The sequence below is a fragment of the uncultured Planococcus sp. genome (assembly GCF_947501725.1).
Taxonomy (GTDB): domain Bacteria; phylum Bacillota; class Bacilli; order Bacillales_A; family Planococcaceae; genus Planococcus; species Planococcus donghaensis_C.
Window position 1 is genome coordinate 1 of record NZ_CANMXD010000011.1, and the last position, 57671, is coordinate 57671.

Below are 57671 nucleotides of genomic sequence, written 5' to 3' on the forward strand. Positions count from 1 at the left end.
CAGTAAGTTTTGCGCGGGCCGTTTTGCGCGGCCGTTGCTGTTTGTTGACGTTTTGCTGTTCAGTTTTCAAGGTTCAAGTTTGATTGCCGCGCTCATTGGCGACTTTATTAATATACCTTACTTCAACTTCAGTGTCAATACTATTTCAAAATATTTTTTCTGGGTTGTCTTAAGGACATATATAAATATAAACCGCCACGAGCGAAAAATCAAGCCTTTCTTTTTAAAAAGAACATTTTAATTTTTTGATAGTCTGTAATAAACAGCGTAATCCCCGCCAACACTACACTTCCGCCCACTATTTGAGATACGCTCAAATACTCACCAAGTATAAAGTAAGCAAGAATAGCAGCTCCTACTGGCTCAAAAAGAATCGCAATTGAAATGACATTGGTACTAACCCACTTCAACGCCCAGTTGAATAAGGTGTGGCCAAGCAAATTTGGTATGAGTGCCAATAATAAAAACCACATCCATTCGGAAGCCGGATAAGGCCCAAAGGATTCTCCTTTGAATACAATATAGAAGAATAACGTTATCGTGCTGATTCCGTAAACAACGAACGTATAAGTCACTAATGATAATCTCTTTCTAACATCCTGTCCAAATAACAAGTAAGCTGTGATCAGTGCACAAGCAATCAAAGCCAACAGGTCTCCATAAAGCGCACTTCCACTTACCTTAAAATCTCCGTAACCAATCAGTACACTTCCCGAAATCGCAATCCCTCCCGCAACAAGGGTCTTAATAGAGAGTTTCTCTTTAAAGAAGAAGTATGTACCCGCAAAAGCGAATAATGGCTGCAGCGTCACAAGTACTGTTGAACTGGCCACTGATGTATAATTAAGTGATTCAAACCATAAAATAAAATGAAACGCTAAAAATACTCCAGCTATCGATGTGAAGAGCCAATCTCTTCTGCTTAGCTCTTTGATTTCATGGGTATATTTCAGGAAGAAGACAGGACTCATAATCAAAATCGAGAATAACATACGATAAAAAGCTGTTACTCCTGAATCGGCAGATGTCATCTTAACAAAAATCGCTGACAACGCTACCGAGAAAACTCCTACTATAATAGGGATATACGGATGAATAGCCGGTTTCTCCATTCAAACACCTCTTCTTTACTTCATTTACACCGACAATGCACGTTATAAGTTTGCCATTACCAGCCAAAAGAATCAATATAAGTTCAAATAAGGAGGGTTAACAATATGGAGTTTTTCAGTGCCTTACAAATATCTTCATTGGAAACTTTCTTTAAACTTCTTATAGCTGCTCTTTTAAGTTTAGTCATTGGGCTAGAAAGGGAATTAAAAAGGAAGCCGGTTGGACTTAAAACGAGTGTCGTCATTTCCACCTTCAGTTGTCTGTTGACTATCATCTCGATTGAATCTGCTTATATTGCGCAAGGCAGCGAGTATGATAATGTTAATATTACAATGGATCCGCTGCGCCTAGCTGCCCAAATTGTTTCCGGCATTGGTTTTTTAGGAGCCGGAGTGATTTTAAAACGCGGCAACGATTCCATATCAGGATTGACTACTGCAGCGATGATTTGGGGTGCTGGAGGAATCGGAATTGCAGTTGCAGCAGGTTTTTATATTGAAGCCATGACTGCTGTGCTGCTCGTACTGATTGGAATTGAAGTGTTACCTCTCCTTCTCTTTAAGTTTGGGCCAAAGCGTTTGAAGATGGTCGAAGCGAACTTAAAAGTAATTGTGGCTGACCGAGCATCAATACGAGAGGTGTTGAATGAATTAAAAAAAGGCGGTTCGCTTATTGAAAGCATATCCATCACCCATTCAGATTTGGAGGGTCCTTCTTCTTTTCAGAAACTGACGATCCGCATGTCATTTTCACATGAGAAAGACACAATCGATCTGTATCAAGAGATATCGGATATGGAAAAGGTTAAGCAAGTTGAAATTGAACTGATTTGATCGAGGAGGAATTTTGATGAAAGAATTTTTCGGATTATTGAAAAACGGCAATAAGCCGTCATTGACGGCAGCAGTCATTAATACATTTATCGCTATTATGAAAGGCGTCGCTTTCTTTTTTACCGGCAACGTCGCTATGTTCGCTGAGACGATGCACTCTATTGGCGATGCAGCCAACCAGTATTTCGTTTTCATCGGTTCAGCACTCTCTAAGAAAGCTCCGACAAAGCGATTTCCAAATGGTTTTGGCCGTCTATTGAATATTGTTCTTCTCGGGGCGGTGTTGATTGTTGGAATCATGGCTTATGAAACGATCATCGAAGGCTGGCACCAGCTGACTCATCCTGTAGAAGCAGAAGGATTTATCATCAGTGTTGTGGTGCTGTCCATTGCAATCATTCTTGAATTTTTTGTTCTATATAAAGCCGGCAAAGAAATTTTACATGAAGCCGGTGTTAAAGGTGGAGCAATGGCTCCGCTCACTACAAGCTTTACCCATTTGAACCGGGCGAAGCCGGCAACTAAATTAGTATTCCTGGAAGACCTGGTAGCAACTGCAGGTGGTGTATTGGCCTTGATCGCGGTACTGATTGCACATTACACAGGCTTCCTGCAAGTCGAAGGTGCGGCATCCATCGCTATCGGCTTTATGATGCTGTACGTTGTCGGGAAAGTTTTCATGGACAATGCACGTGGTGCCATCGGTGAAACAGATGAACAGATGGTCAACCATATTGCCCATCTATTGAGCGACCATCCTGATGTTCGGGATATCAAGGAACTGGAAGTTGTTAAAGAAGGAGAATTCCTTCATGTCGAAACAAAAATCGAAGTTGACCCTAAGTTGGATGTTACACAAGCAGACGCCTTGCAGGAACGCTTGGCAGAACTTATCCTCAGCCAACCAAGTGTCGATGATGTGATTGTTTCCCTGGATGCCGATGACGGCCTTCCTCATTGGACGCATCTCAGCAGCCGCCCCGCATCTCTCGATAAAAAATGACCAAAGAAAAAAGGCTCAGCGCTTTATGCTGAGCCTTTTTCTTATAGAGACGCCTGAAGAATTTCTTTAACGTCTTCATCTTTTAATTTTGCAAAGTTGCCGAACTCACCATAGACCATGGCTTTTTCAACCATCATATCAATTTTCGAATCATCGATGTCGTAATAGTCCAAACGTGTAGGTGCACCAAGAGAAGTCCAGAACGCTACCAGGCGATCGATGCCTTCGTTGGCGATATCCGTTTCTGATTTGCCTTCTGGATCCACATCAAAGACACGGACTGCCATTTGAGCAAAACGAGCAGGATTCACTTTCACATTGTGGCGCATCCATTGCGGGAAGAGAATCGCCAATCCACCGGCATGGGGAATATCATAAACAGCCGACACGGCGTGTTCGATATTATGTGAGCCCCAGTCTCCTCTATAACCCATTTCAAGGAACTTGTTTAAAGCCATTGTTCCGGCAAACAAGATCGTTTCACGGTTTTCATAGCTTTGAAGGTCGTCCATCAATTTCGGTGCAGTTTCAATGACTGCTTTCAACACACCTTCACACATCCGGTCTTGAACAGGTGTGTTGCTCGCATCGTTGAAGTATTGTTCGAAAATATGGGACATCATGTCGACAATTCCGTAGACCGTATGGTTTTCCGGGACCGACAATGTATATGTCGGGTCAAGGATTGAGAATTGCGGGAATGACAGCGGGCTACCCCATCCATATTTCTCCTGCGTTTCTTCATTTGTGATAACGGAACCGGCATTCATTTCAGAACCCGTTGCCGCAATTGTTAAAACTGTCCCGAAAGGCAAAGCTTCTTTCGGCTGTGCTTTACGGGAAACGAAATCCCATGCGTCCCCGTCATACTTGGCGCCACAAGCGATGAGCTTGGTGCAATCGATGACGGAACCGCCGCCTACTGCCAAAATCATTTCAATGCCTTCTTTTTTGCAGATTTCAATGCCTTTTCTGGCAGTCGAAATCCGTGGGTTCGGTTCTACTCCGGAAAGCTCGAAAACTTCAAGCTCTGCTTCTGACAACATTTGAATGACTTCATCATAAAGACCATTCTTTTTAATACTACCGCCACCGTATACCAGCAATACCCTCTTACCGAATTTCGGCAACTCTTTCTTGGCCGCCTGAAGCTGGCCTTTACCAAAAATTAGTTTTACCGGGTTGTAAAATGAAAATGCATTCATCCAATCATCCTCCTCTATTCAGGTTATATTATGTAGTTTCTTAAAACAAAATGCAAAAGATTGAGACAGAAAAACCGCCTGGAACAGAATCCAGGCGGTTTTCTTATTGTCTTAAACCCAGCCACGGAAGCGTGAAGCTTCAGCAGTTCTGCGGGCGCCGACCATATAAGCTGCCAAACGCATGTCGATATTGCGTGTAGTGGCAACGTTGTAGACATTTTCAAATGCATCAACCAATTTTTTGTTGAGTTTTTCGTCCACTTCTTCTTGTGTCCAATAATAACCTTGGTTATTTTGTACCCATTCAAAGTAAGAAACCGTAACTCCGCCAGAGCTTGCCAGAACATCAGGAACTAAAAGGATTCCGCGATCTGTCAGCATCTTAGTGGCTTCAGCGGTAGTCGGGCCGTTTGCTGCCTCGACGACGATGGAAGCCTTGATATCATTGGCATTCTCTTCCGTAATCTGATTTGCGATAGCTGCAGGTACCAGGATATCGCAATCCAATTCAAATAATTCCTTATTTGTGATGGTGTTATCGAATAGAGTAGTAACCGTTCCGAAACTATCACGGCGGTCCAATAAATAATCGATATCCAAGCCATCCGGATCGTGAAGAGCGCCGTAAGCATCCGAAATGCCGACTACTTTCGCTCCAGCGTCATGAAGGAATTTCGCGAGGAAACTCCCTGCATTGCCGAAACCTTGAATGACAACGCGTGCACCCTGCATATCCAGCCCACGTTTTTTTGCAGCTTCATTAATACAGATGGTCACACCTTGAGCTGTTGCTTTGTCGCGGCCTTGAGATCCCCCAAGAACAATTGGTTTACCTGTGATAAAGCCCGGAGAGTTGAATTCATCGATTTTGCTGTATTCATCGTACATCCATGCCATGATCTGAGAGTTAGTAAACACATCCGGCGCTGGAATGTCTTTGTTCGGTCCGACAATCTGACTGATCGCACGGACATATCCACGACTCAATTTCTCAATTTCGTGCATGGACATTTCGCGCGGGTCGCAGATAATGCCGCCTTTTGCTCCACCGTAAGGCAATTCCACAATCCCACATTTTAATGTCATCCACATTGATAAAGCTATTACTTCATCACGATTTACATCCGGATGAAAACGGACTCCACCTTTTGTTGGTCCGACCGCGTCACTGTGTTGAGCACGGTAACCGGTAAAGACTTTTGTTTTGCCATCATCCATTCGCACCGGAATCCGCACTTCCAAGATCCGCATCGGTTCTTTAAGAAGTTCGTACATCGCATCTTCGTATCCAAGCTTATCCAATGCAGTTTTAATAACATTCTGCGTTGACGTCAACAAGTTCAAGTTTTCAGCCATTGTATTAGTTCGCCTCTTTATATTTTAGTAATTACTCAGCATCTAGTGTAACACATGTCAATATTTATGTGCCATGTGAATGCTATTTAGAGAATACTTTTTGAATGCGTTCAATCGCCCAATCAAGTTCTTCTTTTGAAATGATTAGGGGCGGTGCAAAACGGATAACCGTATCATGCGTTTCCTTGCATAAAAGGCCCAGTTCCTTTAATTGTTCGCAATACGGTCTAGCAGCTTCAGTCAATTCCATACCGATGAACAATCCACGGCCTCTGACTTCTTTAACAGACGGATGGTCGATTTCACGCAATTTCCCCATGAAGTATTCGCCCAGTTCCTGAGAGCGTTCTGAAAGCTTCTCATCTAGCAAGACTTCCAGAGAAGCAACGGAAACTGCACATGCAAGCGGATTTCCGCCGAAAGTGGAACCGTGTGATCCCGGATTGAATACACCCAGTACGGATTTGTCGGCTACGACACAAGAAATCGGGAATACCCCGCCGCCGAGCGCTTTGCCAAGGATATACATATCCGGATTAACATCTTCCCATTCGCAGGCAAACATTTTGCCTGTACGCGCAAGTCCGCATTGAATTTCATCCGCAATAAAAAGAACGTTGTTTTCGCGGCAAAGTTCTCTCGCTGCTTTAAGGAAACCTTTTGGAGGCATGATGATTCCCGCTTCACCCTGAATCGGTTCGATCAGGAATGCAGCAGTGTTTGGTGTAATTGCATTTTTCAATGCTTCTAAATCACCGAATGGAATCAAGTTGATGCCAGGAAGCATCGGTCCGAACCCTTTGCGGTATTCAGGATCTGATGACAATGAAACAGCCGTCATCGTACGGCCATGGAAATTTCCGTCGCAAGCGATGATTTCTGCCTGGTTATCCGCGACACCTTTTACATCATATGCCCAACGGCGTGCAGCTTTGAATGCCGTCTCAACAGCTTCAGCACCCGTATTCATCGGCAATGCCATTTCCTTACCGGAGATGTCGCAGATCATTTGATACCATGGAGCCAATTTATCATTATGGAATGCACGCGAAGTCAAGGTAACGCGGTCCGCTTGATCTTTCAGTGCTTGAATGATTTTCGGATGGCGATGTCCCTGGTTGACAGCTGAATAAGCTGACAGCATATCCATGAATTTGTTGCCCTCTGGATCTTTTACCCATACGCCTTCTGCTTCTGTAATTACGATCGGCAGCGGGTGATAGTTATTCGCACCGAATTTCTCTGTTTGTTCAATAATAGTCTGTGTCTGCGTCATCTAAATTCCTCCTTTTTTAAAAAGGGCAGACATTCGTCTGCCCCTTTAATGAATTATTATACCATTTCTTGTTGTGTTAATACATTTAGAATGTTGAATTAATACATTTCAGAAGTGGTTTGTGCCTGCATGTGAAGAACAAGGTAATCTGGTCCGCCTGCTTTTGAGTCGGTTCCGGACATGTTGAATCCACCGAATGACTGGTATCCAACGATTGCGCCTGTACAGCCGCGGTTGAAATACAAGTTCCCAACATGGAAATCTTCACGGGCTTTTTCAAGGTTCGCGCGGTTGTTTGTAATAACTCCGCCAGTCAAACCATATTCCGTGTTGTTGGCGATTTCGATTGCATGGTCAAAATCTTTCGCTTTCATCAAACCAACGACTGGACCAAAGATTTCTTCCTGCATAATGCGTGCCTGCGGATCTAGATCAGCAAAGACAGTCGGATTTACGAAGAAGCCTTTAGAATCATCTCCGTCTCCACCTGCAACCAGTCGGCCTTCTTCTTTGCCGATTTCAATATAGTCCATGATTTTTTTGTATGAGTTTCCGTCAATGACCGGTCCCATGTAATTGGATTGATCTGTCGGATCGCCGATCGTCAATTCTTTTGTCAATTCGATGACGCGTTCAAGAACAGTGTCGTATACATCTTCAACGATGACAGCACGTGATCCAGCTGAACATTTCTGTCCGCTGAAGCCGAAGGCAGATTTCACGATCGATTGTGCAGCAAGCTCAAGATCCGCTTCCTTGTCCACGACCATTGTATTTTTCCCGCCCATTTCAGCAATCAGACGTTTCATCCAAATCTGCCCTTTATTCACTTTAGAAGAACGCTCTGCAATGCGCAGGCCAACTTCTTTTGAACCTGTAAATGAGATGAAGCGAGTGTTCGGATGATCGACCAAGTAATCCCCAACTTCTGCGCCTGGTCCTGGAATGTAGTTGACAACGCCTGGTGGCATGCCCGCTTCTTCAAGGACTTCAATGAATTTGTAGGCAACGATTGGGGTTGTTGAAGCTGGCTTCAATAGAACCGTGTTTCCTGCAACCATTGCTGCAACAGTTGTTCCAGCCATGATCGCGAAAGCGAAGTTCCAAGGCGAGATAACGACGCCTACTCCCAAGGGGATATAATCGTAGCGGTTGTCTTCGCCTGGACGGCTTTCCACTGGCATGCCATCTTTCAGGCGCAGCATTTGGCGAGCGTAATATTCCATGAAATCGATGGCTTCTGCTGTATCCGCATCTGCTTCATTCCAAGGCTTGCCTGCTTCTTTCGTCAATAGTGCCGAGAATTCGTGTTTGCGGCGGCGGACAATCGCAGCTGCTCTCATCAACACATCAGCGCGAATTTCAGGTTTTACTTTCTTCCACGTTTTAAAAGCTTCGTCAGCTGACTGCATTGCTTTTTCAGCCAATTCTTTATTTGATTTTGACACGCGGCCAATTAGTTCTTCTTTATTTGAAGGATTGAATGAAACGATTTTATCTTCAGTGGTTACACGCTCTCCACCAATAATCAACGGATAGTCCTGACCCAGGTAAGCTTCAACTGTTTTCAAGCCTTCCAGGTAGTCTGTGCGATTTTTGTCGATCGAGAAATCTGTGAATGGTTCGTGTTTGTAGGGAATCATGTAAATCCTCCTTGAGTTTTAAGTAAGCGCAAAAAAAATTTGCACTTTATATCTGCTTCCATATATAATAATGCAAAAGATTGTTGCATAATTCAAGTGTTTTTATTTAAAAAATCAAAATAATTTTGGAGTGAGCGTTTTGAAACCGGAAGATATCGATTTATCCCCATTCTATAAATTTGCCGGAGAGCACGTGGCCATTGGGATTCACGCAGTTGACACTAAAGGGAAAACCATTCTTTACAATAAAAAGATGAGGGAAATTGAAGGCTTTGATTTTGATGAGCTGGCGGACCGCTCCCTGTTGGAAATGTTCCGTTTCGACCAATCCGAGAGCACCCTTCTGCAAGTTCTGCAAAGTGGTAAGCCTGTTTTCAACGTTAAACAAACTTATTGGAACCGAAAAGGCCAGGAAATCACCACCATCAATGATACGTATCCGGTCTTCAATGGAAAGAAACTGATTGGGGCCATCGAGTTATCACGGGATGTCACGACGCTCGAAAAAGTGATTTATCAACCCTTGAAAAAATACGAAGAACCCATCACCTTTTCGACGATTACCGCAGTTTCCAAAAGTATGAAGAAAGTCATTGCAACTGCTGAAAAAGCGGCCACAGCAAAATTGCCGGTACTGCTGGTTGGGGAATCGGGGACCGGCAAGGAATTGATTGCTGAAGCGATGCACTCTGCCCAATCCTCTGACAGGCAAATGTACACACTCTATTGCCATGGAACGGATGGCATGATCATCGATCAATTAGGGGAAGACATCAAGCAAATTGACGATGGCACCATATACTGTGAGCGAATCGACTTGTTGCCGCTGCCGCTGCAGAAGCAATTATTAGAGATGGCTGAAGAACGTTCGAAGGGAAATACGTATTTTATCGCAAGTGTCGGTGACGACCCCGTGGAATTGATCGCTTCAAATCAGTTATTGAAGGATCTGTATTATTTCTTTTCGTCGATGACCATCAAAGTGGAACCCCTGCGGTCCAGAAAAGAAGACATCCTGCCGTTTGTAAACGATTACTTTTCACGTCATCGGATGATGGTCGGTTCGATCGTCCAAGGGTTGGATCAGGAAGTCACGGATTTGCTTCACACATATGATTGGCCAGGCAATTTAAAAGAACTCGAATTGCTGCTCGATGAAACTGCTTCGATGTTGACGACACAGGAAATTGTGACGGTCGACATGCTGCCGCATCACTTCAAGCTGAAGACAGATCTGAAGAGTGATCATCAACCTGAGGATTTTATCGTCCAATCCAATACGGACCTGTTGCCGCTTGATGAATATTTGTTCGAGGCCGAGATGTATTATCTTCAAAAAGCGATGGATCTTCATGGCGGCAACGTCACGAAAGCAGCTGCTGCCCTTGGGATGAGCCGGCAAAACCTGCAATACCGGTTACGGAAAATCAAAAAAAACGAAGCGCAGACATGAGGTCTGCGCTTCGTTTTTTGTTTTGTTACTGGTTTTTCTTACTGTCCAGAACGTTTGATCCACTCTTGCATTTTGTCTTTCAATGAGTTGAATCCTTCAGAATCACTTTCGTTCACGTGTGACTGAAGAGATTGTTTTGGTTTTTCAGTTCTTTGAGCTGCTGGTGGCTGCTCTTGAAGTGCGCGGATTGAAAGGCTGATTTTTTTAGATTTCTCATCAACTTCCAATACTTTCACGTCAACTTCTTGTCCTACTGCCAAATACTCACTTACTTCTTTCACGTAACCGTGAGTGATTTCTGAAATGTGGACCAAGCCTTGTGTTTGGTCGTCTAAAGCTACGAATGCACCGTATGGCTGGATTCCTGTTACTTTACCTGAAACCGTATCGCCTGTTTGGTATGTTTTTGTCATGTTTACCCGCTCCTAGTCATATCTAATTGTCCTGTACACCTATTGGCATCTGTATATTATAGCACAGGTATATGCCTAGAGTAAAATCAGTAATTATTTAAGATAGCCAGACGCCATCCGTCCTCGGTTTTTTTCATCAAAAAGCTTTCCTTAAACAGACTGTCCTGAGGGCCGGAAGCGTATTCTATTTCGGCTCTGCCAGTAAAGTCTCCTGAATTCCATGCACTGAAATTGGTCGCGAACGTCAAATGTGCCAATTCGGAAAATGGGCGAAAACTATGCAATTCCAAAAAATACACGTATTCTTCATCTGTCCATTCAGTTTCTGTACTCAACCTTCTCATCGTTTGGATATCTTTGTTTTCCACGGCTTTGAAAAACACCCCTGCCACTTCTCCAGGTTTGGTGTCAGCAGGAAGCTGTTCCTGTTTATCTGCTGTAAATGCCGTATACAAAGAGTCGACAACTTCTTTAAACTGCTGATCTTCACCCAGCAGGTCGTAACTTTCGTACTGCTGGTAGTCGACTTGCCATATCCGGTCTTTCTCAGTCACCAACAGGACATCCAATCGTTGATCGTGTTCATCCAATTGAACTTGAGGGTAGATATAGACCTTGTCCTTTACCCGCTGTTTAAAGAAGCCCCCCGAAAGTTCAACCCATTGTGCGGTTTCTGCAATATCGGGAATTTGCTTCCACTCTTTTTCGAATTCCGTAAGCGGCGGCTTTAACGGACTTTCCGCCAACAGATGCCACAGCGTTTCGGTATCTCCGAGTTTATTGGCATAGTGGTACATGAACAAAACGTCCAGTGGCGGGACGTCCGCTAAAAGCTCTAGGTCGTGAGTAGATTTGAATGATTCGTATAAAGGCTGTATGCGGCTCCAGTCAAAATCCTGCATGTCGACAAATTCATCTTCAATCATCAAATTGCCATTGGGCAGCTTCTCGGCAAGGTCACCTGACTTTTCCATCGCCAAAGCATCCGAGAGATCCTGGAATTCCAATTCATCGTAATGAGCCGAGGCAGTCCAATCACTGGCTTCCATCTCCTCAAGGATCGGCAGCATCAAAAAGGCCAGCGGATTGGATGTAGCCAAGCCATTCCAGGCTTTGCGGTAATCGTCTTTGACTTTTCCTTCATCATTATAGACCGAAGAGCTTTCGCTCCCCTTCACCAACTGCCAAAAGACTTGCTGATAGGCCACTTCGATTCCACCAAATAAGGAAGTCCCATCCCCTTCCTCCAATAAAGCCTGCTCCATGATGATCAAGTGCTGAGGTACGCTTTCGACAGGCATCAAAAATCCGCTGTCATCAAAATAAGGTTCATTGCTCAAGAGGTTTAAATATTGCCAGGCATAAGGGTCACTTGCGATCGGCTGCTGCTGATTAAGGATATGGACATCCCGGACCGTTCTGAACTTTTCACCGTTTGGATGTACAACTGCGAACAAGTTGTATTCGGGAAGGGATTGCACAAGCAAACGCAATTCTTCAGGATAGTTTTCTGACTCCGCCAACAGTTTTTCGGGAGATAACTGGTCCATCACGATCGTCGATTCCAATTCCTCCTGATACTTCAACAGCACGCTGTCCGCAAACACACGGAGCTCGCCTGTTTTGGCTGCATAATTGCGGAGAAAGTCTTTTATTTCGCTGCTCGGCATTGTGTTGGGACCCGTTAAGGACTCGGTCATGCCTCTCGGCGTTTCAATTTGCCTGAAAAGGTGATCCATGGCCAGCTGCATTTCAATGGGATCATCTTCCAGCGAACGGAGTGATTCATCACTGAACATCCTTGCCATTTCGGCATCTGCCTGTTTGACATAATTCAGCTGACTATATTGTTCAACCGACATTCCCAATCGTTTTGGCGAGGTTTCTTTGATGGTTTCGTATTGACTTTGCCAATCGGCAACCATTTCATCCGTCACTTTCTCAGCTTTTTGATATTCTGTTGTTCCTGCTGTTTCGGACTGCTGGTCATTTACCATAAAGCTGGCTCCGATGACCGCTGACAGAAACAGGCCCGCCATTCCCATTACAATGAACGGTTTTTTTCGGTTCTGCGGTGGAGGCTCTGTGATTTTAGCGGATTCTTCTGGAGAAGAAAGGTTTCTATCTACACGCTGAAGCTCACGATCAGCTGGCAAAGGCGGCAGAAAGCGGCGATAGGATTTTTCAAGCAGAACCAGCCGCTGTTGCATCTGTCGTTCGTCCACTTGCAGATGCTGCTGCAACTCCCGCGTTCCTTCTTCCAACACCTGACGTATCTGATGGTCCTGCATTTCTGTAATGATAGAGATATCCGCTGGCGACAAGCTGTGAAAGCGAGCTAAAGCAAATGGGACACGCTTAACCAAGTCCATTTTTTGCAGCTGCGTGTGCAGTTCCTGATCCTCCGGAAACCCAAGTACTTGAGGTTTACTGTTGTTTTCAAGTTGGAGAGGGTGCTCCTGTACTTGTTGAACCGTTATTTTGTATAGCTGAATTTTTGCCTGCTCTGGTGTCAGCTGCTCGAATTGTTCATACAGTTGGAGCAGGACCAGCTGTTGGAAATTCGGCAGTTCTTCTATAGTTACACCTAATTGGTAGACAAAGCGGCCGAGATCCGGCTGGATTTCACCCGCCCAAGAAGAGAATGCGGATTCTTCCCCTTTTTGGCCTTGTCCATAATGATCATTTGCAGAAGCCATTGCTCCACCTCTCAACCTTTTGGAATAATCACTCTTTTCACTTACTAAGTATTATACGCCCTAATCTTCCCAGCGTTTCAAATACTGCTATTTTTTTTAGTGCTGCTCGTGTAAAATGAGGAAATCTACATGAGATAGGAGTGAAGAAGTTGAAAAAACGTGATCAATGGAGTTCCAAGCTAGGCTTTATTCTTGCGGCTGCAGGGAGCGCAATCGGCTTGGGGGCCATTTGGAAATTCCCATACGAAACCGGCGCTAATGGAGGCAGTGTCTTTATCTTACTGTTTATCATCAGTACAGTAGCCATCGGATTGCCGATTCTTCTGGCTGAATTTGTCATCGGCCGCAGAGGCCAGGCTGACGCAGTCAGCGGATTGAAAAAACAAGCTCCCGGTAAACCGTGGTATTTAATCGGCTGGTCCGGATTTATCTTTTCGTTTCTGATTTTGTCTTTTTACAGTGTTGTTGGCGGTTGGGTCTTATCGTATTTGGGCCGTTCTATCCTGTTCCAGTTATCCGATTTAGGGGACGCTGAATTTGCCGAGCTGTTTACCGGCATCATTACTAATCCATGGGAAGTTCTGCTTGCGCAGGCCGCTTTCATGGGATTGACTATTTGGATTGTACAAGGCGGCATCAAGGGCGGCATCGAACGCGCCAGCAAAATCATGATGCCGGCATTATTGATTTTCTTCCTGGTGTTGATGATTCGTTCGTTGACACTGGACGGCGCAATGGAAGGCGTACGTTTCATGTTCGTTCCTGATTGGTCATTCTTTAATTTTGAAACAGCATTGGTGGCACTTGGCCAAGCCTTCTTCTCGTTAAGCGTCGGTGTTGCCGGAATGATCACCTATTCATCCTACCTGTCGAAATCTGAAAATCTGACTCGATCTTCTGTCAGTGTGGTATCCTTGAACATCATCATTTCAATCATGGCAGGATTGATCATCTTCCCTGCTGTATTCGCTTTGGGCTATACACCCGATCAGGGGCCTGGTCTGGTGTTCATCATTCTTCCAGCTATTTTCGATCAATTGTTCATGGGTGAATTCCTGATGATCATCTTCTTTATCCTGTTGCTGTTTGCAACCTTGACTTCTTCCATTTCCATGCTGGAGATCACGGTTTCCATCGGCGTCAAGAATAAATACGATCGCCGACGCCGTGTCGCGTTGATTTTCGGCTTGATGATTTTCATCGTCGGAATTCCGAGTGCCTTGTCTTTCGGCGTTATGCCGCAGGAGATATTCTTCGGGATGACATTCTTCGATTTCGTCGACACATTGACGAGCAGAATCGGCTTGCCGCTCGGCGCCTTATTCACGTCACTATTTGCAGGCTATGTCCTGACGAAGCAAGATGCGCACGAAGAGCTGTCCCAGCAAAATCTATGGGTTGATATTTGGCGTATACTGGTCCGTTATGTGGCACCGATTGCAATCATCGTTGTCTTTATCCAAGGCATCATTGCTATCTTCCAATGATGAAACTGTTCGAAAAATGCCATAACTTATCCTATCGGAAAAATTCTGTGCATGATAGTATATAAATAGAAGAAAGTTCCATTAAAGAAGGAGTGCAGGAAAATGAAAAATGAGTTACACGACCAATTAAAAGCGCTTCGCGTAGAGCGTAACTTATCATTGGACGAATTGTCCTTAAAGACAAGAATTGGCGTCGCCAAGCTTCAAGCCTACGAAAGTGGCGAAGAAGTCCCTTCCAATCAAACTATTTTAATCCTTTCAAATGCATTGGAAGTACCCGCTTCTAACTTAGTAGATGGCTTAGGTTCAAAATAAGCCCTCATCAAAAAAGAGCTTTCAGCGAATAGTCGCCGAAAGCTCTTTTTGTTTTCAGATAATGTGTTTCGCTTCATACTTGAATGCAATCAACTTGTAGGAAATTTCCACACACTTCTCCAATGGAATCCATTTATCGAAGGAGATTTCATAGATGCTCTGGATTTGCTTCGCGAGCTCTGATGGATGATCCAGAACATGTAATTGGGCGATGACTTCTTCGATTTCGGCGCCATACATCTCTGAACCGATTGCAAAAGGATCCCATTCTTCCAGGACTGCAACGGCTCTTCTGTTCATTTCACTTGTATTCATTTGTTTTCACCTAACATTTCTACATCGTTAAGGGCTATAATAGCACAGAAACACAAAAAGAAAAGCAGAAGAACCAGGTAAAAAAGGAGCTTCTGCAATTCATTTTAAGTATTGAGATGGCCGTTCACTTCTTCAGTCATCTGCCGGAGTAGCTGGCACTTGCCCTTTTTTGTCACTGCTCCAGTATTTCGATGGAATCGATGGTTACGTCTTCGACCGGTTTATCCTGCACCGTTTCAACTGCCGCGATGGCATCTACGACATCCATCCCTTCGATCACTTGGCCGAACACCGTATGCTTGCCGTCAAGCCAAAACGCACCACCTTGTTCCAGATAAACTTCCCGGATTTCCTCCGGGTATTCGCCGGTCAAATCCGCTTCTGCAACAGCAGGTGCCTGGACGATGAAAAACTGGCTGCCGTTCGTCGTAGGACCTGCATTCGCCATCGACAAAGCACCGCGGATATTGAAGAGGTGGTCATTGAATTCATCTTCAAATGGAGCACCATAGATACTTTCACCACCACCGCCCGTGCCCGTCGGATCTCCTGTCTGGAGCATAAAATCTTCAATCACACGGTGGAAAGTCAATCCGTCGTAATATCCTTCCTCTGCATGCGTCAAAAAGTTTTCTACGGCTTTTGGTGCAATCTCCGGAAACAGTTTAATCTGCATGGGTCCCATGGAAGTCGTAAGTTCAACAAGTGCTTCGTTTTCAGCGACTTCTTTAGAAAGCTGAGGATAACCGTCCACTTCAACCGCTTCACTTTCGGTTGGTGCTGCGGCATCTTCTGTTCCGGTCTCCGCTTCTTCTCCTGAGCATGCACTCAGGAATAATGCCAATAAAATCGGCGTTATAATTGCTTTTTTCATCCTTTTCACCCCGCCTTATTTTAGCATAGAATATTTTTGAATTCACTTGTAAGATACAACACTTTCTTCGTAAGGCGAAATATCTTATAATAAGAACAGTTGCTCCATTAAGAAAGAAGGGGTCCAGTTGGATACTCAGAAAAAGAATTTCTTCATCATCATGTTCACCAATTTCCTGGTGGCCGGCAGTACCACAATGATTATGCCATTCTTATCTCTTTATATCGAATCACTCGGCAACTTCACTGATGAATACGTACAGCGCTGGTCTGGCCTCGTATTCGGAATCACCTTTGTCGCTGCATTGATCATGTCGCCGATTTGGGGCCGCATTGCTGATAAATATGGCTTCAAACCGATTTTAATCATCAATGGATTCGGCATCGCCATCAGCATCTTCATGATGGGGACCGCAGATTCTGTAACAGAACTGTTCTTGATCCGTCTGTTCATGGGCGTTGTGACGGGTTTCATCCCGACTTCACTTGCTTTTGTCAGTTCACAGACCTCTAAGGAGACAGCCGGAAAAACGCTTGGCACACTTCAGATGGGCAGCGTCTCCGGCACACTTTTCGGTCCGGTTCTCGGCGGCTTGATGGCCGACGCTTTCGGCTTCCAATACACTTTCCTGATTACAGCCAGCGTCATTTCGATTGCTGCCTTATTTGTGGTCTTCGGGCTGCATGAAATCAAACGGGTTAAACAGAAAGATGCCCATGTCTATGCGCCCAGAACCATCATCACCGGTATTTTGAGCCATCGACTGATACTGAATGTCATGATCATCACGGCGTTGATTCAAATCGGCAATTTCAGCATCCAGCCGTTATTGTCGCTGTATGTTGCGCATTTGACGGAAGGCAGCGGACAAGTGGCATTCCTGGCCGGCATCACTTTCAGCGCAACGGGAGTCGGAAATCTTCTGTTCGCCCGTCGCTGGGGCCGCTTGGGTGATTCAATCGGCTACGAGAAAGTTCTCGGATTCCTGCTGCTGCTGGCATTTGTTTTCATCATTCCACAGGCCTTCGTCACTGAACTTTGGCAATTGATCATTTTGCGGCTGTTGTTCGGGGTTGCAGTCGGCGGAATGATTCCGACGACCACCGCTTTGATGCGCCGGGAGGCACCGATTGAAATCCAAGGGGAAATCATGGGCTATAACACCAGCTTCCGTTTCCTTGGAAATATCATCGGCCCCATGTTCGGCGGGATTGTCAGCGGCTTTATCGGCATCTCTTCCGTCTTTATCGTGACAGGTGTCCTATTCGTCCTCGCTTTTGCCTTCCTCCGCTATACCTTGGCAAAACCCGAACAGGATTTCGAAGATGTACTGCTCGAGCAGGAATTGAAGAATATTTAAAAGCAGGCTTTCATCCGAAAGCCTGCTTTTTTGCTGTTTTTTTTCCTATTCACAAAATAAACATAATCAGGTTTCTTCCTATTTCAAAAGCGCCGGAAAATCTACAGGGATTCAACGACGTTAATCGATGAACGGTGCAAATCCATCAGATTTACGTTATAATTTCTAATTAGAAACTCATCACGTTTATGCTGGAAGGAGGATTCATTTGTCATTTGTATTTTTAATCTTTTTACCTTTGCTTGCAGCTCTGTTCATCCCGCTGCTATTTAAGAAAGTCGGAAAGATCCATACGGGCTGGTTTGTTTTGATTGTTCCCGTTATTTTATTCATTTACTATGCCTCTTTGCTCCCCACCACGATCGCTGGCGGCAATCTGGTTTCTGAATTCCAATGGATCCCTTCACTTGATATCGCGTTTGTTGCGTATATTGATGGGCTGAGCCTGCTGTTCACGCTGCTGATTACAGGCATCGGAGCTTTAGTGGTGCTGTACTCCATTTTCTATTTGGACAAACACCGAGAACAATTACATAATTTCTACGTTTATTTATTGATGTTCATGACGGCTATGCTCGGCATTGTCCAAAGTGACCACTTGATTACGCTCTACCTTTTCTGGGAATTGACATCGATTTCATCTTTCCTGTTGATCGGATATTGGTATACCCGCGACCGTTCGAGATTCGGTGCATTAAAATCTATGATGATCACTGTTTTTGGTGGATTGATGATGCTCGGGGGCTTTGTGCTGCTGAGCATCATGGGGAATACATATTCAATACGTGAATTGATCCCACAAGCACCTCAACTCGCGTCTCATGATTTCTTTATCTGGGCGCTCGTTCTTGTTCTGCTTGGTGCATTTACGAAGTCTGCCCAGTTCCCATTCTATATCTGGCTTCCGGATGCAATGGAAGCTCCTACTCCTGTAAGTGCTTACTTGCACTCTGCAACGATGGTCAAAGCCGGCCTTTACCTGGTTGCTCGCCTGACTCCTGTCTTTGCGATATCCGGAACGTGGATGTGGCTTGTTGCAGGGGTTGGATTGTTCACGATGTTCTGGGGTTCCTTCTTCGCATTGAAACAAAAGGACCTGAAAGGCATTCTGGCATTTTCCACGGTTTCCCAGCTCGGCTTGATCATGTCTCTGCTAGGAGCTTCGGCTGCCGGGTACCATATCGATAATATTGCGGAAACCACATTCAAATATGCCGGATTCGCCGCTATCTTCCATTTGATCAATCATGCAGTCTTTAAAGGCAGTCTGTTCATGATTGCCGGGATCATCGACCATGAAACCGGTACGCGGGACATCCGCAAATTAGGCGGACTCATGAGCTTGATGCCGATCAGTTTCACTGTTGCCATGATCGGTGCCTTTTCCATGGCAGGCTTGCCCCCATTCGGCGGCTTCCTGAGCAAGGAAATGTTCCTGACCGCGATGCTTTCTTTAACTGAATTCGATTTATTCTCCATGGATGTCTGGGGTGTGCTATTCCCGATCGTCGCGTGGCTCGGTTCCGTTTTCACGTTTATCTACAGCTTCTATTTCGTCTTCCATACATTTGCCGGTGAACATAAGCCGGATCAATTGCCGAAGCCTGCGCACGAAGCGCCGATCGGCATGCTGATCTCGCCGGTGTTTCTGGCGCTGCTCGTCATCGTGATTTTCTTTATCCCGAACCTCGTTGGCGACTGGCTCGTCAAACCTGCCGTTATGGCGATCCAGCCCTTCCTGTATAGTTCTCCTGGAGAGGTGGATGTCCATGTTTCGGCTTGGCACGGGTTCAATACCGAACTCTTTATGACCCTCGGCATCTTTGCCGTCGGCGGCTTGATGTTCTGGACATTGCACAAATGGCAGAAGAGCTATGACCGGTTCCCGGATTCCGTGTCGTTGAACGCTTTATACGATAACTTGATGTTCTTGAGCGACAGCGGTGCGAACCGTTTCTCTAAACTGTACATGACCGGCTTTATCCGCTCCTACTTGGTCTACATGTTCAGCTTTGTCGTCATTATCGTTCTCGGAACACTATTCCTGACCGAGGCATTCGCTTATGACGTCACCAACTTGGCGCCGATCGGTTTTTATGAAATTGTCATTCTAATGGCATTGATCGGTTCGACACTGACGATTCTGTTTTCGAAATCGAGGCTTACCGCCATTATCGCGTTAGGTGCAGTCGGTTATTCAGTCGCCTTGTTCTTCGTCATTTTCCGTGCACCGGATTTGGCATTGACCCAGCTGGTGATCGAAACCATTTCTGTCGCGCTGTTCCTGTTGGCATTCTACCATTTGCCGCAGATCAGCCGGAAAGAAGAACGTATGCGTTTCCGTCTTGGGAATGCAGTGATTGCGCTCGGTGTCGGACTCACGATGACTTTGGTCGCCTTGTCTGCACATTCGCAAAAGTTCCTCCCTTCCATTTCCGAGTTTTATAAGGAAACGGTCTACTCGGAAGCGGGAGGCGGAAATATCGTCAACGTTATTTTAGTCGATTATCGTGGATTTGATACATTGTTTGAAATTGCTGTACTGGGCATTGCCGGTATCGGCATCATCACCATGATCAAATTGCGGTTGACCAAAAAGGAGGGTCAACATGAGAACAAATGATGTCATGCTTCAAACGGCCACAAAAGTAGTGACCTTCATCATTTTGATGTTTGCTGTCCACATTTTCTTTGCAGGGCATTATACGCCGGGTGGCGGATTTGTCGGCGGGTTATTGACTACCAGCGCAATCGTCTTGCTGATGCTTGCGTTCGACATTGAAACGGTCAAAAAGATATTGCCGCTCAATTATGTCACGATGACAGCTGTCGGCTTACTGCTGGCTCTTGCCACCGCCTCTGCATCCATCATTTTCGATGTTCCTTTTTTCACACATGCTTATGATTATTTTGAATTACCGCTTTTCGGTAAAACGTCCCTACATTCGGCTTTACTTTTCGATATAGGCGTTTACCTGGTTGTTGTCGGTGTAACGATGACCATTATTCAAACGATTGGAGAGGATGAATAATGGAAATAATTATGTCGGTTGCCATTGGATTTCTCTTTATGGCAGCTGTTTACTTAATGCTTTCGAAAAGCCTGATACGCATCATCATCGGGACAGGGCTGCTGAGCCATGGCGCCCATCTATTGCTGTTGACCATGGGAGGGCTTGGCGGAAACTCCCCGCCCGTCGTGGCCGAAGGGGTCAGCGTCAGCGATTACGCAGACCCTCTTCCCCAGGCTTTGATTTTGACAGCTATCGTCATTTCATTTGCTGTAACATCATTTTTCCTAGTGCTCGCCTACCGGTCTTATCAGGAGCTCGGTACCGATAATATGGATCTGCTGAGAGGAACTGAAGATTATGAGTAATTTACTTCTATTTCCGATCATCATCCCTTTGTTTTTCGCTACTATCCTGATGATTTTTCCGAAGCGACTGAAACTTCAGCGCATTATTGCCGCGATTGCCGCGGGCACGACTTTGATCGCTGCATTGTTCCTATTGGCTAAAGTCAATGCAGATGGCGTACAGGCCGTGACGCTTGGCAGCTGGCCTGCACCTTTCGGCATTTCCATGGTATCGGATCCACTGTCCGCCCTATTGGTAGCTACGACTTCGATCATTACCTTGTTTGTCGTGTTTTACAGTTTCCCGACCATCGGTGTGAAACGTGAGCAATCCTATTACTACCCGGCTGTCATATTTTTGATGGTCGGCGTCAATGGTGCCTTTACCACAGGCGACATCTTCAACTTGTTCGTATTTGTCGAAGTATTGCTGATGGCTTCATATACCTTGATTGTCCATGGCGGGGAAAAACCTCAACTGCGTGAATCCATCAAATACCTGCTGGTGAACATCATTTCATCTGCTTTGTTTGTTGCCGCTGTCGCGTTCCTTTACTCGGTTACTGGAACGTTGAACATGGCCGACCTGGCAGTGAAGATTCCACAGATTGAAGAGACCGGCATCCTGACTGTCATAGCTGTCATGTTCCTGATGGTCTTCGGCTTTAAAGCTGCTATTTTCCCGTTATACTTTTGGTTGCCGGGATCGTATTACTCACCACCTATTCCAATATTGGCGCTGTTTGGAGCTTTGCTGACAAAAGTCGGCGTTTATGCCATCATGCGTACATATACATTGTTCTTTACAATGGACATCGCATTTACCCACGAGTTGCTGGGAATCATCGCGATCCTGACCATTCTTGCCGGCTGCGTCGGTGCACTTGCCTATTTCGATGTTAAAAAGATCATCATCTACAACATCATCATTGCTGTCGGTGTGATCCTGTTCGGAATCGCTCAATTAAATCAGCCAGGTGTCGATGGATCCATCTTCTATCTGCTTCATGATATGCTGATCAAAGCTTCCCTGTTCTTCCTGGTCGGAATTGTCGCCGTATTGTTCGGCACATCAGACCTGCGTAAAATGGGCGGATTGATCAAAACCTATCCATTCCTTGGCTGGACGTATCTGGTTGCCGCATTTGGACTTGCGGGAATACCGCCGCTCAGTGGATTCCCGGGCAAACTGCTGATTGTCCAGGGTGGATTTGAAGGCCCGCAATTCTGGGGCAGCATCGTCATTCTTGCAACCAGCCTGATCGTGTTGTTGAGTGCTGTGCGCATCTTCATCTATGCTTTCTGGGGAGAACCGGTTGAAACCGTTCCCTTAAAGAAATCCGTTTTCAATCAAATGTTTATCCCGACGGTCATCCTTGTTGCCATTACAGTGGTATTCGGGGTCGGTGCGGAACTCTTCATGCCGTTCATTTCAGGCGCAGGTGAAGTGCTGCTGAATCCATCCATCTATATTGATGCGGTCTTAAAGGAGTAGATGACATATGGCTTTACAAATCTTATTGAATTTCTTCCTGGCCTTTGTCTGGATGTTCATGACCGTTTCCTTCAGCCCCGCAGGATTCGCCATCGGCTTCCTGGTCGGCCTCGGCATCATCATCCTGATGCGCCGTTTCTTTTCTTATCGACTTTATACTTCGCGGGCATGGGCAATCATTTATCTGATCCTACTGTTCCTTAAAGAGCTTTTCTTGTCGAGCATCCAGGTTCTGCGGATCGTCCTTAAACCGAACATGAACTTGAAGCCCGCTATTTTCGAACTGGAAACCGAGCTGAAAGAGGATTGGGAAATTACCCTCTTGTCCGCTCTGATCACGTTGACGCCTGGAACGCTGGTTGTCGGCATTTCAAACGATCAGAAAAGGCTCTATATCCATGCGCTCGACTTTGAAGACATCGATGATGCTGTCAGTTCGATCAAAGACACGTTCGAGCGTGCCATTCTGGAGGTGAGCCGCCCATGATGATGTTTTACTGGATTTCACTTATCATCGTCAGCATAGGATTTACCGGACTGCTGTTCCGGCTCGTCAAAGGACCGACAATTGCCGATCGTGTAGTTGCACTCGACGCCATCGGGATTTCGTTGGTATCGATCGTTGCCCTGTTGTCCTTAATCATCGAGACTGAGTTTTTTCTCGAAATCATCTTGTTATTGAGCATCTTGTCATTCATCGGGACCATTGCTTTTGCAAAATTCCTTGAGAGAGGAGAGATTTTCGATCGAGACAACAATCGTTAACATCCTCATCATCCTATTAATGAGCACAGGGGTTCTTTTCAGCCTTGTCACGGCCTTGGGGCTTATTCGCCTGCCCGATGTCTATACGCGTACCCATGCGGCCTCTAAGAGCTCGACGCTTGGAGTTCTCTGTGTACTGTTGGCCGCCTTCATCCACTTTTGGCTGATCGAAGGCATCTTCAATACACAGATGATCATCGCCATCGTATTCCTGTTCATCACCGCACCCGTTGGGGGACATTTGATTGGACGGGCAGCCTATATGTCCGGCATCAAAGTCGCCGAGGAAACAGTGCGTGACGACATGGAAGGTGCGTTAAAAGAACAAAAGAAAAAATTGATGGACAATAAAACCACTGAACAATAAAAAAACCTGCAGACACATTGTCTGCAGGTTTTTTTCATTCTATTGTTCGTCCGCCATCTTCTCAACCAGCATCGCCAATGTTCGGACCATGGCACCAGTCCCGCCTTTAGGCCCCAAATCATGAGGGCCGTCCGCATCGGAGGTACCGGCAATATCCAAGTGAATCCATGGTGTGTCACCGGCAAATTCACCGACAAATCCACCGCCGAAAATCATATGGCCATCACGGCCTGGTGAATTGTTCAAATCAGCGACTTCACTTTTCCGGATGCGTTTCTTATCGCTTTCCGTCAATGGCAAGCGCCAGACAAATTCCCCGCTTTCCACAGAAGCTTCAAGGAAGGATTCGAAAAACGCCTCATCATTAGTCAAAGCCCCGGTTTTGTCTTTGCCTAAAGCCACAATGACGCCGCCGGTCAACGTCGCGATGTCCACAACATTGGTTGCTCCCAACTGCTTCGCGTAGCTGACACAGTCGGCCAGCACCAAACGGCCTTCAGCATCAGTGTTCAGGATTTCAATCGTTTTTCCACTCATGGAAATTATGACGTCATCCGGCTTAAAAGCGTTTCCGGAAATCATATTGTCTGTCGAGCCGATAACTGCCAGCACGTTTTTCTCCGGCTGCAGTTCGCCGATAATTCTCATAGCGCCCAGCACAGCAGCGGCTCCTCCCATATCGCCCTTCATGCCTACAATGCCGTCCTTCGGCTTGATCGAGTAACCTCCAGTGTCGAAGGTGACTCCTTTACCGACAAGCGCCAACGGGTCTTCAAAGCCTTCTGTCGCTTTGTACTTCAAGACAATCAGGCGCGGCTCTTCGACAGAGCCCTGGTTGACTGCAAGAATTGCGCCCATACCCAGTTCTTCAAGCTCCGCTTTCCCTAAGATATCCGTTTCAAAGCCATAGGTTTCGCCAAGTTCACGTGCATATTCCCCCATTGCAGTTGCAGTTAGAATATTTGCCGGCATATTGACAAGTGTCCGGGCTTCATTGACGGACTGACCGAAAACAGAGCCGACGATCGCTGCCGATTCGACATCCTCTGCTGCCTCTTCTGCCAATAAAGTCAGAGACTCCAGTTTCACCTGCGTCTCGTTGGACGTAGTCTTGTAATCGTCAAAGCGGTAGCCGCCCATCGTGATGCCTTCTGCAGCCAAAAAAGCGACATCCTCTGACGTGATTCTGTCATTTTCAAACGACTCCATGTAGATTGCTGCATGCTTCACTTTCTTCTTCGCCAATTCTTTGCCTGCCAATCCGAAGCAGGAGCGAAGGTTTTCCTCGGTCAATTTTTTACGGTCATCTAACCCGATGAACAAGACCCGTGGAATATCTCCGGAAAGTGTTGGATAGGTAATCAGTGATTTTAAATCGAATGATAGGTCCTGCTTGATCCAGCTTTCCAGTTTGCCTTCAAAACGCTGGGCGAATTCGCCCCACCCTTTGCTGTTTTCCGGATGCCGGCTTAGGCCGACAATGAGGATTTCAGCTGTGCTTTCCTGTGAATGCTGTTGTAGGTTGATTTGCATATAACCCCTCCTTTAGTCTGTTCTCTTTAAGTGTAGCATTTAATCCGAAGTTCGAGTAGTTCGGGTGACGAAGGAATATGTAAGCATGGAAAATTTACCGTCTATGTTATACTATGGGGGCATATTTAGACAGAAAGGCTGTGGCCCCGTATGGAAATTTTCTCTAACCTTCCTCTTATGATTGCCCTGTTCGCGATCGTATTTGCCCAATTCGTCAAAATCCCCATCCAGTATGCCGTAACACGTGAGCTCGACTGGAAGCTTTTTTCATCGACCGGCGGCATGCCAAGTTCACATTCAGCAGCGGTCACTTCTTTAACGACTGCCGTAGCTTTTGAACATGGTGTTTCCTCCACAATATTCGCGGTCTCGACGATGTTTGCCGTTATTACAATGTATGATGCCACCGGTGTCCGTTTTCAGGCAGGCCAGCAAGCCTTGACCATCAACAAGATGCGCCAGGACATCTATCTCTTTATGGATGAAACCAGAAAATGGCCGAAGAAAAAGGAAGAAGAAAAGATCCAGGAACTGAAGACCCTACTTGGCCACAAGCCGAGTGAAGTTTTTATGGGGGCTTTAACAGGTATAGCCATTTCCTTTATTTTTTACGGTATGCTGTGAGAAAAGCGCAAGCAGCCATGTAGCTCCGACAAGCGCTGGAAGACTTGCCGGTAATGGCGTTCCTTGCCATTGCTGGTAAGTCTGAAGCGACTCGAGGGGCTGGCTGCTGGAGTCTGGACAACAAAGAAAGGCACAGATGGCCTGATAAAAAAAGTTAAAAAAACGCCGACCCGGATGACCGGATCGGCGTTTTTCATTAAAACATCTGATAACCCATTTTGCGAAGGATTTTCATGACAAAACCTGATGTGATAGCACCAGCCCAGCCAGCAAGCAAGACGGCGATATCACTGCCTGTCATGGAAGTAATGGTGTCCCCCAACATCGAGAAGGATTCCCCAGGATTCGTGAAATAATCGAAAACGCCTACATCATCCACTACCAATAAGATAACGACCGGATAAACCACAGCCATCAGCCAAGTCATCCGAAGCAACATATTCAATAAAAAACCGATTCCGAAAAACATAACATAAAAAAGCAACATGGAAATAATCAATTGCACAATCGTGAATGAACTGTTCATGAACTCTAACCTCCGTTATTCCTTCCATCAGTTTACCCGAAAAAACAAAGGCTTTCAATCCAGCAGAACAGAGTTCATCGCTTTGTCACTTATACTAGAAAAGCGGAGACGGCCGTTCAGCTCCGACAGGCATAAGACGGTCTGGCGAAGCAGCATTTTTTCAGCTGCACAGCCAGAGTGGCTTATGTCCCGAGGAGTTGGCCGTTGGAGCTGGACACATGGAAAAGCGGAGCCAGCCGAACAAAAAGAAGCAATCGGCATGACTTAATCCGATTGCTTCTAACTTATTAACTTATTTTTTCCCCGAACCCGAACAGCAGGAGCACGTTTCTGAACCGCCCAGTCGCAATTGAAAATATCCTTGTCCTGAGCAATAAGGGCATTGATTGACGTTTTTAACCTTTTTGAAGATCGTCATCCGAAACACCTCCTTTTGTTCTTGTTTGTAATATTCTGATAATATAGCATATGACCCTTTTGAGTGCAACTGAAAAGAAAGAAATGTAAACGGTAACAAGCGCTTTTTTCTGTTATTTACTCTTTATTTCTTTTTAATCCTCTATTTTTTAAAAAACAGTTTGTATGCGGAATAGCCGAAGAGTTTGCCGGGATCTACATCCTCGATCGCCTCCAACCCTTCTTCCAGAACATAAGAAGCCATTTCATGCAGCATGACGGAAGCTTCTGTATCGCTTGATAAGTCTGCCGGCGACACCCAGTCCGCCAAATACAGTTCAGATAATTGCGCAACAATGGGTTGCTCTTCGCTCTCTGCCTTCAATAAGAAAATCGCCATATTGTCGCTGATTTCTTCGCGGATGACTCCTGAACGAAAACCGATCATTCCCTTCAGCTCACAGTCAATCCCGGTTTCTTCTTTTACTTCCCTTAGAACCGCCTCGTCAATCGTTTCAAAACCTTGTACAAATCCAGCGGGCAGCGACCACTTCCCATGCAAGCCGCCATACCTTTTTTTGACCACCAGCCATTGCCCTTTGGAGTTCACCACCAGCCCAGCTGCTCCCAACCAAACATTTCCACGTTTCGTATTTGCCACCACCATATCCCCCTTTTAAAACAGACAAGCCTCCAGCAAATGCACCGGAGGCTTGAATGGTAAATTATGAAGCGATTTAATATATCGTACTGAAGCTATCAAAAAAGCTCCCCGCTAAGGGAGCTTGGTTCATCCAGCTTACAGAACGTTGAATTTACCTTTTTTCAATACCAGCATAGGTCCGCCGATCATGAGCAATGCACGATTATCGATCATTTTCTTCATGAATGACGCTCGTTTGCCTGTAACTTTCTTACCGAAAACAACACCGATAGCATCATCATCACCAAGGGAGCAAACCGTTCCTTTGAGGTCAGGAACAAATTCAATAGTTGTTTCCTCATTAATCAATGCTTTTAAGTTCTTCGCAACGCTTTCACCCTGTTGCATAGCGATCTGTGCAGTTGGTGGGTACGGGCGATTCGTTTCTTCGTTGATCATCAATGCACAGTCACCGATAATGAAAACATCATCGTATCCTGGAGCACGTAAATCATTTTCGACTTTCACGCGGGCACGCATGTTTTCGATCGGAGTCGCTTCAATCAATCGGTTGCCGCGTACGCCTGCAGCCCAAACGACTGTACCAGCTTTGATGAATTCAAACTCATCATCGCCTTTTTTGATTTTAACGCCTTCTGGAGTCGCTTCAACAACCGGTGTACCGATGGAGAATTCGATTCCTTTAGACTCTAAATGGCCCACTGCATAGTTGACAAGCTCCGGATCGAAGCCAGGCAATACCATTGGTGCAGCTTCCACACAAACAACCCGAACTTTTTCACGTGGCACATCAAACTCTTTACACAGTTCAGGTACACGGTTAGCTAATTCCCCAAGGAATTCGATTCCAGTGAATCCAGCTCCACCGACGATAATTGTCAGACGGCTGTCATCTTTTACTGGTTCTGCAGACCATGTAGCAAATTGGAATTCAATGTGCTCACGGATATAACGTGCAGCTTTTACGTTCGCAATTGACAAGGCATATTTGTCGAGGCCTTCAATGCCGAAAGTCTCGCCTTCAAAGCCTAGTGCAATGACAATATAATCGTATGTAAATTCGCCATTGTCTGTAGTGACTTTCTTGCCGACTACATCGATTGCTTCAACAGTTGCTTGCACAAATTTCACTTTAACGCTGTCGATAACGTCTTTAATATCGTAACGCACCTGTTCAGGAAGCAAAGTTCCTGCTGCTGCTTCATGCAGCCATGTGCTTTCATAATGGTATTCGTTTTTATTGATCAATGTAATGTCCGCAGCATCTGTGCCAAGAACTTTTTGCAGGTTCACTACAGTAGTCAATCCACCATAACCTGCTCCTAATACTAATATTGACGGTCTTTTCAATACAATCGCAACCACCTTCAAGTCATTTTTTAATCGATTATCGACAAAGCGGTAAAACCTTGACGCACCGATAAACATCTACACTCTATATTAGACCTTATACCATATGATTTCAACCGGTTATTGCGTTTATCGCAGACTTATCCACAACAAAAAAGCCGGTTTGTGACCGACTTTTAACAATTCTCTGGAGTTCCTGCTTTTTTGGCGGTACGGAATGAAGTTCCACAGCCACATGAAGCGATGGCATTCGGATTTTCAATCGTAAAGCCGCCTCCCATCAATGACTGTTTATAGTCAACGACTGTCCCTTTTAAAATCGGAGCATCTTCTTTCGCGATAAGTATCGGGACTCCGAACTGCTCGTAAAGATCATCTTCTTCACCTTTAGATTGTTCAAATCCCATACCATATGTTAAACCGCTGCATCCACCGCCTTTTACAGCAACACGCAAGAAGGATCCTTCCTCCTCGTTATGGCGCATCATCTCTTTTACCTGGAATGAGGCTGCTTCTGTAATTTCAACTACTTCTGTCAATTCAATCACCATCCTTATCATTTATCATAGCAATCATTTCCACTATTATTCAAGTCGTCCACCTTCGAACAGCCAGGTAAAGTGAAATATTTAATTTGGAGCTGCATCATCCTGGTTACTCCATAAAATCTAATGTTATAGCACGAGTACGTTTACTTTATACAGAAAAAGGGACCTTAAAAGGTCCCTTGGCATTAAAATACTTGTTCTACTTCTACTATACCAGGAACTTCTTCCACTAACGCACGTTCAATCCCTGCTTTTAATGTAATTGTCGAGCTTGGGCAGCTTCCGCATGCACCGAGCAGACGAAGTTTTACGATACCATCTTCTACATCAACAAGTTCACAGTCTCCCCCGTCACGCAAAAGGAATGGACGTAATTTATCTAAGACTTCCATTACTTGATCTTCAATCAAAGCTTCAGTCATTTATATCGACTCCTTTCATTATAATCATTATAATGTGATTAGAAAGAAAAAGCCACTAATGAATTCACAGGAGGTTCAAAATTATGCAGAAAGAAGTATCCATTGAAGTCTACGGAACCGATGTAATCTGTGCTAGTTGTGTCAATGCACCCTCTTCAATCGACACATATGAATGGCTGGAAGCCGCCATCTCAAGGAAATACAAGGATCAGCCATTTTCAATTACCTATATCGACATTGAGAAATCTCTCACACTTGAGCACCAGAAAGACTATGCGCAGCGTATATTGGACGACGAATTCTTTTATCCGCTGGTATTGGTCGAAGGAGAAGTTGTCGGTGAAGGCTACGTACAATTGAAACCAGTCTACCGTGAACTTGAAAAGCATGGATTTGCAGAAGTAAAATAAGAAAAAGCGCTCTTAATTGAGCGCTTTTTCTTATTATCCGTTATGCCATTTATACATCCATAATACGCCTGATTTCATCAGACGGGCAATGCGGCCTGTAACGGTACGATCCGCCAAATAAGCGAAGCCTTGCTTTTTGCCAAGAGAACCAAGGAAACCTTTCAGCTTGATCTCCGGCATGGTTTCAGGCAATTCCTCGCCTTTCCATGTGGATTTCAATACTTTGACGATCTGTTCTGCCTGTTCTTCCGCCAACTGTGCAGAAGGCGCCATCGGCAATGCCGCACAATCTCCCACTACATAAACATGCTCGTCGTTCGGCAATTGATGGTATTGGTTGATGACCACACGTCCGCTGGCATCACTTTCAAGACCTAGATCACGCACTGGCTTGACCGGTTGGATACCTGCTGTCCAAACAACAGCATCCACTGAAATCGTCTCTTCGTGGTTATGGAGCATATTCGGCTCCACTTGTGTGATATTGGAATTCGAGACCACGTCGACATTATGATTTTCAAACCATTTTTTGACGAAGTTACTCAAGCGCTCTGGAAAGTCACGAAGGATCCGGGGGCTTCGGTCAAACAGCTTGATTTTCAAATCACTGCGGCTTTCCCGCAATTCGCTGGCAAGTTCAATTCCGCTGAGCCCTGCTCCCACTACGCCTACCACCGCACCTGAAGGCAAGCCAAGCAGAGCCTGATAAGTAGCACGTGATTTGCCGATTGTCTGGATGCTGTAAGTAAACTCATCCGCTCCCGGTACATTGTGATATTTGTCTTCACAACCCAAGCCGATCACTAAATCGTCGTATGCAATGCGGTCACCATTCTCCATGAAAATACATTTTTCCTGAAGCCCGATTTCCAGTATTTCACCGTTTACGACCGTTAACCGCTCATGCTCAGGGAAAGGAACGCGGACTTCCTGGTCCGACTCTGTACCGGCTGCCAAAGCATAGAATTCTGTCTTCATGCTGTGGAAGGGCGTACGGTCAATTAAAATAATTTCGACATCTTGTGGAAGGCTGGTTGGCAACAAACGAAGCAAAATCCGCATATTCCCGTAACCGCCACCAAGTAAGACTAATTTTCGCATAAAAATCTCCTTTAACTTTCATCTGTCTCATCAATTTCTCACATATGAGTATAGCTGATTGTGATAACTTTCACAATGCTTTCGCTAGAAATCAATTAATTGACTCCAGCCTCGAAAAAAGGTAGGATTTCGTTGTAGTGAGGTGACTTAGAATGAAACCGATTGTTGAATTTTGCATCAGTAATATCGCCAATGGCGCACAGGATTCTTTTGAAAAACTCGAACGGGACCCAAATCTTGATGTTTTGGAATACGGCTGTTTAAGCTATTGCACAAAATGTTCCGAGTCTCTTTATGCCTTGGTAAATGGAGAAATCGTTGAAGCGGAATCCCCTGAAGAGCTGACAAAAAAAGTCTATGAATTCATAGAGGAAAACCCCTTATTTTAAGCCGTTGAAAAACGGCTTTTTTTGCTGTCCGGAGAATAGACAGCTCTATAGCCTGTTGATAACACGAAGCCCAGCAAGACGATTTTTTGTCGTTCTGCCGGGCTTTGTTGTTTCACATGCCTGCCTCTATTTATAATTCCCAAAATCCAAGGTTTTCAATCGCGAAGCTCGGAGGATGCTCTTTTTCCAATACGGTTTCCATCCGGCTGACACCCGTGTTGACATGGATCGTGTCGATTCCAAAGCGGATTCCCGCTTGGATATCCGTATCGTAATTGTCCCCGATCATCACCATCTCGCTCTTCTGAAATCCGGACTCGTGCTGGATCGCTTCCAGCATATGAATTTCAGGCTTACCGATATAGACGGGATCTACGTCTGTCGAAGCGGACACCAATGTGGTAAACGCCCCGTTGCCTGGCAAAAATCCTTTTTCAGAAGGAAAAGCCAAGTCCTGGTTAGTCGATAAGAAGACGGCACCTTTTCGGATCTCCAGACAGGCAGTCGCCAATTTATCGTAGGTGATATTCCGGTCGATTCCCATCAACACGATCCCTGCCTCCTTCTCTACTCGTTTAAGTCCTTCCTGGTGCAGCGCCTGATCCAGCCCATCAGATCCTATCATGTAGACTGTGCGTCCCGGATACCAGCGGTTGATGTATTTTGCAGCGGCAATTGCTGAAGACATGATGCGTTCTCTTTTTGCTGTGATTCCGAAACCAGCCATCTTCTCCTGCAATTGCTGCTGGGTCATCGAAGCATTATTGGTGATGAAAAAAGGGTCAATCCCTTTTTTCTGGAGACGTCCGATAAATTCAGCCGCCTCTTCAACTGCTTCAGTTCCCCGATAAACTGTCCCATCCAAATCCAGGCAATAGGCTCGATATTCTTTTCTAGTTGCCATCGTTCGCTTCCGGTATAAATGCCGAAACCGGTCCTAACTCGTGAACTAGATAATGCTCAACTTTTGGTCCGAATGCCTTCAACGACTCCAGATTCTCATCGATTGCATTTGTAATTGCCTGGTGATCCACTTTCATAAATTCCCGAACCAACATTTTCCGCAATGCAATAACTTGTTTCAGCGGTTGATCCATTTCTTCTGTAATCACTTTTTCATCCACTAAAATATCGATGATGTCATCATAGCTTCCAGGGTCGCGCATGATGAAACCGTCAATCATCGAGTTCCCGACATCGATCATCGATTCGATAAGGTTCGCACCTGCACGCTCCAGTGCAAGCTGCTCCCCAACTGTTGTCCACTGCTCGTTGCTTTCGTAAAATTCCAATAAGGAATTCATGTACTGAATCGTTTCAGTTATTTTGCTGCGGTCAATAAAATACATAAAAAAACCCTCCAATAGGCGTTTGAAAATCTTTCATTACTTCCTTTATCATATCATAATGCACGAAAAAAACCCCCGGCGGATTAAACATCCGCTTCGGGGGCCTGCTCTTCTATTACTTCAATCGGAGGTGCTGCTTTACCGACTTTCTTTATGACAAAATAAGCACAGCCAAAATTGCAGTATTCATAAAGGTAGTCCTGTAATGTGCTGATTTTTGTATCGTAAGTCGCTTTATGGTTAGTATCTTCAAAAAAGCCTTTTAACCGCAGTTGTCCATAGCCCCAATCTCCCAAAATATAATCATATTTGGATAAGATTTCGCTGAAACGCGCGGTTATTGCCTCCTCTTGGAAGCCTTCCCGGTAATCGATTAATATGTCATAATTCCACTGATCCAATGTGATCACTTATCTCACCATCCATTAGCTGTTTATAGCAGCTGCTTGCTCTTCTCCGAGGCGCTGGCGCTCTTTCGCAGCTGCATTGACTTGCTCATCCGCATGATAGCTGCTTCGGACTAGAGGGCCTGCCTGGCAATGCGAGAATCCTTTAGTCATCGCAATTTCCCAGAATTCCTTAAATTCCTTCGGCGAATAATATTTTTGTACGTTCAAATGTTTTTTAGAAGGCTGGAGGTATTGGCCAATTGTCATAATATCGACATCATTTGCACGCAGGTCATCCATAACTTCAATAATCTCTTCTTTCGTTTCGCCTAAACCGATCATCAGAGAAGATTTCGTCGGAATTTCCGGATGCAGCTCTTTCGAACGCTTCAAAAGCTCAAGTGAACGATCGTATTTAGCGCGTGCTCTTACTCTTGGAGTCAAGCGACGGACTGTTTCGATATTGTGATTCAAAATATCCGGTTTTGCATCCATCAACCGTTCCAGATTTTCGTAGATTCCACCCATATCAGACGGAAGGACTTCAACAGTTGTAAACGGATTGGCGCGTTTGATCGCCCGGATGGTTTCGGCAAAGACCGCTGAACCCCCGTCTTTCAAATCGTCCCTCGCTACCGCAGTGATGACTGCATGTTTCAGGTTCATCATTTTTACAGAAGCCGCCACGCGTTCCGGTTCCTGGAGATCCAATTCATTCGGCAATCCTGTTTTTACTGCACAAAAACGGCAGGCTCTCGTACAAACAGCGCCGAGAATCATAAATGTAGCAGTTCTCCGAGTGCCCCAGCATTCATGGATATTCGGACATTTCGCTTCTTCACAAACCGTATTGAGATTGTTTTCCCGCATCATTTTTTTTAAATCCGTATAGTTTTCATTGGTGTTGAGTTTAATCTTTAACCAATCGGGCTTTCTGAGATGTTCCTGCTTTGTTGACACGCACATCGTCCCCTATCTATCTGATTTATGTATGGAATCCGGTTCTGTTCCAAATGTATCATATAAACCTACTCCTCACAAGTTCCCCTATAGCTTTAAAAACATGAAAAAGCCCGGAAACTTGAGGTTTCCGGGCTTGTAAATTATACGTTATCTGCAGCGTCTCTTGCTTTGTTCTTTTTGCTGCTGCTGATTGCATGAATGATGCTGGCAGCTAAGCCGCCCCAAATGATGACCATACCGATAATCATTACTACAATTGAACTCATAGTCATATGAAGCTCCTCCTTTTAATTGCGTTCGTCGTATTCTCCCTGCTCTTTATGCCATTTCCCAAGAGAGATGATAATTCCGAAGATCAGTGCAGCTGCAGCTACTGCCACACCGCCTGATAAAGTGAACATATCAGAATATCCTTCATAGTTTCCGGTTTCTGTATCAAACTCTTTCAGGATATTGAGTCTAAGCAACCCGAACATCATGTAGCCTAAAACGATTGGCGTGATGATTCCCAGACTGAACTTCCACCAAGCACCCAAGTGGATGTCTGAGATTTCGTTGGCATGTCCCTTGAGAAGATCCGCTTTACGGAATACCCAGATGACCAGCACAACTTCCACAAGACCGATCGCGGCAACACCGAATTGGTTGATGAAGTAATCCGCAAGATCCAAGAAGTACAAACCACCCTGTGTAGCAAATAGAATGGAAATCAAAGCCGCAATACCGCCTCCGAAAAGCACTGCCTTTTTACGGGAAATACCAAACTTCTCAGAGAATCCAGCAACATAGGTTTCCGTAATTGAAATCAGTGATGTCAATCCGGCCAGCGTTAAAGACAAGAAGAACAAGAATCCGAACAAGCCGTTAAAGCCGGGAAACTCATTGATGATCTGTGGGAAAACCACAAATGCTAATCCTACACCAGCTGTAGCAACGTCACCGACCGCCACTCCCTGTTGAGAGGCCATAAAACCAAGGGCGGCAAAAATACCGATACCGGCAAGCAGCTCAAAACTCGAGTTGGCAAATCCAGTGATGAATGCGTTGTTCGTGATATCCGACTTTTTAGGCAGATAACTGGAGTAAGTGATCATGATGGCAAAAGCTACAGACAAACTGAAGAAAATATGCCCATAGGCTGCCACCCAAACCGATGGATCCATTATAGCTTCGAAATTCGGCTGGAAGAACGCTTCCAATCCTACTAAAGCTCCATCTAATGTAACAGCCCGAACCACTACTGCGAAGAAAATGATCAGTAAGGTCGGTATGAAAATGCGGTTAGCCATTTCGATACCTTTTTTGACTCCAGCAAGCAGGATTCCTAATGTAATGATCCATACCAGAGCCAAAGGAATAAATACACCCCACACAATTCCGCCAGTTTGTCCTGGTTGAACTGTCAGCTGAAGAAATTCATTGAACAAGAAGTCCTGTGTATCTGTACCCCATGCCTGGTTGAATGAGAATATAGTATAGCGCATTGCCCAGGCGATAATAACAGCATAGTATACAGATATGACAAAGGACACGAAAACGGCCCACCATCCAAGCCATTCCAATTTCTTTCCGCCCATTCTGAAGAATGATAACGGTGCTGAGCCACGGTACTTATGGCCAATGGTAAATTCAAGTATTAGAATCGGTATCCCTGCAGTCAATAATGCAAAAAGATACGGTATGAAAAATGCACCCCCGCCATTTTCATACGCAACATATGGAAAACGCCAAATGTTCCCTAAACCTACTGCAGAGCCGACGGCAGCCATAATAAAGCCGGCACGTGTACCCCATTGCGAACGTTCCATCTCTCTTCCCCCTTTGTTTTCTCCCATTTTATTTACATAAAAATAGGAATTTTGAATGTTTTCAGATTATTAGTTAATCTAAAAATAGTATACCGAGCAGTCCCCTCAAAGTAAAGATGAATTCGCGATATATTTCAAAAAAACTATTGCGACAAAAGTAAAAAGGCAGAGAATTAGCTTCTCTGCCTTGTTTTCTTTATGCATTTTGTTGTTTTTCAATAATAGTTGTCCGTTGTGACCAGACGAGGAACAGCACTGCAAGTACCACTAAGACTACGCCTAAAGAAATCAGCAAGGAACCAGTGAAACCTATGACTATATACCCTATAGAAGCAATTCCAGCAGCCGTTAAAGCATAAGGGATCTGTGTCAACACGTGATCCATATGATTGCTTCCGGCTCCTGTTGATGACAGGATCGTCGTATCGGAAATCGGTGAACAATGATCTCCAAAGACAGCACCGGCCAGAACAGCTGATAAAGCAGGCAACAGCAATGATGGTTCCGCTTCGATCATGATTGTCCCAGCAATCGGCAAAAGGATACCGAATGATCCCCATGATGTTCCTGTAGAGAACGCCATAACACCAGCTAAGACAAATAATAGCACCGGCAGAATGGCTGTAGGAACGTTACCTTCAGAAACCACTCCAGCCAAATACGTACCCGTTTCGAGCGATCCGATCAAAGAAGTCAGCGACCAGGCAAATATCAAAATCAGCACTGCGCCCATCATTGATTTAATGCCTGCCCAAATACCTTTACCGATCCAACCGGCATTGGCTTTTTTATTGCTCTTGATTTGCATCGCATAAAGGATAATCGAAGTCAGTGCCCCTAATATCCCTCCGGCCAATAAAGAAGCAGGTACATCGGTATTTTCGAAAATCAGCCAGATATCGAATACTTGTCCGGCATTTTGATAGCCAGTCCAAATCATCGCACCTACCGTTCCGATAATCAACAAAAGAATCGGAAGCAACAAGTCTCTCATATGTCCGTGAGTATGCGACGGAAAATCTTCTTTCATTTCACCGGGGATCGTTTTTTCAGGATCAAAAAGCTGTCCTTTGGTGATCGCCAACACTTCGTGTTTCTTCATCTCTCCAAAATCGACATCACGTATAGCGACAAAGAAGACGATAGCCAATGAAGCGACAACATAGAAGTTCATTGGTGCCATCCAAAGAAAAGCTTCCAGCGCGGAATATTCCACGAAGGTCTGGCCGGCTAAGATGGTTGCAATGATACCGATGATGGCAGCACCCCAGCTCGATACTGGAGAGACCACACAGACCGGTGCAGCAGTCGAATCGATGAAGTATGCAAGTTTCGCACGTGATACTTTGTAACGGTCCGTAATCGGACGCGCTACTTGCCCGACTGCGAGTGCATTGAAATAGTCATCGATGAAGATGGCCATGCCCAAAACCACTGTCAGAACTTTTGCTCCTCTGCGGGACTTAATGCGTGTAGAAGCCCATTCAGCAAAAGCATGGCTTCCTCCCGACAGGCTGACGAATGCTGTAATGATGCCCAGCAATAACAGAAAAAGAATGATAAAGACATTATAGGCGTTAAAGCCTCCGTCCCAAAAAATGATAGCGAATGATGTGACTAGCTCCTGCAAGGCTGCAATTGGTGCAAACCATGTCAGAATTACTGCTGCCGCAACAATACCCGTACCGAGCGATAACAATACGCGGCGAGTCAGCAACACCATTACGATGGCGATGATCGGCGGCAAAATCGAAAAAATCGTATTCTCCATGAATCTTCCTCCTAGTTTTTGATGGGTGAAAAATGAGAAAAAAAAAGCCGACCTCTCCAGTTGGATAAGTCAGCCTTCTACAATTCGTCTGTGCGGTAAACATCAAACAACCCTGTAGCTCTCCATTTTAGCTTGCGCTTAAATGACAGTGACATTCTTGTTCAGAATGACCCCAATCCATTTCCTTAGACCTCGGAAAATGAATTTCGGCAAAACTCCCTTTCAGATGCGTTCAACGCGGTCAAACTCGCGCATCCTACTGATCAGTTCTGCAGCCTCTACCCACCAATATATATTTCTTTGTTAGCATAGCTCAAAATTAAAACAAAATCAAATGCGGATATACTCTGAACATTCCCTCTACTTCAAGGCTTTGCTATGAAAATACTGACTGAAGACATCCCTCAGAAACTCAGGCATGAAATACGTTTTCGCAGCTCTTTTCAAGCTTGGGAAAAAATAGCCGAACGTCAGCATGTCCAAAGTGATCAAGCGATAAATTCGATCGTGCACCGCCACTTGTCCATTGATGTAAAATCGGTGTTCGATGATCTCCATATTCATATGAATCATTTTGCCGAATACTACACCCCGGAATCCCATTCCTTTCAACTCGAGCTGTGGCCATTCCGAATTCAGGGATTGCAGGTAGATTTCCTTCAATTCCGCTCCACTTAATTCGACAAGGCAGGGGTTAATGGGGTGCGGCAGCATTTTGTGGAAATCATAGCGTGTCAGGGCACCTTTCGGCATGTCTTCCATAAAGATTCCTGCATTGAACAAAGCACAGTCTGCTCCGGCAAACTCTATCAGCGCTTTTCCGAATAAAGCACCAAGTTCGGAATCCTTAAACCACTCAGCTTTCAGAAGTTTTGTACTTTGAAAAACCAGCTCATCCATCTGGTTTTTCCCTTGCTCCACCAAAAAATCATCAAAGCCTTTTTCCACTTCACGCAACCTGGAAGTCTCAATCAGCTGCGCTGAGGATTTACCGAACTTCTCCTCTACAGTAATCTGGCCAATGTAAAAGCCGAATTTCCCCGCAGCACCAAGCAGTGTATCTCCCAGCCATTTTCCTTCATGGAAAACGTGGTGCGTATGGGCTCCCAGGATGATGTTGATCTGTGGGCAAAGCTCTGCCAACAATTCATCTTCTTTGATGCCAAGATGCGACAGACAGATAATCAGATCGACCTGTCCTTCAATTTCTTTTACTGCCTGGATGATCGACTCTTTCGCGTCTGTTATCTGCCAGCCCAATTTGCGGTAGAATGGAGTAAATTCTGCAGTCGCACCGACCAGCCCGATACGGGTTCCATTCATCGTACGAATTATATGGGAAGGCTTTGCCCATATCGGACGGTTGCCTTGAAAATCAAATAGATTCGATACTACCACTTCAAAATCGGCCTGGACGTATAAGTCATTCAGCTCTTCTTTAGACAGGGTGATGCCCTCATTATTGCCGATCGTAACGGCATCATATTCCGCTTCGTTCAATAGCAGCACATTGCCTTTTCCTGCCGTGCCTTCAGTATAAGGATGCGAACGGTCGACATGGTCACCAATATCCAAAATCAGACAGACGTCCCCTTCTTCTTCATGCCATCTTTTCCGCTCAGCTAAAAAAGACTTGATGCGCGGCCAATTTGTAAAATGGCTATGCAGATCATTCGTATGGTAAATATGAATAGTTTCGCTCATGAAAACACCTCTTTAAGAACTGAATATTCCTTCGTAAATCGATCGCAATCCCAGTATCAGCAACACCAGGCGCAAAATCGTCACCAGCATTTCCGAATTGAGGCGTTTGTTTAATTTGGCCCCTATTTTTGCACCGATATACGCGCCGGGAACAACGGCAAGCGTATAGACCCACGGCACATGCCCCAGCGAAATATGCGTTGCAGAATTGACAATGGCTGATAAAAAGACCATAAACATGGAAGTGCCGATTGCCACGTGCGGAGGGAAGAGAAATAAGAGAATCATGGCAGGGACAATAATCGAGCCGCCGCCGATCCCGAACAATCCTGAAGCGAATCCCACAAAAAAGGTCAGCAGTAAGGCAAACCAGATGGGATAGCCGTAAATGAATTGCTTATTCTGTTTATCTGTGAACGTTGTCTTTCGTCCATTGTCTACGAACCAGCGGACAGCCTTAAGGCGATCGCGCATAAGCAACAGCAAGGACAGCAATACGAGCAGAATACCAAAATACAAATTAAATGAAGGCAAATCCAGGTTTTTATTGACGAAAGCGCCAATCACTGTGCCCGGTGCACTGCCTGCAAAGAAAATAAGTCCACTTTTATAATCGACCGTCCGGACTTTCATATAAGCTAATGTAGAAGAAAGGCCAGTAAAAATCATCATGATGACGGACAAGCCGACAATTTTCTGAGGTGAAAGCTCGGGAAAAAATGCAAAGCTGGTACCCAGAAACAGTAAAGCCGGTACCAATATAACGCCTCCACCAAGACCTATCAAAGCGCCAACAATGCCGGAAATCACTCCGACAAGCGCCATGATCAAAAAAACCATCAAAATCCTCCTTCAAATAAATCCATCTGCTTGGACGAAAGCCCATCAAACGACAGTTCATTCATTTTCTGGAACTCTTTGGCATCGCCTGCTGCATGCCCTCCAGAATTATTATTGAAGATTACATAGACATGTTCAGTCGTGTCAGCCAATGTTTTTACCGCTCGGCTGATTTCCTCAAGCTCTTCTTTATTGTAATCATACAGATAACGGACTTCCCGCCACTTCTGCCCATGCCCTGGATTCAGCCAGCCATGGACATTTCGGCCATGTATACGCAGCAATACCTTATCTTTTCTTGACGAGATCGGAACCAGCGGAATAGAACCGTCACCTGCCTGCGGCTCGTCGCAGACCGAATGGATCAGATTATTGTCCCGCAGAAAATCCAGCGTTTTTTCGCTCATGCCATTGGCGTACCAGGACTGATGGCGAAACTCAATCGCCAGATCAAATTCTTCCAGGCGTCCGGTAATTTCCCGGAGCTGGTCGACATTGTCCTTTTGGCAATCAAACCAAGGCGGAAACTGAAGCAGCACCATCCCGAGCTTACCAGCTTCCTTCAATGGCCGTATCGATTTACTGAATGCTTCAAACATTTCGTCACGCGTTTCAAAGGGGTTTTCTCCACGCTGGTGGCCTGTCATCCCTTGGTAGGCTTTTACTATAAACTGAAACTGTTCCGGTGTCTCCTCGATCCACTTACGGATATTCCGTTCAGGTTGAACCGCATAAAAAGAAGAATCCAATTCGACGATTGGAAAATGAGCACTGTAATCAATTAATTTTTCTGTTTTCTTTGAGCCTGGGCTATAGACATCCGGATGGTCTCCCCAACCCGTCAAACCTACATAAATCATTGTCCCGCCTCCATTTTTCTTTATTATTTTATGATAGCATAGAAAAAAAGGAACGTCTTTTTTTAAGAGAATTCCTTTAGCAGATATGACGTTAAAATTCAGGGAACAGCAATAGAGCACATACTTTAAAGCGCTTTGGTAAGAAATAAGACAATTGCTCCTTCATAGTGTACTTTAGGCTGTACTGCACTTTTTAAAAAGAATAGGAGATGAAACGACAATGAAGAAAACATGGGATCACAAAGCACTCATCCAGAAATTTGAAGTTCATCGAAACGAAGCATTGGCTATTCCGATGGCCGCCTATATGAGAAATCACTTTGACTTTCTCGGCATTAAAACGCCTTTACGGAAAGCATTGCTGAAAGAGTTTTTTTCGGAGTATGAACTTCCAAAACCGGAATGTATTGCAGAAGAAGTGTGGAAGATTTACGGGTTTCCGGAACGCGAATACCAGTATGCGGCCATTGCATTGCTTGAAAAAATGAAAAGAGAGTTAAGTCTTGAAGTGCTGCCTTTTCTTCGCCAGTTGATTGAAACAAAGTCCTGGTGGGACAGTGTCGATTCCATTGCCCCACGAACACTTGGGTACCTTATCCAGACAGAGCGGACTGCCGGTACAAATGCCATGATCGAGTGGTCTCTAGCCCCGAACATCTGGACAAACCGCGCCGCTATTCTTCATCAATTGAAGTATAAACAACAGACGGACACAGCTGTTCTGAGCGAGATCATCCTGCAGCATGCTGCATCTCTAGATTTCTTCATCCAAAAATCAATCGGCTGGGCTTTGCGCGAATATGCGAAAACTGATGGCGAGTGGGTCCGAGCATTTGTTCTGGAGCATGCGTTGATGCCGCTCAGCAAACGGGAGGCTCTGAAAAATATAAAAGAATAAAATTTATGGATATGCTTCCCCTATAAGCTAAGCATGGAACACAGTCTATCTTCGCTTTTATTTGTGGATCCGTAATTTAACCGAAAAAAATAACCTTTAGCATACATGCAGTACGCCAAAGATTATTTGATCTAACCAAAAGAACATTTCAATTTAGTGTTTTAGAATAACCCGCCGAGACCTTTGCCGCCGCCAATGACGGATTTTGCAGATTCCAGAAGTTCATTTCTTTCATTTTCATCGATCTTTCCATCATCGTAAGCTTGTTTGGCTTGCTCCATGACTTCTTTTGCTTGACCCAGGTCCGCGTTACTAAGCTTTTGTTTTAATGCATCGAATGTTTGACTCATGTTCAGCATTCCTCCTTTAAAATTATCTTCTTACTACTATACCCTTTGTGAAGACTCTAAACCTGCACTGGGTTAACTAACCCTTTCTATAGATTGGAGATCGTCTGCCTTTCTATATAAGTTGAACTAAAGAAACCAGCTTTTACACGACGCTTTGGGCGCGCCGGCGCTAAGAGATATAGTGAATTCGAAGTGGGCCCCTGTGTTTCCATTATATCCATAAAAGATATGGAGCAAATCAGCGGAGACTCCCGCGGGATAGCGAAGTGCCGAAATCCACTCGGGCCAAAAGTCCGAGTTAGTTCGGCGCAAGCCCGTAGGAAAGCGGAGCAGATTTGTGGAATATCACGAAGATCGTTAGTTCAACTTATATACATAAAAATCCACAAAAATAACCCTTGGCATGAACAAAGTCATACCAAGGGTTTGGCAGTAATCTATTAACCGATAGAGCCTTCCATTTCGAACTTGATCAAACGGTTCATTTCCACCGCATATTCCATTGGAAGTTCTTTCGTGAATGGCTCGATAAAGCCCATTACGATCATTTCTGTTGCTTCCTGTTCCGAAACGCCACGGCTCATCAAGTAGAACAATTGCTCTTCAGACACTTTTGAAACTTTCGCTTCGTGTTCCAAAGAAACGTTATCGTTCAGGATTTCATTGTATGGAATTGTATCAGAAGTAGACTGATTATCCATAATCAATGTATCACACTCGATGTTTGAACGGGCACCATCAGCTTTGCGGCCAAAGTGCACGATTCCGCGGTATGAAACTTTCCCGCCTTGTTTCGAAATGGATTTCGAAACAATTGAAGAAGATGTATTCGGAGCCAAGTGAATCATTTTCGCTCCAGCATCCTGATGCTGTCCTTTACCAGCGATTGCGATCGACAAAGTCATGCCGCGTGCGCCTTCGCCTTTCAAGTAAACAGCTGGGTATTTCATCGTCAATTTAGAACCAATGTTGCCATCGATCCATTCCATTGTGCCGTTTGCGTCAACAAATGCACGCTTCGTCACCAGGTTATAGACGTTGTTTGCCCAGTTTTGGATCGTTGTATAACGGCAATAAGCATCTTTCTTCACAATGATTTCAACAACAGCGGAGTGAAGTGAATTCGTTGTGTAGACAGGAGCTGTACAACCTTCTACATAATGGACGCTTGCGCCTTCATCAACGATGATCAGCGTACGTTCAAATTGACCCATGTTTTCTGAGTTGATACGGAAGTAAGCTTGAAGCGGTGATTCTACTTTGATGCCTTTTGGTACGTAGATGAAAGATCCACCAGACCAAACCGCCGTGTTCAACGCAGCAAATTTATTGTCAGCTGCCGGAATGACGGACTGCCAATATTCTTTGAAAAGGTCTTCGTTTTCACGAAGAGCAGCACCGGTATCTTTAAAGACGATACCCATGTCTTCCAATTCCACTTTCATGTTGTGGTAGACAACTTCAGATTCGTATTGAGCTGAAACACCAGCCAAATACTTCTGCTCTGCTTCTGGAATCCCTAATTTGTCAAATGTACGTTTGATTTCTTCAGGAACTTCATCCCATGAAGTCTGGCTTGCTTCTGATGGTTTTACGTAATACGTAATTTCATCAAAGTCCAATGAACCTAAATCGCCGCCCCATTGTGGCATCGGCATTGAATAGAATAATTTCAATGCTTTCAGACGGGAATTCAACATCCATTCCGGCTCTTCTTTAATTTTCGAAATTTCCCGTACAATTCCTTCTGTCAGTCCTCGTTTAGATCTGAAAACCGAGACATCCTTGTCGTGGAACCCATATTTATAATCACCGATTTCTGGCATTTTTTTCGCCATCGTCGTTCCTCCGTTCTCTGTTACGATTTTTCTTCGTTTTGAACGCCTTTTTCCATGGCTTTCCATGCTAAAGTAGCGCATTTGATACGGGCCGGAAACTGAGAGACGCCTTGCAATGCTTCAATATCACCGAGATCAATCGAATCATCGTACTCTTTGCCAAGCATCATATCAGAAAAGATGCCGGAAAGTTTTAATGCCGTATCAATTTCCTGTCCTTTGACAGCCTGCGTCATCATGGAAGCAGAAGCCATTGAAATCGAACATCCTTCACCGTCAAACTTCGCATCTTTGACGATGCCGTCTTCGACCTGTAAAGTCAACAGGATGCGATCTCCGCAGGTCGGATTGTTCATCTCGATATTGACGCTGTTCTCTTCAATTGTCCCTTTATTTCGGGGTGTTTTATAATGATCCATAATAACCCGTCGGTATAATTGGTCTAAATTATTAGAAGACATCGTTGAAATACTCCTTTGCCGAACGCAGACCTTCCACTAAGCGGTCTACATCAGATTCGCTATTGTATAAGTAGAAGCTTGCGCGTGCTGTAGCTGAAACTTCCAGCCATTTCATCAAAGGCTGTGCGCAATGATGGCCTGCACGAACCGCAATGCCGCTCATATCCAGGACAGTTGCCACATCATGCGGATGGACATCATTCAGGTTAAATGTCACGATGCCAGCCCGCAGCTGAGGATCCGCCGGACCGTAAATATCCAATCCTTCAATCGTGCTCATTTTTTCCATTGCGTAAGCAGCCATTTGATGTTCATGCTTTTCAATTTCATTTAAGCCGATTTCGTTAAGAAAATCAATCGCTGCGCCTAATCCGACCGCACCTGCAATAATCGGTGTACCACCTTCAAATTTCCACGGCAGCTCTTTCCAGGTCGAATCATACAATCCGACGAAGTCGATCATTTCCCCACCGAATTCAACCGGCTCCATATTGTTCAATAGTTCCTTCTTGCCATATAGAACACCGATTCCAGTAGGTCCACACATTTTGTGTCCGGAAAATGCAAAGAAATCACAATCAAGCTGCTGGACATCTATTTTCAGATGAGGTGCAGCCTGAGCTCCGTCAACCACCATGACCGCTCCATTTTCATGGGCGATCTGTGCAACTTCCTTGACCGGGTTCATTGTGCCGAGAACGTTCGAGACATAAACCATTGAAACAATTTTTGTCCGTTCCGTCACGGCCGCCCGAACCTGTTCCAAAGAAATCGTACCGTCTTTTTCAAGTTCAACATATTTTAAGATGGCTCCACGTTCTTTCGCCAATTGCTGCCATGGAATAATATTGGAATGATGCTCCATATAGGTGATGACAATTTCATCGCCTTCTCCTACATTGGCTCTTCCGTAGCTTTGCGATATAAGGTTAATGGCTGTTGTCGTCCCCCGCAGGAAAATGATTTCTTCCAATGAATTGGCGTTGATGAATTTACGGACTTTTTCACGTGCGCCTTCATACTTTTCAGTGGCACGGTTGCCGAGCGTATGGACGCCTCGGTGCACATTGGCATTATCATGTTCATAATATTCCTTTAATGCCTCAATGACTTGAACCGGCTTTTGAGAAGTTGCCGCACTGTCCAGATAAATCAGTGGGTTACCATTTATTTCTTGGTTGAGTATCGGAAAATAGCTTTTTATCTCTTTGTTGATCATCAGCGGACTTTCCTTTCGATAACCTCCGTCAATTGCTTTTTAACGCCTTCGATTGGCAGTACGCGAACAACCGGTGCCAAGAAACCGTGAATAACAAGACGTTCAGCTTCTTGTTTTGTGATACCGCGGCTCATCAAGTAATACAATTGAAGCGGATCTACACGTCCGACTGAAGCAGCATGCCCAGCCGTAACATCGTCTTCATCGATCAAAAGAATCGGGTTTGCATCTCCGCGAGCTTTCTCACTTAACATCAACACACGCGATTCCTGCACTGCGTTCGATCTTGTTGCACCGTGTTCGATTTTGCCAATGCCGTTGAAGATGGCTGAAGAAGAATCTTTCATAACACCGTGCTTCAAAATGAAGCCTTCGGAATCTTTGCCCCAATGGACAACTTTAGTCGTGAAGTTTTGTTTTTGTTTTCCGCGTCCAACCACTACGCTCTTCGTATCGCCATAAGAATTATCGCCGATCAGATTTGTCGTGTTTTCGGAAATCGTGTCACTGTCATTCATCATTCCAAGTGCCCATTCGATGCGTGCATCACGAGCTGCTACACCGCGGCGGTTGACATACGTGATGAAACCTTCTGCCAGTGTATCAACTGCACCATAAGTAATTTGCGCATTATCTTCAGCAAATACTTCTGAAACGATATTCGCCAAACCATTGGCATGAGGCACAGTAGAGTAATAGTTCTCCACATATGTCACTTTACTGCTGGTATCAGCAACCACAATCACGTGGTTGAACAATGATGCTTCAGCGTCATCGTGATAAAAGACCACTTGGACGGGCTCTTCCACAACAACATTTTTCGGAACGTATAAGAAAGCTCCGCCGTTCATCAATGCAGCATTCAATGCTGTCAATTTATGCTCATCGGTTTTTACACCGTTAGTCATGAAGTATTTTTTCACCAAATCGCCGTGTTCACGTAGAGCTGTAAAAATATCCGTCAAAATAACGCCTTGAGCTGCAAGCTCATCAGAAATCCGTGAAAATGCAGGCGTGTTATTGTGTTGGATATAGAGGTTCTTTTGTTCTAGGTCCACGATGGCTTTAACATCTTCCGTTAAATCTTCCATAGAATCGAAAGTCGAACTTTCTACCGTATGAACTGGAAAATCAGTGAAATTCCAGCTAAGGATTTTTGTTTTATCTGGTTTTGGCAGCGGCAAGCTTTGCGCTTCACCAAACGAACGAAGACGAAGCTCAGTAAACCATGAAGGTTCACCATTCATTTCTGAAAAGGAGCGCACGTCCTGCTCGGTCATTTTTAAATTTGTTTCAACCGTCATGCTAGTCTCTCCCTTCAATTATGCTTGTCCTACAGTCTCGTCTTCAATGCCAAGTTCAACTTTGATCCAGTCATAGCCTTCTGATTCCAATTTGTGGGAAAGTTCTTCCCCGCCAGATTTAACGACGCGTCCTTGCATCATTACATGAACATGGTCAGGCGTGATGTAGTTCAGTAGACGCTGGTAGTGAGTGATGATCAGGCAGCCGAAGTTTTCACTTCTCATTTGGTTGATGCCCTCTGAAACGACTTTCAAAGCATCAATATCCAATCCGGAGTCAATTTCGTCCAAAATTGCGATTTTTGGTTTGATCATCATCAATTGAAGAATCTCGTTGCGTTTCTTTTCTCCGCCTGAGAAGCCTTCATTCAAATAACGCTGTGCCATATCCTGTTCCATATCTAGAACTTCCATTTTGCTGTCCAATTCACGGATGAATTTCATCAATGAAATTTCATCGCCTTCTTCACGTCGTGCGTTCATTGCAGAACGCATAAAGTCAGCATTGGTCACTCCTGAAATCTCGCTTGGGTATTGCATGCCAAGGAAAAGACCTGCGCGTGCGCGTTCGTCGACTTCCATCTCCAAGACGTCTTCGCCGTCCAAAGTGATGGATCCTTGCGTGATTTCGTATTTCGGATGGCCCATGATAGCTGATGCCAATGTTGATTTACCAGTACCGTTAGGCCCCATGATTGCGTGAATTTCACCTGTATTAATTGTTAAGTCTACACCTTTTAAAATCTCTTTGTCTTCGATTTTAACGTGTAAATCTTTAATGACCAAAGTTGACATGTAAATACCTCCATAAAGTTAATGTTGAATGGCAAACCATTCTTAATTAGTATCATTCTAATCTTAACGCATATTCACCTTACTGGCAAATCATTAAACCGCTTCAAAAGCTGGCTCAAAACATTTTAGAATACTGGATTCCTTACTATTTTGTAAAAGCTTGATATGATAACTGTCATGGATTCATATTTTCAATAAAAGATTGCTAATTGAGAATTCATATCATTGAAAAACCAGCATCCGAGGATGCTGGCTCCGTTTTTATATTTATAATCAGTCTCGATGAACCTGCCGTTCGATTTGGCTGGCTACTTTTTGGCCTAGCTGATAATCCTGTTCACGGCGCTGTTCTACTTCAAGTATTTTACCAGGGTCATTTTGATACTCGTCAATTCCGAAACCATGTGCGTTTCTGAATGCTTGTTCCATTTTCTCCGTCTTTTCAATTCCGTTCGATTCGATATTGAACCATTCCTTTCAAACTTGTAATTTTTAAGATTACTTTTTTATTATACCCCATTGAATGGCAGATAAACATAAAAATAATCTAACTAGTCTGAAAATAGAACTATTGTCGTATATCCGTACAATAAATGACCCCTCTGACAACGTTCAGTCAGAAGGGTCATTTATCATTGTGAAACTTCGTTATAGATGCTGGATGCAGCCAAATCCTGCTCTTCCAGTAACTCGTTCAATTGTGCATCCGCTTCGCTGAACTTCACATCAGCAGCTTCAAATGACGCATCTTTTGTCAATTCCTCGGCTTTTATCTCATAAGATTCACGAATAGAAGCAAATGCTGTTTCGATTTGTTCTTTTTGATCTTCCAATACCTCCGGAATCTCCAGTGCATCTACTGCTCCTGCCGCTTCATTTGCAGAAGTGATTGCTGCGTCTTTCATCGCCTGCAATTCTTCACCTTCCGGCAACGTGCCTTCTGCCTGATTCATTTCAAATGTATTTAGATCCCCATCTACTGCATTGATGGCATTTGGAATGGACATATAGAATTTCATCAATTCCCTTTTTACTTCTTTGTTGTCTTCAGAACCCTCTGCACCAGTTGTTGCTTCCGCTGGCTCAGCTGATTCCTCCGCTCCGCACGCCGCCAATAAAACGGTTGCCGATAAACCAATTGCCCATAATTTTTTCATGATTTTTCCCCCTGTTGTGTAATATCTTCGCTATAATAGCACAGAAATTACCAATAGAATAGACATTTGGGAAAAGTTGTAATTTACAAAATCGTTTAATTATTCAATACTTTTGCGTCCATTTGTAAAACGGTCGACAATATGCGCCAATGCACCATCACCGGTGACATTCGCTGCCGTACCGAAACTGTCCTGAGCCATGTAAAGTGCGATCATAAGAGCGACCATTGTCGGATCGAAACCGAGCATAATTTCAAGCAGACCAATTGCCGCCATGACAGCGCCACCCGGGACTCCCGGAGCTGCAATCATGGTGACACCCAACATTAAAATGAACGGGAAGAAACTTCCGAAAGTGGGCATTCCGCCTGTCAGCAATACTACACCAATAGCACATGAAACCAGGGTAATCGTACTGCCTGACAAATGAATCGTCGCAAATAATGGAACCGTAAAGTCCGCGACGCGCTCGTTAGCACCGGATTTGCGGGCCTGCCGCAAAGTGACAGGAATTGTCGCCGCAGAAGACTGAGTTCCCAAGGCTGTAAAATAAGCCGGCATCATTGTTTTCAGGATCACCAATGGGTTTTTCCCTTTTAAAGCTCCTGCCGCTGAATACTGAAGCAGCAGCATAGCCCAATGAAGGATGATGATCATTACAAAGACGATTCCGAACAATGATAGGATTTCAAATACTGCACCGCCATATGCCATATTGGCAAAAATACCGAAGATATGAAACGGCAATAAAGGAATAATGATGTAAGAAATTGTCTTCTCAATGATCGCTTGGAACTCATCGAAAAACGACAACATGGTCTTGCTTCCTGTAGAGGCCATTCCGATCCCTAAAAGAAAAGCCAAAATCAGCGCAGACATGACACCAAAAACTGGTGGCATATCAAGGGCAATAAACGTTGTCGCCAAAGCGTGTTCCGGGTCTTCCAAACTGCTCAAAGATCCAGATTGCATAAAATTAGGAAACACTGTTGTTGCTACGAAAAACGCGAAAACCCCAGCTGTAACAGTGGATGCATAGGCAACACCGGTAGCCATACCCAGCAGTTTGCCCGAGCCTTTGCCTAATTTTGCAATCCCCGGCGCAATGAATCCCAGAATAATCAACGGCACGACAAAGTTCAAGAAGTTACCGAAAATCGTCGTAAATGTTGCAAATACACGCACTAAAGCTTCTGGTGCCACCAAGCCAATAAGCACTCCCAAAATAATCGCTACCACAATGCGCGGCAATAAACCAAAATTGAACTTCATAAATATGTCCTCCTCATGTGAACAAATGCTTCTTTTTTATTATTCAAAAGTAGCACAGACTTTCCTTGAATGTAAGGTATACAATAAAACGCGAAATATTTCTATTATTTAGACAAAAATAAAAAAGCATCCAAAAGGATGCTTTTCTACTCAGTCTACTGGTACTACTGAACCGCCCCACTCTTCCAAGATGAAATCCTGGATTTCCTGAGATTTTAATACTTCGACCAAGGCAGTAATGTTTTCGTTTTCTTCGTCACCCGCGCGTACGGCAATAATGTTTACATACGGCGAATCTGATGATTCAAGTGCAATTGAATCTTCCAATGGGCTGATGCCTGCATCAATTGCGTAGTTCGAGTTGATCAATACTGCATCGCCTTCTCCAGCTTCATACATCTGAACCAGCAAAGCTGCTTCGTAGTCAGCATCAAACTGAAGATTTTTCGGATTTTCAACAACATCACTCACTTCAGCAGCCGTCTTATCGACGCCTTCTGCCAATGTGATCAGGCCTTCAGCTTCAAGCAAAGAAAGAATACGGCCATGGTCTGCTACCGAATTACTCATCAGGATGGTTCCGCCTTCTGGAAGCTCATCAAGAGATGCATAATCCTGTGAATAGACACCGATTGGTTCGATATGGATACCGCCAGCGTTTTCAAACTCATAGCCATGATCCGCAACTTGCGATGTAAGATATGGAACGTGTTGGAAGTAGTTGGCATCAATTTCGCCGGACTCCAAATCTTCATTCGGCAGGATATAATCCTGATAGGTTTCAATTTCCAGTTCGATTCCCTGTTCTTCAAGAATCGGTTGAGCCTGTTCTAAAATTTCAGCGTGCGGCACGTTGGAAGCCCCTACGCGCAATGTTTGGGATTCTTCTTCACTTGCTCCGCCATTGCCGCATCCTGCAAGCACCAAAGCCGTCAATGCTGTTCCTACTACAAATTTCTTCATGTTCAATCTCTCCCTTATGATGTGTTTTATATATAGGACGGAAAAATCCGCTGTTACCGTTTATCTGCTTTTGTAGTGGCTAGATCGCCGATATATTGGATTACGAAGACGATGATCAGAATTAAGATCGTCGCCATCAACGTAACGTCTTCACGGCTGCGCTGGAAGCCATCCAGGAAAGCTAATGTCCCAAGACCGCCAGCACCAATAATGCCTGCCATAGCCGTATAGCCAACGAGTGCAATGGCTGTTACCGTAATACCGGAAATCAACGCCGGTTTCGATTCCGGCAACAGGACTTTCCAGATGATGGTGCCCGTCGTCGCACCCATTGAGCGGGCCGCTTCGATGACCCCTTTATCAATTTCCTTCAATGCAATAAGTACCATGCGAGCGTAGAACGGAGCCGAGCCGATGATCAAGGCGGGCAAAGCCGCATTCGGTCCCCGAATCGAGCCCATCAGGAATAAAGTGAAAGGAATTAAAAGAATGATCAGGATGATAAAAGGAATCGAACGGAATATATTGACGAACGCTCCTGTCAGCCAATTGACCACTTTATTGGCCCACAATTGTTTCGGCGCCGTCAAAAACAATACGATTCCCAGAGCCAAACCGATTGCAAACGTAAACACAGTTGATAATGCTGTCATATAGAGGGTTTCAAGTGTTGCTTCCCACATGCTGTCCCAATCTACATTCGGAAATAAAGAATCAATCATTGTGCATCACCTCCGCCTGAACATCTTCCGTGCGAAGAAATGCCAGTGCTTCTTCAATTTCTGCTGAAGAACCCTTCAGCTGTAAAATTAATGTGCCATATGCTCCGCGCTGGGTATGTGAGATATTGCCTTGGACAATATTGACATCCACAGCATGGGTACGGATCAATTTCGTCAGAATCGGTTGTTCAGTCTGCTCGCCGACAAAAACCAATTTCACCAGTTCGCCTGTAGGATATAGCTCCCGGAGATTTTTGATGGTTTCTTCAGAATCTCCGGAATCGGTCACCTGTGCAACAAAACGCTTCGTAATTTCTTCTTTCGGTGATTGGAAGACATTGAGGACATCGCCAAGTTCAACTACCCGCCCGCCTTCCATGACCGCCACACGGTGGCAAATCTTGCGGATGACATGCATTTCGTGCGTAATCAGAACAATCGTCAATCCCAATCGTTTATTGATGTCCACCAGCAAATCCAGGATGGCATCTGTGGTTTCCGGATCAAGTGCTGACGTCGCTTCATCACATAACAGGACCTCCGGATCGTTTGCCAGCGCACGGGCAATGCCGACACGCTGTTTCTGGCCACCTGAAAGTTCGGATGGATAGGCATGTTCACGCCCGGCCAAGCCGACCAGCTCGATCAGTTCCTGAACCCGCTTTCCGCGCTGTTGTTTCGACACTCCAGCAATTTCAAGCGGAAATTCAATATTTTCTTTGACGGTACGGGACCACAGCAGATTAAAATGCTGGAAAATCATGCTGACCTTTTGGCGGGCCTTTCTCAATTCCCCGCCTTTGATGGAGGTAATCACCTTGCCATTGATTTCCACTGTACCTGAAGTCGGCTTTTCCAAGCCATTCAACAAACGAATCAATGTACTTTTACCGGCGCCACTGTATCCGATGATGCCGAATATTTCTCCATCTGCAATAGATAAATCGACTTGGTCCACAGCCGTAAGGACCGCTTTTCCTGTGTCGAACTTTTTTGTCACTTTTGTTAACTCAATCATTCGTTGAACACCCCTGAATCCTAAAAATAAAAGCCCTTCCGCGCATAACTGAGCAGAAGGGCAAACGTATATTATACGAAAACCAATCTCTCATCTTCCAAAGCTTTCGCTTCGTGTGATTTGGCACCATTTCATTTTCATGACGGTTGCCGGGCTTCATAGGGCACTTCCCTCCACCACTCTTAATAAGAGTTTCGATATGAAATTATTTGATCAGAAATTCAATTTACCACGACCGGCTATATTCGTCAACAGATTTTAACTTGCCATATAAATAAGGAACTGATTGGAAAGCATATATTTTTTCTTTCAACTTGCCATCCTCTGTAATCAGCAAGCATGGCACGCTTTCCACTTCATATAAACCCGCAATTTCCTGTACGTAATTCAAGTTCGCTTTGCCTATCTGCAGATCAGGCAACAGCTCTGTGACGACTGACAGCATTTTAGATGCCACTTGGCAGGTTCCGCACATCGGCGTATATAAATAAAATGCAGTGATCCGTTTAGTGTTCTTTTCTTTGATCCATTCTTTATGAGTCCATTCCTTCATCTTCTTCATCCCTCTATCAATAGCTTATTGACCTGGACATTCGCTGAGATGAGCACGTCCTTCAGGATACGAAGCGGGGTTTTCGCGACTTCCCTGTAGCTCCGGTTGACATAGAAATGCCGGGCTTCGGGAAACTCGCGTTTGACCAGCTTCCGTAATTTTTCTCCTGAAGAGTCTGCATCCACTAATATGATGATGTCCTGACCTTCGTATGGCAGCAATAATTCTTCAAGTCTCGATACACTAACTGTACCATTTGTGCAAAGAATCGTCACGGGTTCTGCAATGAGAGGTGCAATCCTCGATTTATCGCTGATCCCTTCCACCACGATCACCTTCCCCATATACACTCACCCCATCGAGTTTAGAATCATAAAGACAAGAGGCTATCTGTTGTACATAAGATACCTTTATAATTTGGTATTCCACAAAAAGGCTGCCTAAAAACCCTTGGTTCCATTTATACATCGGCAGACCTTCTGATTTGGTTCCATTAAGTATTAAGCATTTTCGAATTGCTGTCCATAAAAAAAAAGCGCCAAAATACAGGCGCTTTCCAGGACTACTCGTTGATCATTTCTTTGTATTGGTCTGCTGTCATCAATGCGCTGACTTCTTCTTCTGAAGGAGCTTCGATAACCACCATCCAAGCCTGCTCGTAAGGTGACTCGTTGACGAATTCCGGGCTGTCTTCAAGCTCAGAGTTAACTTCGACAACTTTCCCGCTGATTGGTGCATACAATTCCGAAACCGTCTTAACGGATTCCACGCTGCCGAAAGGCTGATCTTTTTTCAGTTCATCGCCTACTTGTGGAAGTTCAACGAAAACGATATCCCCCAATTCAGCCTGTGCGAAATGAGTAATTCCGATACGCGCATTGCCATCTTCGATTTTGACCCATTCATGTTCTTTTGAATAACGAAGTTCTTCTGGTGTGCTCATCTTGACCCCTCCAAATTATGTAGTTCATTCAGATTCAGTTTGACATAAACGGCTGCGAAATACAAGATGACACAATTCTCTTACAGCCAGCTATTTTGGTAATCCGCTTCCTTAAACCCGAGTGTCACAGTTTCGCCATCCCACGCCAATGGACGTTTGATCAGCATGCCATCTGAAGCCAGAAGCTCCAACTGCTGTTCTTCGGACATGTTTGACAGCTTTTCTTTGAGTCCAAGCGAACGGTAAACCAATCCGCTTGTATTGAAGAACTTTTTCAATTCCAAACCGCTTGCCTGATGGATTTCCGTCAACTGTTCTTTTGTCGGCGGGTTTTCTGCAATATGTATTTCGTTGTATTCTACACCATTTTGGTTCAGCCAGCTTTTTGCTTTCCGGCAAGTTGTACATTTGGGGTATGCATAATAAGTAATCACGTTATTCCCTCCCTTTTTTCTAAGCTTACCAAAAAGAAGGCCTTCGGTCGACGACTAAAAAAACAGGCAAACCCGATAAAGCTGGGCTTGCCTGTTTTCCACTATTCATTAAACGATGTATTTTTCGACATCGATCAGCTTGACAGCCGCTTCACGTTTTTTCGCAATTACGTTGTAAGGCGTTGAACGAGTCAGTTTGCGCAATGCAGAAAGCATCATTCGCTGGTTGTCGCCTTCGATGGCAGCAATCAATGTTTCTTTCGCATCTTTTTCGATTTGATCGAATGCTTCCTGGCAATAGATTTGCGTATATAGCAGTTTTTGCTTGGCTTTTTCCTCGCCTGATGCAGCAATCGCTTTTTCAGTACGCAAGACTACTGATTCCATGGCAAAGACGTTGCTGACAATGTCTGCGATGTTAACAAGCACTTCCTGCTCTGCTTCCAGTTTCGTGCCGTAAGTCTGAGCTGCAAGCCCAGCTGCCAGCAATGCGATTTTCTTCGCATTTTTCACCAGGTATTTCTCTTGAGCCAACGCTTCGGTGCCGACTTCTTCCGGCATCATCATCAATAGCTCTTCCTGAAGCTGCTGTGCATGTTGCAATAATGGCAATTCGCCTTTCATCGCTTTACGCAAAAGCGTTCCTGGAACAAGCAAGCGGTTGATTTCGTTGGTTCCTTCAAAAATACGGTTGATGCGTGAATCGCGGTAGATGCGCTCGATTTCGTATTCCTGCATAAAGCCGTAGCCGCCATGCAACTGTACGCCTTCATCCACAATATAGTCCAATGTTTCCGTACCGAAGAATTTATTGAGTGAACATTCCACTGCAAATTCAGCGATGGAGTCAGCCACTAATTTACCGTCTGCATGCTGCTCATCCGTAAATCCGCTCATGCGGTCTTCGAACAATCCAACAGTACGGTAAACAGAGCTTTCAACTGCATATAATTTAGAAGCCATCGTGGCCAATTTCTCACGAGTCAAGTTGAATGAAGAGATCGGTGTCTTGAACTGTTGGCGCTGGTTCGTATAAGGGATCGTCAATTCCATTGCGCGCTTGGAAGCTCCGATTGTACCCACTCCCAATTTGTAGCGGCCGATGTTAAGGATGTTGAACGCGATGATATGTCCACGCCCAGCTTCGCCCAATAGGTTTTCGACAGGTACTTCAGCATCCTGCAGGATCAATGTCCGTGTGGAAGATGATTTGATGCCCATTTTCTTTTCTTCCGGTCCTACAGAAACACCTGGGAATTCGCGCTCTACGATAAAGGCAGAGAATTTGTCTCCGTCGATTTTTGCATAGACTACGAATACATCAGCAAACCCAGCATTGGTGATCCATTGCTTTTCACCGTTCAATACATAATGTGTGCCTGCTTCGTTCAGCTTGGCAACTGTCTTCGCTCCTAATGCATCCGATCCTGAGCTTGGCTCAGTCAAAGCATAAGCTGCAATCATTTCGCCAGAAGCTAATCGTGGCAGATAGCTTTGTTTTTGCTCTTCGTTCCCGAAAAGAACGATCGGCAATGAACCGATTCCGACGTGGGCGCCGTGAGTGATCGAGAATCCTCCTGCTTTCGACATTTTTTCAGCGATCAATGCTGAAGCGATTTTGTCCAATCCAAGTCCGCCGTATTGTTCCGGTACGTCAGCACCAAGAAGCCCAAGCTCTCCAGCCGTTTTCAATAGACGGACGGAATGTTCGAATTCATGGTTTTCCAAGTTTTCGACAACCGGCATCACTTCCGTGTTGACGTAATCCTCAGTGGTCTTCGCGATCATTTTTTGCTCTTCCGTGAAATCTTCCGGTGTGAACACACGTGACAGATCCGCCTCTTCAATTAAGAAACTGCCGCCTTTGATCAATGTTTTTGATTGTTCCATTTTGTATTCCTCCTATTTTGTAATTGCTTACTATATGTTGAGTTAATGTTTTATTATGAGCTTAAGGTGTTGTGGATATTCCGCAAACCAGTTCCGCCTGAAGCGATTTCTTCAGACCTACTCTACTCTTTAATTCCTAAAATCTATTTCTACAACATTTCAAAGACGCCTGCTGCACCCATTCCTCCACCGATACACATCGTAACAACGCCGAACTGCTTGCCTTGGCGCTTCAATTCACTCATCATGCGGATTGTCAGGATCGAGCCTGTCGCACCCAGCGGATGGCCCAGTGCAATGGCTCCTCCGTTGAAGTTGACTTTGTCGATGTCCAGGCCAAGCTCGCGGATAACGCCGAGCGACTGGGAAGCAAATGCTTCATTCAGTTCCCATACGTCGATATCCTCAATCGTCAATCCGGCTAATTTTAAGGCTTTCGGGATAGCGACGACAGGTCCGATGCCCATGACTTCCGGTGGTACACCGCCTGTTGCGAATGAACGGAACTTAGCGATCGGCTTCAGCCCGAGGGATTCCGCTTTTTCACGGTCCATGACCAGCAATGCACCGGCGCCGTCAGACGTTTGCGATGAGTTTCCGGCGGTAACGGTTCCGCGTGCCGAGAATGCGGAACGCAATTTGTTCAAAGTCTGGATGCTGGTTCCGTGGCGGACGCCTTCATCCATTTCGAACATAGACGATTTCTCCTGATATTTATTGTTGTCATCTACATAGCGTTTCGTCACTTCAACCGGAATAATCTCTTCATCGAAGTTTCCGGCTGCAATGGCTGCTGCTGCTTTTTCATGCGAGCGGACAGAAAATGCATCCTGGTCTTCACGGCTGACGCCGTATTGCGTAGCGACCTGTTCTGCGG

63 protein-coding genes and 2 riboswitches (1 of these 65 running past the window's edge) are annotated in these 57671 nt (G+C 45.0%); of the genes, 18 read left to right on the top strand and 45 right to left on the bottom strand.

Translation table 11 applies throughout. The annotated features are described in order from the left end of the window. Nucleotides 1-241, top strand: a 241-nt coding sequence (locus Q0785_RS15365) for a hypothetical protein (RefSeq protein ID WP_298831766.1), incomplete at its 5' end; no start/stop codon positions are given. Here the strand turns inward: Q0785_RS15365 and Q0785_RS15370 are convergent. After that, nucleotides 210-1112 carry a DMT family transporter gene (locus tag Q0785_RS15370; protein ID WP_298831769.1) on the bottom strand — a complete coding sequence of 301 codons (903 nt, stop codon included), beginning with the start codon at nt 1110-1112 and terminating at the stop codon, nt 210-212. The genes Q0785_RS15365 and Q0785_RS15370 overlap by 32 nt on opposite strands. Before the next feature lie 105 nt (nt 1113-1217). Here Q0785_RS15370 and Q0785_RS15375 point away from each other — a divergent pair, with 105 nt between their 5' ends. Both Q0785_RS15375 and Q0785_RS15380 read left to right on the top strand, forming a co-directional pair. Then, nucleotides 1218-1946: an MgtC/SapB family protein gene (locus tag Q0785_RS15375; RefSeq protein WP_298831770.1), complete on the top strand. Its 729-nt coding sequence runs from the start codon at nt 1218-1220 to the stop codon at nt 1944-1946. A gap of 16 nt (nt 1947-1962) precedes the next feature. Beyond that, nucleotides 1963-2949 carry a cation diffusion facilitator family transporter gene (locus Q0785_RS15380; RefSeq protein ID WP_298831773.1) on the top strand — a complete coding sequence of 329 codons (987 nt, stop codon included), beginning with the start codon at nt 1963-1965 and terminating at the stop codon, nt 2947-2949. 41 nt (nt 2950-2990) lie between these two features. On the opposite strand, the gene Q0785_RS15385 is transcribed toward Q0785_RS15380, so the two are convergent. The 4 genes from Q0785_RS15385 to pruA form a co-directional block, all read right to left on the bottom strand. After that, nucleotides 2991-4154 carry an iron-containing alcohol dehydrogenase gene (locus Q0785_RS15385; protein ID WP_298831776.1) on the bottom strand — a complete coding sequence of 388 codons (1164 nt, stop codon included), beginning with the start codon at nt 4152-4154 and terminating at the stop codon, nt 2991-2993. A 111-nt stretch (nt 4155-4265) separates the two neighbouring features. Further along, entirely contained in the window at nt 4266-5510 is a 1245-nt protein-coding gene (locus Q0785_RS15390; RefSeq protein WP_223641994.1) for a Glu/Leu/Phe/Val dehydrogenase, read from the bottom strand. Nucleotides 5511-5592: 82 nt separating this feature from the next. Further along, complete coding sequence (locus tag Q0785_RS15395; protein ID WP_298831786.1) at nt 5593-6786, bottom strand: ornithine--oxo-acid transaminase; 1194 nt, start codon at nt 6784-6786, stop codon at nt 5593-5595. A 98-nt stretch (nt 6787-6884) separates the two neighbouring features. Continuing rightward, nucleotides 6885-8429, bottom strand: a complete 1545-nt coding sequence (gene pruA / locus Q0785_RS15400; RefSeq protein WP_298831788.1) for an L-glutamate gamma-semialdehyde dehydrogenase — start codon at nt 8427-8429, stop codon at nt 6885-6887. Between the two features lie 139 nt (nt 8430-8568). Between pruA and Q0785_RS15405 the strand changes: the two genes are divergently transcribed. Next, the gene (locus Q0785_RS15405) at nt 8569-9882 is read left to right on the top strand and encodes a sigma 54-interacting transcriptional regulator (protein ID WP_298831791.1); all 1314 of its coding nucleotides are present in this window, start codon (nt 8569-8571) and stop codon (nt 9880-9882) included. A 38-nt stretch (nt 9883-9920) separates the two neighbouring features. Here Q0785_RS15405 and yugI read toward each other — a convergent pair whose 3' ends face one another. Together yugI and Q0785_RS15415 are read right to left on the bottom strand one after the other, a co-directional pair. Next, nucleotides 9921-10295: a S1 domain-containing post-transcriptional regulator GSP13 gene (gene yugI / locus Q0785_RS15410; RefSeq protein ID WP_142828969.1), complete on the bottom strand. Its 375-nt coding sequence runs from the start codon at nt 10293-10295 to the stop codon at nt 9921-9923. Nucleotides 10296-10381: 86 nt separating this feature from the next. Beyond that, nucleotides 10382-12994, bottom strand: coding sequence for a hypothetical protein (locus Q0785_RS15415; RefSeq protein ID WP_298831799.1), 2613 nt, complete (start codon nt 12992-12994; stop codon nt 10382-10384). Between the two features lie 149 nt (nt 12995-13143). Between Q0785_RS15415 and Q0785_RS15420 the strand changes: the two genes are divergently transcribed. After that, nucleotides 13144-14481, top strand: coding sequence for a sodium-dependent transporter (locus Q0785_RS15420; protein ID WP_298831802.1), 1338 nt, complete (start codon nt 13144-13146; stop codon nt 14479-14481). A gap of 102 nt (nt 14482-14583) precedes the next feature. Continuing rightward, complete coding sequence (locus Q0785_RS15425) at nt 14584-14796, top strand: helix-turn-helix transcriptional regulator (RefSeq protein WP_223641976.1); 213 nt, start codon at nt 14584-14586, stop codon at nt 14794-14796. Between the two features lie 54 nt (nt 14797-14850). Here the strand turns inward: Q0785_RS15425 and Q0785_RS15430 are convergent, their stop codons facing one another. Next, nucleotides 14851-15111 carry a DUF1871 family protein gene (locus Q0785_RS15430; protein WP_298831805.1) on the bottom strand — a complete coding sequence of 87 codons (261 nt, stop codon included), beginning with the start codon at nt 15109-15111 and terminating at the stop codon, nt 14851-14853. A 172-nt stretch (nt 15112-15283) separates the two neighbouring features. Further along, nucleotides 15284-15985: a peptidylprolyl isomerase gene (locus tag Q0785_RS15435; protein ID WP_298831808.1), complete on the bottom strand. Its 702-nt coding sequence runs from the start codon at nt 15983-15985 to the stop codon at nt 15284-15286. Nucleotides 15986-16112: 127 nt separating this feature from the next. Here Q0785_RS15435 and Q0785_RS15440 point away from each other — a divergent pair, with 127 nt between their 5' ends. The 8 genes from Q0785_RS15440 (at nt 16113) to mnhG (ending at nt 23330) form a co-directional block, all read left to right on the top strand. Then, nucleotides 16113-17345 (top strand): MFS transporter, encoded by a 1233-nt coding sequence (locus tag Q0785_RS15440; protein WP_223641970.1) that lies wholly within the window; start codon nt 16113-16115, stop codon nt 17343-17345. Nucleotides 17346-17553: 208 nt separating this feature from the next. Next, the gene (locus Q0785_RS15445; RefSeq protein WP_298831815.1) at nt 17554-19968 is read left to right on the top strand and encodes a Na+/H+ antiporter subunit A; all 2415 of its coding nucleotides are present in this window, start codon (nt 17554-17556) and stop codon (nt 19966-19968) included. Further along, nucleotides 19955-20377 (top strand): Na(+)/H(+) antiporter subunit B, encoded by a 423-nt coding sequence (locus Q0785_RS15450; protein WP_223641966.1) that lies wholly within the window; start codon nt 19955-19957, stop codon nt 20375-20377. Before Q0785_RS15445 ends, Q0785_RS15450 begins: the two co-directional genes overlap by 14 nt. Then, a complete protein-coding gene (locus tag Q0785_RS15455; RefSeq protein WP_223641964.1) occupies nt 20377-20724 on the top strand; it encodes a Na(+)/H(+) antiporter subunit C in 348 nt (115 codons plus the stop codon). Before Q0785_RS15450 ends, Q0785_RS15455 begins: the two co-directional genes overlap by 1 nt. Beyond that, the gene (locus tag Q0785_RS15460; protein ID WP_298831823.1) at nt 20717-22198 is read left to right on the top strand and encodes a Na+/H+ antiporter subunit D; all 1482 of its coding nucleotides are present in this window, start codon (nt 20717-20719) and stop codon (nt 22196-22198) included. The genes Q0785_RS15455 and Q0785_RS15460 overlap by 8 nt, the downstream gene beginning before the upstream one ends. A gap of 7 nt (nt 22199-22205) precedes the next feature. Next, nucleotides 22206-22685 (top strand): Na+/H+ antiporter subunit E, encoded by a 480-nt coding sequence (locus Q0785_RS15465; protein ID WP_298831826.1) that lies wholly within the window; start codon nt 22206-22208, stop codon nt 22683-22685. Continuing rightward, a complete protein-coding gene (locus Q0785_RS15470; RefSeq protein ID WP_298831829.1) occupies nt 22682-22963 on the top strand; it encodes a Na(+)/H(+) antiporter subunit F1 in 282 nt (93 codons plus the stop codon). The genes Q0785_RS15465 and Q0785_RS15470 overlap by 4 nt, the downstream gene beginning before the upstream one ends. Nucleotides 22964-22982: 19 nt before the next feature. Then, nucleotides 22983-23330, top strand: a complete 348-nt coding sequence (gene mnhG, locus Q0785_RS15475; protein WP_298832305.1) for a monovalent cation/H(+) antiporter subunit G — start codon at nt 22983-22985, stop codon at nt 23328-23330. 39 nt (nt 23331-23369) lie between these two features. On the opposite strand, the gene Q0785_RS15480 is transcribed toward mnhG, so the two are convergent. Then, on the bottom strand, nt 23370-24863 hold the full coding sequence (locus tag Q0785_RS15480) for a leucyl aminopeptidase (protein WP_298831832.1): 1494 nt from the start codon (nt 24861-24863) through the stop codon (nt 23370-23372). 150 nt (nt 24864-25013) lie between these two features. Here Q0785_RS15480 and Q0785_RS15485 point away from each other — a divergent pair, with 150 nt between their 5' ends. Beyond that, a complete protein-coding gene (locus Q0785_RS15485) occupies nt 25014-25487 on the top strand; it encodes a divergent PAP2 family protein (protein ID WP_298831835.1) in 474 nt (157 codons plus the stop codon). Between the two features lie 196 nt (nt 25488-25683). Here the strand turns inward: Q0785_RS15485 and Q0785_RS15490 are convergent, their stop codons facing one another. The 6 genes from Q0785_RS15490 to Q0785_RS15515 form a co-directional block, all read right to left on the bottom strand. Then, nucleotides 25684-26013 (bottom strand): YuiB family protein, encoded by a 330-nt coding sequence (locus Q0785_RS15490; RefSeq protein ID WP_223641948.1) that lies wholly within the window; start codon nt 26011-26013, stop codon nt 25684-25686. Nucleotides 26014-26305: 292 nt separating this feature from the next. Continuing rightward, complete coding sequence (locus Q0785_RS15495) at nt 26306-26431, bottom strand: YuiA family protein (RefSeq protein ID WP_223641946.1); 126 nt, start codon at nt 26429-26431, stop codon at nt 26306-26308. Nucleotides 26432-26572: 141 nt separating this feature from the next. Further along, nucleotides 26573-27070 (bottom strand): NUDIX hydrolase, encoded by a 498-nt coding sequence (locus tag Q0785_RS15500; protein WP_298831840.1) that lies wholly within the window; start codon nt 27068-27070, stop codon nt 26573-26575. 138 nt (nt 27071-27208) lie between these two features. Continuing rightward, nucleotides 27209-28423: an NAD(P)/FAD-dependent oxidoreductase gene (locus Q0785_RS15505; RefSeq protein ID WP_298832308.1), complete on the bottom strand. Its 1215-nt coding sequence runs from the start codon at nt 28421-28423 to the stop codon at nt 27209-27211. Between the two features lie 176 nt (nt 28424-28599). Further along, on the bottom strand, nt 28600-28962 hold the full coding sequence (locus tag Q0785_RS15510) for an iron-sulfur cluster assembly accessory protein (RefSeq protein ID WP_223641942.1): 363 nt from the start codon (nt 28960-28962) through the stop codon (nt 28600-28602). Between the two features lie 194 nt (nt 28963-29156). Continuing rightward, nucleotides 29157-29393, bottom strand: coding sequence for a NifU family protein (locus Q0785_RS15515; RefSeq protein WP_142828952.1), 237 nt, complete (start codon nt 29391-29393; stop codon nt 29157-29159). Between the two features lie 83 nt (nt 29394-29476). Between Q0785_RS15515 and Q0785_RS15520 the strand changes: the two genes are divergently transcribed. Then, entirely contained in the window at nt 29477-29803 is a 327-nt protein-coding gene (locus Q0785_RS15520) for a YuzD family protein (RefSeq protein WP_298831847.1), read from the top strand. Nucleotides 29804-29836: 33 nt separating this feature from the next. Here the strand turns inward: Q0785_RS15520 and Q0785_RS15525 are convergent, their stop codons facing one another. Continuing rightward, a complete protein-coding gene (locus Q0785_RS15525; RefSeq protein ID WP_298831850.1) occupies nt 29837-30904 on the bottom strand; it encodes an NAD(P)/FAD-dependent oxidoreductase in 1068 nt (355 codons plus the stop codon). A gap of 152 nt (nt 30905-31056) precedes the next feature. Here Q0785_RS15525 and Q0785_RS15530 point away from each other — a divergent pair, with 152 nt between their 5' ends. Then, complete coding sequence (locus Q0785_RS15530; protein WP_223641936.1) at nt 31057-31293, top strand: YuzB family protein; 237 nt, start codon at nt 31057-31059, stop codon at nt 31291-31293. A 130-nt stretch (nt 31294-31423) separates the two neighbouring features. Here the strand turns inward: Q0785_RS15530 and Q0785_RS15535 are convergent, their stop codons facing one another. The 10 genes from Q0785_RS15535 to Q0785_RS15580 all read right to left on the bottom strand — a co-directional run bounded on the left by Q0785_RS15535 (nt 31424) and on the right by Q0785_RS15580 (nt 40977). Next, a complete protein-coding gene (locus tag Q0785_RS15535) occupies nt 31424-32197 on the bottom strand; it encodes a TIGR01457 family HAD-type hydrolase (RefSeq protein ID WP_298831855.1) in 774 nt (257 codons plus the stop codon). Next, nucleotides 32187-32642 carry a DUF86 domain-containing protein gene (locus Q0785_RS15540; protein WP_298831858.1) on the bottom strand — a complete coding sequence of 152 codons (456 nt, stop codon included), beginning with the start codon at nt 32640-32642 and terminating at the stop codon, nt 32187-32189. Before Q0785_RS15540 ends, Q0785_RS15535 begins: the two co-directional genes overlap by 11 nt. Before the next feature lie 83 nt (nt 32643-32725). Then, entirely contained in the window at nt 32726-33052 is a 327-nt protein-coding gene (locus Q0785_RS15545; RefSeq protein ID WP_223641929.1) for a YutD-like domain-containing protein, read from the bottom strand. A 15-nt stretch (nt 33053-33067) separates the two neighbouring features. Further along, nucleotides 33068-33991, bottom strand: a complete 924-nt coding sequence (lipA, locus tag Q0785_RS15550; RefSeq protein WP_223641927.1) for a lipoyl synthase — start codon at nt 33989-33991, stop codon at nt 33068-33070. A gap of 143 nt (nt 33992-34134) precedes the next feature. Next, on the bottom strand, nt 34135-34266 hold the full coding sequence (locus Q0785_RS15555) for a methionine/alanine import family NSS transporter small subunit (RefSeq protein ID WP_223641911.1): 132 nt from the start codon (nt 34264-34266) through the stop codon (nt 34135-34137). 15 nt (nt 34267-34281) lie between these two features. After that, entirely contained in the window at nt 34282-35802 is a 1521-nt protein-coding gene (locus Q0785_RS15560) for a sodium-dependent transporter (RefSeq protein ID WP_298831866.1), read from the bottom strand. Nucleotides 35803-35998: 196 nt separating this feature from the next. Next, nucleotides 35999-37573, bottom strand: a complete 1575-nt coding sequence (locus Q0785_RS15565; RefSeq protein ID WP_298831869.1) for a Na+/H+ antiporter NhaC family protein — start codon at nt 37571-37573, stop codon at nt 35999-36001. Nucleotides 37574-37680: 107 nt separating this feature from the next. After that, nucleotides 37681-37862: riboswitch (Lysine riboswitch) on the bottom strand. Between the two features lie 71 nt (nt 37863-37933). After that, complete coding sequence (locus tag Q0785_RS15570) at nt 37934-39277, bottom strand: bifunctional UDP-sugar hydrolase/5'-nucleotidase (protein ID WP_298831872.1); 1344 nt, start codon at nt 39275-39277, stop codon at nt 37934-37936. A 12-nt stretch (nt 39278-39289) separates the two neighbouring features. Then, nucleotides 39290-40117 carry a sulfite exporter TauE/SafE family protein gene (locus Q0785_RS15575; protein WP_298831875.1) on the bottom strand — a complete coding sequence of 276 codons (828 nt, stop codon included), beginning with the start codon at nt 40115-40117 and terminating at the stop codon, nt 39290-39292. After that, nucleotides 40117-40977 carry a DUF72 domain-containing protein gene (locus Q0785_RS15580; RefSeq protein ID WP_298831878.1) on the bottom strand — a complete coding sequence of 287 codons (861 nt, stop codon included), beginning with the start codon at nt 40975-40977 and terminating at the stop codon, nt 40117-40119. Before Q0785_RS15580 ends, Q0785_RS15575 begins: the two co-directional genes overlap by 1 nt. 220 nt (nt 40978-41197) lie before the next feature. Here Q0785_RS15580 and Q0785_RS15585 point away from each other — a divergent pair, with 220 nt between their 5' ends. Beyond that, a complete protein-coding gene (locus Q0785_RS15585) occupies nt 41198-41875 on the top strand; it encodes a DNA alkylation repair protein (protein WP_298831881.1) in 678 nt (225 codons plus the stop codon). Between the two features lie 161 nt (nt 41876-42036). On the opposite strand, the gene Q0785_RS15590 is transcribed toward Q0785_RS15585, so the two are convergent. The 18 genes from Q0785_RS15590 to Q0785_RS15675 form a co-directional block, all read right to left on the bottom strand. Next, entirely contained in the window at nt 42037-42225 is a 189-nt protein-coding gene (locus Q0785_RS15590) for a hypothetical protein (protein ID WP_223641890.1), read from the bottom strand. Nucleotides 42226-42665: 440 nt separating this feature from the next. Then, entirely contained in the window at nt 42666-44063 is a 1398-nt protein-coding gene (sufB, locus tag Q0785_RS15595; RefSeq protein ID WP_298831885.1) for a Fe-S cluster assembly protein SufB, read from the bottom strand. 20 nt (nt 44064-44083) lie between these two features. Then, a complete protein-coding gene (gene sufU / locus Q0785_RS15600) occupies nt 44084-44524 on the bottom strand; it encodes a Fe-S cluster assembly sulfur transfer protein SufU (protein ID WP_223641885.1) in 441 nt (146 codons plus the stop codon). Next, entirely contained in the window at nt 44514-45743 is a 1230-nt protein-coding gene (locus tag Q0785_RS15605; protein WP_298831889.1) for a cysteine desulfurase, read from the bottom strand. The genes sufU and Q0785_RS15605 overlap by 11 nt, the downstream gene beginning before the upstream one ends. Beyond that, the gene (gene sufD / locus Q0785_RS15610; RefSeq protein ID WP_298831891.1) at nt 45743-47047 is read right to left on the bottom strand and encodes a Fe-S cluster assembly protein SufD; all 1305 of its coding nucleotides are present in this window, start codon (nt 47045-47047) and stop codon (nt 45743-45745) included. The genes Q0785_RS15605 and sufD overlap by 1 nt, the downstream gene beginning before the upstream one ends. 18 nt (nt 47048-47065) lie before the next feature. Next, entirely contained in the window at nt 47066-47848 is a 783-nt protein-coding gene (gene sufC, locus Q0785_RS15615) for a Fe-S cluster assembly ATPase SufC (protein WP_298832311.1), read from the bottom strand. A 267-nt stretch (nt 47849-48115) separates the two neighbouring features. Beyond that, on the bottom strand, nt 48116-48271 hold the full coding sequence (locus tag Q0785_RS15620; RefSeq protein WP_298831893.1) for a hypothetical protein: 156 nt from the start codon (nt 48269-48271) through the stop codon (nt 48116-48118). Nucleotides 48272-48474: 203 nt separating this feature from the next. Continuing rightward, nucleotides 48475-48999, bottom strand: coding sequence for a hypothetical protein (locus Q0785_RS15625; protein ID WP_298831896.1), 525 nt, complete (start codon nt 48997-48999; stop codon nt 48475-48477). Between the two features lie 99 nt (nt 49000-49098). Next, on the bottom strand, nt 49099-50271 hold the full coding sequence (locus Q0785_RS15630) for a dicarboxylate/amino acid:cation symporter (protein ID WP_298831898.1): 1173 nt from the start codon (nt 50269-50271) through the stop codon (nt 49099-49101). 150 nt (nt 50272-50421) lie between these two features. Beyond that, nucleotides 50422-51234, bottom strand: coding sequence for a MetQ/NlpA family ABC transporter substrate-binding protein (locus Q0785_RS15635; protein ID WP_298831900.1), 813 nt, complete (start codon nt 51232-51234; stop codon nt 50422-50424). A 53-nt stretch (nt 51235-51287) separates the two neighbouring features. Beyond that, the gene (locus Q0785_RS15640) at nt 51288-51956 is read right to left on the bottom strand and encodes a methionine ABC transporter permease (RefSeq protein WP_298831902.1); all 669 of its coding nucleotides are present in this window, start codon (nt 51954-51956) and stop codon (nt 51288-51290) included. Continuing rightward, nucleotides 51949-52974, bottom strand: coding sequence for a methionine ABC transporter ATP-binding protein (locus tag Q0785_RS15645; RefSeq protein WP_298831904.1), 1026 nt, complete (start codon nt 52972-52974; stop codon nt 51949-51951). Before Q0785_RS15645 ends, Q0785_RS15640 begins: the two co-directional genes overlap by 8 nt. An 87-nt stretch (nt 52975-53061) precedes the next feature. Then, a riboswitch (SAM riboswitch) is annotated at nt 53062-53166 on the bottom strand. 34 nt (nt 53167-53200) lie between these two features. Further along, nucleotides 53201-53527: a thioredoxin family protein gene (locus Q0785_RS15650; protein WP_298831906.1), complete on the bottom strand. Its 327-nt coding sequence runs from the start codon at nt 53525-53527 to the stop codon at nt 53201-53203. Nucleotides 53528-53532: 5 nt separating this feature from the next. After that, nucleotides 53533-53871 (bottom strand): toprim domain-containing protein, encoded by a 339-nt coding sequence (locus tag Q0785_RS15655; RefSeq protein ID WP_298831908.1) that lies wholly within the window; start codon nt 53869-53871, stop codon nt 53533-53535. Nucleotides 53872-54089: 218 nt separating this feature from the next. Beyond that, on the bottom strand, nt 54090-54470 hold the full coding sequence (gene gcvH / locus Q0785_RS15660) for a glycine cleavage system protein GcvH (protein WP_298831910.1): 381 nt from the start codon (nt 54468-54470) through the stop codon (nt 54090-54092). Between the two features lie 80 nt (nt 54471-54550). Continuing rightward, nucleotides 54551-54904: an arsenate reductase family protein gene (locus Q0785_RS15665; protein WP_298831911.1), complete on the bottom strand. Its 354-nt coding sequence runs from the start codon at nt 54902-54904 to the stop codon at nt 54551-54553. A gap of 108 nt (nt 54905-55012) precedes the next feature. Then, nucleotides 55013-56794 carry an acyl-CoA dehydrogenase family protein gene (locus tag Q0785_RS15670; protein WP_223641853.1) on the bottom strand — a complete coding sequence of 594 codons (1782 nt, stop codon included), beginning with the start codon at nt 56792-56794 and terminating at the stop codon, nt 55013-55015. Between the two features lie 149 nt (nt 56795-56943). Next, nucleotides 56944-57671, bottom strand: partial view of an acetyl-CoA C-acetyltransferase gene (locus Q0785_RS15675; protein ID WP_298831913.1) — the 3' portion only. 448 nt of this gene lie beyond the right edge of the window; the window shows 728 of its 1176 coding nt (coding positions 449-1176); its start codon lies beyond the right edge, outside the window — the gene reads right to left on this strand; its stop codon occupies nt 56944-56946.

Bases quoted from the DNA above. Each gene is read 5' to 3' on its own strand.
- Q0785_RS15575 (WP_298831875.1), bottom strand. From the start codon at position 40,117: ATGGTTTTTTTGATCATGGCGCTTGTCGGAGTGATTTCCGGCATTGTT.
- Q0785_RS15540 (WP_298831858.1), bottom strand. From the start codon at position 32,642: ATGTATTTTATTGACCGCAGCAAAATAACTGAAACGATTCAGTACATG.
- sufB (WP_298831885.1), bottom strand. From the start codon at position 44,063: ATGGCGAAAAAAATGCCAGAAATCGGTGATTATAAATATGGGTTCCAC.
- Q0785_RS15490 (WP_223641948.1), bottom strand. From the start codon at position 26,013: ATGAACAGTTCATTCACGATTGTGCAATTGATTATTTCCATGTTGCTT.
- Q0785_RS15520 (WP_298831847.1), top strand. From the start codon at position 29,477: ATGCAGAAAGAAGTATCCATTGAAGTCTACGGAACCGATGTAATCTGT.
- pruA (WP_298831788.1), bottom strand. From the start codon at position 8,429: ATGATTCCCTACAAACACGAACCATTCACAGATTTCTCGATCGACAAA.
- Q0785_RS15555 (WP_223641911.1), bottom strand. From the start codon at position 34,266: ATGACTATGAGTTCAATTGTAGTAATGATTATCGGTATGGTCATCATT.
- Q0785_RS15620 (WP_298831893.1), bottom strand. From the start codon at position 48,271: ATGGAACAAGCATTCAGAAACGCACATGGTTTCGGAATTGACGAGTAT.
- Q0785_RS15635 (WP_298831900.1), bottom strand. From the start codon at position 51,234: ATGAAGAAATTTGTAGTAGGAACAGCATTGACGGCTTTGGTGCTTGCA.
- Q0785_RS15435 (WP_298831808.1), bottom strand. From the start codon at position 15,985: ATGAAAAAAGCAATTATAACGCCGATTTTATTGGCATTATTCCTGAGT.
- gcvH (WP_298831910.1), bottom strand. From the start codon at position 54,470: ATGAGCACACCAGAAGAACTTCGTTATTCAAAAGAACATGAATGGGTC.
- Q0785_RS15640 (WP_298831902.1), bottom strand. From the start codon at position 51,956: ATGATTGATTCTTTATTTCCGAATGTAGATTGGGACAGCATGTGGGAA.
- Q0785_RS15425 (WP_223641976.1), top strand. From the start codon at position 14,584: ATGAAAAATGAGTTACACGACCAATTAAAAGCGCTTCGCGTAGAGCGT.
- Q0785_RS15560 (WP_298831866.1), bottom strand. From the start codon at position 35,802: ATGGAACGTTCGCAATGGGGTACACGTGCCGGCTTTATTATGGCTGCC.
- Q0785_RS15565 (WP_298831869.1), bottom strand. From the start codon at position 37,573: ATGGAGAATACGATTTTTTCGATTTTGCCGCCGATCATCGCCATCGTA.
- Q0785_RS15670 (WP_223641853.1), bottom strand. From the start codon at position 56,794: ATGGAACAATCAAAAACATTGATCAAAGGCGGCAGTTTCTTAATTGAA.
- sufD (WP_298831891.1), bottom strand. From the start codon at position 47,047: ATGACGGTTGAAACAAATTTAAAAATGACCGAGCAGGACGTGCGCTCC.
- Q0785_RS15455 (WP_223641964.1), top strand. From the start codon at position 20,377: ATGGAAATAATTATGTCGGTTGCCATTGGATTTCTCTTTATGGCAGCT.
- Q0785_RS15430 (WP_298831805.1), bottom strand. From the start codon at position 15,111: ATGAATACAAGTGAAATGAACAGAAGAGCCGTTGCAGTCCTGGAAGAA.
- Q0785_RS15525 (WP_298831850.1), bottom strand. From the start codon at position 30,904: ATGCGAAAATTAGTCTTACTTGGTGGCGGTTACGGGAATATGCGGATT.
- Q0785_RS15470 (WP_298831829.1), top strand. From the start codon at position 22,682: ATGATGATGTTTTACTGGATTTCACTTATCATCGTCAGCATAGGATTT.
- Q0785_RS15450 (WP_223641966.1), top strand. From the start codon at position 19,955: ATGAGAACAAATGATGTCATGCTTCAAACGGCCACAAAAGTAGTGACC.
- Q0785_RS15375 (WP_298831770.1), top strand. From the start codon at position 1,218: ATGGAGTTTTTCAGTGCCTTACAAATATCTTCATTGGAAACTTTCTTT.
- Q0785_RS15570 (WP_298831872.1), bottom strand. From the start codon at position 39,277: ATGAGCGAAACTATTCATATTTACCATACGAATGATCTGCATAGCCAT.
- Q0785_RS15625 (WP_298831896.1), bottom strand. From the start codon at position 48,999: ATGAAAAAATTATGGGCAATTGGTTTATCGGCAACCGTTTTATTGGCG.
- Q0785_RS15630 (WP_298831898.1), bottom strand. From the start codon at position 50,271: ATGAAGTTCAATTTTGGTTTATTGCCGCGCATTGTGGTAGCGATTATT.
- mnhG (WP_298832305.1), top strand. From the start codon at position 22,983: ATGAGCACAGGGGTTCTTTTCAGCCTTGTCACGGCCTTGGGGCTTATT.
- Q0785_RS15580 (WP_298831878.1), bottom strand. From the start codon at position 40,977: ATGATTTATGTAGGTTTGACGGGTTGGGGAGACCATCCGGATGTCTAT.
- Q0785_RS15585 (WP_298831881.1), top strand. From the start codon at position 41,198: ATGAAGAAAACATGGGATCACAAAGCACTCATCCAGAAATTTGAAGTT.
- Q0785_RS15535 (WP_298831855.1), bottom strand. From the start codon at position 32,197: ATGGCAACTAGAAAAGAATATCGAGCCTATTGCCTGGATTTGGATGGG.
- sufU (WP_223641885.1), bottom strand. From the start codon at position 44,524: ATGTCTTCTAATAATTTAGACCAATTATACCGACGGGTTATTATGGAT.
- Q0785_RS15515 (WP_142828952.1), bottom strand. From the start codon at position 29,393: ATGACTGAAGCTTTGATTGAAGATCAAGTAATGGAAGTCTTAGATAAA.
- Q0785_RS15480 (WP_298831832.1), bottom strand. From the start codon at position 24,863: ATGCAAATCAACCTACAACAGCATTCACAGGAAAGCACAGCTGAAATC.
- Q0785_RS15605 (WP_298831889.1), bottom strand. From the start codon at position 45,743: ATGATCAACAAAGAGATAAAAAGCTATTTTCCGATACTCAACCAAGAA.
- Q0785_RS15370 (WP_298831769.1), bottom strand. From the start codon at position 1,112: ATGGAGAAACCGGCTATTCATCCGTATATCCCTATTATAGTAGGAGTT.
- Q0785_RS15590 (WP_223641890.1), bottom strand. From the start codon at position 42,225: ATGAGTCAAACATTCGATGCATTAAAACAAAAGCTTAGTAACGCGGAC.
- Q0785_RS15465 (WP_298831826.1), top strand. From the start codon at position 22,206: ATGGCTTTACAAATCTTATTGAATTTCTTCCTGGCCTTTGTCTGGATG.
- Q0785_RS15485 (WP_298831835.1), top strand. From the start codon at position 25,014: ATGGAAATTTTCTCTAACCTTCCTCTTATGATTGCCCTGTTCGCGATC.
- Q0785_RS15390 (WP_223641994.1), bottom strand. From the start codon at position 5,510: ATGGCTGAAAACTTGAACTTGTTGACGTCAACGCAGAATGTTATTAAA.
- Q0785_RS15530 (WP_223641936.1), top strand. From the start codon at position 31,057: ATGAAACCGATTGTTGAATTTTGCATCAGTAATATCGCCAATGGCGCA.
- Q0785_RS15645 (WP_298831904.1), bottom strand. From the start codon at position 52,974: ATGATTGAGTTAACAAAAGTGACAAAAAAGTTCGACACAGGAAAAGCG.
- Q0785_RS15395 (WP_298831786.1), bottom strand. From the start codon at position 6,786: ATGACGCAGACACAGACTATTATTGAACAAACAGAGAAATTCGGTGCG.
- Q0785_RS15495 (WP_223641946.1), bottom strand. From the start codon at position 26,431: ATGACGATCTTCAAAAAGGTTAAAAACGTCAATCAATGCCCTTATTGC.
- Q0785_RS15385 (WP_298831776.1), bottom strand. From the start codon at position 4,154: ATGAATGCATTTTCATTTTACAACCCGGTAAAACTAATTTTTGGTAAA.
- Q0785_RS15650 (WP_298831906.1), bottom strand. From the start codon at position 53,527: ATGAAGGAATGGACTCATAAAGAATGGATCAAAGAAAAGAACACTAAA.
- Q0785_RS15380 (WP_298831773.1), top strand. From the start codon at position 1,963: ATGAAAGAATTTTTCGGATTATTGAAAAACGGCAATAAGCCGTCATTG.
- Q0785_RS15460 (WP_298831823.1), top strand. From the start codon at position 20,717: ATGAGTAATTTACTTCTATTTCCGATCATCATCCCTTTGTTTTTCGCT.
- yugI (WP_142828969.1), bottom strand. From the start codon at position 10,295: ATGACAAAAACATACCAAACAGGCGATACGGTTTCAGGTAAAGTAACA.
- Q0785_RS15655 (WP_298831908.1), bottom strand. From the start codon at position 53,871: ATGGGGAAGGTGATCGTGGTGGAAGGGATCAGCGATAAATCGAGGATT.
- Q0785_RS15415 (WP_298831799.1), bottom strand. From the start codon at position 12,994: ATGGCTTCTGCAAATGATCATTATGGACAAGGCCAAAAAGGGGAAGAA.